We start from the raw sequence: 51,854 nt of genomic DNA on the forward strand, positions 1-51,854 counted from the left end.
CATGGCGCCGTTCCTGGCCCGGCCGCACCTGGTGCAGAACATCGGCGACGGCACGTTCGCGCACTCCGGCTCGCTGGCCGTGCGCGCCGCGGTGTCGGCGGGGGTGAACATCACCTACAAGCTGTTGTATAACGACGCCGTCGCGATGACGGGCGGCCAGACCGCCCAGGGCCGGCTGTCGGTGCCGGCGATCACCCGCCTCCTGGAGGCCGAGGGGGTGCGCCGGATCGTGATCACCACCGAGGACGTGAAGCGGTATCGGCGGGTTCGCCTCGCACGCATCGCATCGGTCCGGCCCCGCGAGGAACTGGACGCGGTGCAGCGCGAGTTGGCGGCGCTGTCCGGGGTGACCGTGCTGATCCACGACCAGTTGTGCGCGATCGAGAAGCGCCGCAAGCGCAGGCGTGGCGAACTCGCCGATCCGGCCGAGCGGGTGTTGATCAACGAGGCGATCTGCGAGGGCTGCGGCGATTGCGGCGCCACGTCGGGCTGCCTGTCGGTCGAGCCGGTGCCGACCGAGTTCGGCCGCAAGACCCGGATCCACCAGTCCTCCTGTACCAAGGACTTCTCCTGTCTGCGCGGCGACTGCCCGGCGTTCCTGACCGTCCGGCCCGGGCGCAGCCGCTCCCGGCCGGCCGGGTCGTCCAAGCCGTCCGGGCCCGCCGCGCCCGCCGGCCGACTGCCCCACCCGCCCGAACTGCCGCTCCCGCAGCCGCGCGTGGGCACCGACGACCTCCGGATTCGCCTGGTCGGCATCGGCGGCACCGGGGTGGTCACCGTCGCCCGGGTCCTCGGCGCCGCGGCGGCGCTGGCCGGTCTGCACACCGCCGGGCTTGACCAGACCGGACTGAGCCAGAAGGCCGGTCCGGTGGTGTCCGACCTGCGGATCTCGGCCGCGCCGGTAACCGGCTCGGCAACCGTGTCGACCGGTGGTGTCGATCTGCTGCTCGGCCTCGACGTGCTCGGCACCGCGGCGGCGGCCAACCTGGCCAACGCGAACCCCGAACGCACGGTGGCCGTGATCGACACCGGCCTGGCCCCGACCGGCCGGATGGCCACCGACGTCACCACACCCGCGCCCGATCCCGCCGCCGCCCTCGCGGTGATCGACGCACACACGCGGGCGGCGGACAACATCCGGATCGACGCGCGCGATCTCGCCGAGCGGGTCTTCGGCGACCACCTGCCCGCGAACGTGATCATGCTGGGCGCGGCCTGGCAACACGGCCTGCTGCCGGTCCCGTTGGCGACGATCGAGGAGGCGTTCCGGCGCAACGGCACCGCTGCCGAGCGTAATCTGCTCGCGTTCGGCTGGGGTCGCGCGGCGGTCGCCGCCCCGGAGGCGGTGGGCGAACTGCGCCGATCGCACGACGGCGAACCGCGGCTCACGGCGGTGGCCGCCGCCCTGGTCGAGCGGGTCGCCGACGCCTCGGGCGAGTTGCGCAGGCTGCTGACCATCCGGGTGCCGGAGCTGATCGCCTATCAGGACGCCGACTACGCCCGGCGCTACGTCGACGTGGTCGCCCGGGCGCACGCGGTGGCGGCCCGGCGGCTCGCGGGCGACACCGCGCCGGCCGAGGCGGTGGCCCGGGGGTTGTTCAAGCTGATGGCCTACAAGGACGAGTACGAGGTGGCCCGCCTGCATCTGGCCTGGCTGGTCGAGTCCTCCGCCGAAGAGACGTTCGCGATCCACCTGCACCCGCCGGTGCTTCGGGCCATGGGCATGAACCGCAAGATCCGCCTGGGTCCGTGGAGCACCCCGCTGTTTCGCGTGTTGTACGCCGGTCGCCGGCTGCGCGGCACCCGGCTCGACCCGTTCGGGCCCGCCGCGGTGCGCCGCACCGAGCGGGAGTTGGTCACGGAGTACATCGAGCATGTGCGCCACGCACTCGACCGGCTCACTCCCGAGACCCGGGACGTGGTCCTGGAACTGTGCGAACTCCCGGACACGGTACGCGGATACGAGCAGATCAAGCTGGCCGGCGTGGCCCGCTTCCGCGAGCGGGCCCGGGTGCTGCGCGCCCGGCTCGCCGACCCCACCCCATCGACAGCCGGAGCCGAACATGCTGCTGCACCTGGTACTCGCCACATGGAAGCCTGACGTGCGCGCCGAGGACGTCGCGGAACTCGCCGCGTCGGTGCGCCGGTTCGCCGACGACATCCCCGAAGTGCTGCTCGTCCGGGCCGGCGCCGACCTGGAGATCCAGGAGCACAACGCCGATTTCGGAATGGCGGCGGTCTTCGCGGACCCCTCGGCGCTGGGTGCCTTCGCCGCGCATCCCGCGCATCTCGCGGTGTCGCGACGGCTGGCCACGATGGTCGCCTCGGTCACCCGCCTGCAATTCTCGCTCGCCGACGACGACCCGATCATCGGCCGGCCCGACCCCGTGAAGGCGTGAGGAGCCCCATGCGTACCGCGACGATCGACGACCGCCTGCACATCCTGGTGGACGCAGGCGCGATCGACGTACACACCACGAGCGGCGGCCGGTTCGCCCCGGACCCCGACGCCGCGTTCGAGCACTGGGACCGGCTGCGGGACTGGGCGGACACCCTCGATCCGGCGCGGGCCGTGCCGGTGGACGGGGCCCGGGTGGGGGCACCCGTGCGGCGGCCTCGGCAGGTGTTCGCCGTGGGGGCCAACTATCGCGACCACGCCGCCGAGGCGGGCTTCGAGATCCCGGCCTCACCCGTGGTGTTCGGCAAGTTCCCGAGTTGTCTGACCGGACCGTACGACCCGGTGACGCTGACCGGCGCGACGGTGGACTGGGAGGTGGAACTGGTCGTGGTCGTCGGCCGGTTCGCGCGCCATGTCGCCGCCGAGGACGGTTGGGCGTACGTGGCCGGGTTGACGGTGGGTCAGGACCTGTCCGACCGTACGGTGCAGTTCGACGGGCCGATCCCGCAGTTGTCCCTGGCCAAATCCTGCCCCGGGTTCGGGCCGCTCGGCCCGGCGCTGGTCACCCCGGACGAGTTCGCCGACCCCGACGACCTGCGGCTCGGCTGCTCGATCGACGGCACCACGCTCCAGGACGGCCGTACCCGCGACATGGTCTTCCCCGTACCGGAGCTGATCGCCCGGTTGTCGGCGCACTGCACGCTGCTGCCCGGCGACCTGATCTTCACCGGCACTCCCGCCGGGGTCGGCGCGGTCCGTCGGCCGCCGCGCTTCCTGCGTCCCGGCGAGACACTGGTCAGCCACGTCGAGGGCATCGGCGAACTCCGCAACCCGATGGTGGCGCCGCCGACCCGGCCGTGACCACCCCGACCGGCGGCCCGCTCCGGCGGGGTCCGCCGGTCGGGTGCGTGCCGGTCGATCAGGGGCCCACCGCGGCCAGCCCGGCGGTGTCGCGGCGAGCGGCCCGCGGGGCGCCGCCCGTTCCGGTCGGGGTCGCTCGGCGGTGCAGGGTCGCGGCCTCGCGGGCGTAGCGGTGCACCGGGAACTCGTCGGCCGCCGCGCCGAGGATCCGTACCGCCGTCGTGCTCGTCTCCATCGCGGCCTCCACGGCGACCAGTTCGGCCACCGACGCCTGGCGGGTGTACGACAGGCCGGCGTCGCGGCGGCGGGCGGCGTCCAGGTACATCGCCCGGGCCGAATCGATCGCACCCGCGCATTCGGCCAGGACCCCGCGGTCGGGTCGGGCGGCGCAGTCGGTCGCGATCTCCAGCGCCGCCTGGGCCAGGCCGGTCGCACACGCCGCCGCGCCGAGCCGCCCGGCGTCCAGGATCTCGAACGCGATCCGCAGGCCCCGGTCCCGGACGCCGATCAGCCTTTCGGGTTCCAGGTACACGCCGTCCCAGTAGGCGGTGGTGGTCGGGAAGGCGCGCAGCCCGAGCGACTGCTCGGGCGGGCCGAAGTAGAGGTATTCGTCGGCGCCGGGCGCCAGGAAGCACGAGACGTCGGGCCGCGCCGGGCCGGTGCGGGCGAACACGGTGTGGAAGTGCGCCCGGCCGCCGTGCGCCAGTTCGACCTGGGTGCCCACCATCAGGTGGCCGCCCCTGGTCCGCTCGGCCCGACAGGCCACTGCCGACGGGTCGGCGCCCACGTGCGGCTCGGCACGGCCGTGGCCGCCGATCAGCGCGCCGTCGAACATTCCCGGCAACCACTGCTCGCGCTGCGCGTCGGTGCCGTGCACGGCCGTCGGCAGGCACGCCAGCGTGTGTACGTGTACCGCGTCGGCGAGCCCCACCCAGCGCGCGGCCAACTCCTCCAGGACCTGGAGGTAGACCTCGTACGGCTGGCCGGCACCCCCATAGCGCACGGGGTAGGGCAGCCCGGAAAGCCCGGCCCGGCCGAGCGCGCGGAACAACCCCGTGGGGTAACGCGCCTCGGCCTCACAGGCGCCGGCCCGAGGCGTGAGCTCCCGATCCGCGAACGCCCGCGTGCGGGCGATCAGGTCATGGGCGGCATCAGAGGGGAGCAAACGGTCGACAGGCACGGGCGCCTCCCAGGGCCGACGGACGGCCCGGCCAGAAATCCGGGTCGGACGCCGAACCCGCACGACACCCCCCGCACCGGAGCCGCCCGAACCAACCCCGGGAAGCCCGGGACACGTGGGCACGGTAGAGCGCCGGCCCCCACCCACGGATCGTCCACCACGACAAACCCGACCCCCCTCCTTTGTCGCCCCCACCCACCTCCGGCCCCACCGGCCGCCCGGCCCGCACCCCGGCGTCGGTGGGCACCGCCCTCCCGCACACCCACCGACCACCCACAACATCCCACCGAACTCCCACCCAAACCCCGGTCGCCCCCACACCCCCGCCCGCCACCCATGGAAACCCGCCCCTCCACCACCGCACTCCCACCGAACCGCGCCCAACCTCACCCCACGCCCCCACCGCCTTCCGCCATGCATCCGCCGCCGGACGCGGCACCCCCTCGTCGTCCCGCCCACTTCGCACGTACCCCCGTCGCCCTCCACCGGCCCCGCCCGCACCCCTCGCGCCCCCACCCGCGCCGCCTGCCTCACCCGCCGCGTCCACTCCCCGCCCGGCTTGGCCGGCCGCCCGCCCGGGGCTCCCGTGCCCCACCCCCGCGCCCCCGCGGCTCTCTACCGCACGCCCGGCGCGCCTCCGGCCGCCCCCGCCGCGGTGCCCGTGGGCTCTTGTCCGCCCCCGGGGAGTGCGCAAGCGTTCGGAGGGGGTGTGTCGTCGTGGCTTTGTGCCCGGTTACGGAAACCATCGACAGCATTGGTCATTCGGACGAAGCACCCGGTGCGCGCCGCCGCCTAGCGTCGCTGACACACCGACCGGAAGGATTCGACATGGGTTCCGACCTGCACACCCGCGCCGTCGTCGCGGATACGCACAACGACCTGTTGATGGCGGTGGTCGAGCGACCACCCGGACGTTGGGCGAGCTTCTTCCGCGAGCAGTGGTTGCCGCAACTCCGCGAGGGCGGGGTGGACGTACAGGTGCTGCCGGTCTTCGTGGACGACCAGTTCCGGCCCGAGGGGGCGCTGCGCCGCACGCTGCGCATGGTCGAGTGCGCGCACGCCATCGCCGAGGGCAACCCGGACGACGTGCGCCTGTGCCTGAACGGCGACGACATCGACGCGGCGCTGGCCGAGGGCCGGATCGCCCTCGTCCTGGCCCTGGAGAGCGCCCCCGGCGTGGACGCCGACCTGGAGCTGTTCCGCACCCTGTACCGCCTCGGCGTCCGGGTCGCCTCGATCGCGCACTGGGGCCGCTCCCCGCTCGGCGACGGCAGCGGCGAAGACGCCACCGGCAGCCGGCTCACCCACGCCGGCGTCGAGGCGCTGCGCGAGATGGAGCGCCTGGGCATCGTCTTCGACATCTCCCACCTGGGTACCTCCGGCGTCGCACACGTATTGCAGGAGGCCACCCGCCCGCTGCTCGCCAGCCACTCGGCGGCCCGGGCGCTGTGCGACCACCACCGGAACCTGACCGACGAGCAGATCCGGGGCGTGGCCGCCACGGGCGGTGTCGTGTGCGTCAACTTCGTGCCGGACTTTCTGAGCACCGAGCGCGCCGAGCAGACCATCGACCGCATCGTCGACCACATCGAGCACGTGATCGGCGTGGCAGGCATCGACCACGTCGGGATCGGCCCCGATTTCCTGCGCGAGGTGCTGGCCGACATCACCCCGCCGTGCTGCGAGGGCGTCGACTACACCGGCGTGGACACCTCGACCACCCTGCCGGGCCTGGACGGTCCGGCCGAACTCCCCGCACTGACCGAGGCATTGGTCCGGCGCGGCTTCGGTGAGAAGGAGATCATGGCGATTTTGGGCGGCAACGTACAGCGGCTGTTCCGCGCCGAGTTGGGGCGGGCCCGATGACCGGCCCGACGACCGACCCCACAGGCGCCACGGGCGCCGTCTCCGCCTTCGACACCGACGCCATGCTGGCCGATCTGGCCGAGTTGGTCACGTGCGAGTCCTTCTCCGCCGACCTGGCCGCGGTCGCCCGCAGCGCCGAGGTGGTCGCCGCGCAGGGTGCGCGCCTGCTCGGCGCCCAGCCGCGCCGGATCGTCATCGAAGGCGTGACCCACCTCCAGTGGACCTTCGGCACCCCGCGCGTATTGCTGGTCGGCCACCACGACACGGTGTGGCCGATGGGCTCGCTGATTACCCATCCGTGGTCGGTGCGCGACGGGATCGCCCGGGGGCCGGGGTGCTTCGACATGAAGGCCGGCCTGGTCCAGATCTTCCACGCGCTCGCCTCGCTGGACTCGCTCGACGGGATCGGCGTGCTGATCACCGGCGACGAGGAGGTCGGCTCGACCAGCTCGCGGGAGCTGATCGAGGACGCCGCACGCGGCTGTGCGGCCGCGTTCGTCCTGGAGGCGTCCGCCGACGGCGGCGCGCTCAAGACCGCGCGCAAGGGCGGCTCGCAGTACGAACTGGTCGTGCACGGCAAGGCCGCGCACGCCGGTCTGGAGCCGGAGAAGGGGATCAACGCCGCGATCGAGGCCGCGCACCTGGTGCTCGCCCTCGACGGCCTGGCCGACGTGGTCGACGAGGGGGCGACGGGCGACTGGCGCACCACGGTGACCCCCACGGTGGTGCGGGCGGGCGCGGTGTCCAACACGGTGCCGCCGCACGCGGCGGTGACGGTCGATGTACGGGTGCCCACGCGCAAGGCGCAGGACCGGGTCGACGAGCTGATCCGCGCGCTGCCCACGACCGTGCCGGGTGCCCGGGTCGAGGTATTGGGCGGCGCCAACCGCCCGCCGCTGGAGGACACTTCCTCGCGCGCGCTGTTCGACCTAGCCGGCCTGACCGCGGCCCACCTGGGCCTGCCGCCGCTGCACTCCGCGGCGGTCGGCGGCGCCTCCGACGGCAACTTCACCGCCGGCATCGGCTGCCCCACCCTCGACGGCCTGGGCGCCGTCGGCGGCGGCGCGCACGCCGACCACGAACACGTGATCGTGGCCGAACTGGCTCCGCGTGCCGCGCTGCTCGCGGGCCTGATCGACGCGGTGCGGCGATGAGCGCCCCCGTGCTCAGCGCCCCGGCCATCCGGGAGCTGCACGAGCTCGACGAACTCGAGGCTGTCTGCGCGCTGTTCTGCGAGATCTGGGGCACGCCGGCGAACAACCCGCCGATCAACGTGGAGCAGATGCGCGCGTTGTCGCACGCGGGCAACTACGTCGCCGGCGCATACGCCGACGGCCGGCTCGTCGGCGCGACGGTCGCCTTCTTCGGCGCGCCGACCGCCCGCACCATGCACTCGCACATCACCGGCGCGCTCCCCGGCCACGCGGCGGGCCTGGCGCTGAAGCTGCACCAGCGCGACTGGGCGCTCGATCGCGGCCTGCACCGGATCACCTGGACGTACGACCCGCTGATCGCCCGCAACGCGCACTTCAACCTGGCCAAGCTCGGCGGTGTGATCGACGCCTACCTGCCCAACTTCTACGGCACCGTGGACGACGCGATCAACGCCGGCACCGACACCGACCGCGCCATGGTCGGCTGGGACCTGGCCGAACCGCGCGTGGTCGCCGCGGCCCGCCGCGAGTCGATCCCGGTGGTCGTGCCGCCCGGCGCGGTGGCCGCACTGACCGACCGCGACGGCCGGCCCGCGCTCGGCCGCACCGACGCCGAGGACCTGCTCGTCGGCGTCCCGGCGGACATCGAGAAGTTGCGGCACACCGACCCGGCCACGGCCCGGGACTGGCGACTCGCGCTGCGCGAGGTGCTGGCCGGGTTGCTCGCCGACGGCGCCCGGGTGACCGGCTTCCACGGCCGGTCCCGATACGTGCTCACCCGCAGGCCGGTCGCATGACCTGCCACCGAACCACCTCGAACCGATCAGGAGTCCAGGCACCATGAAGATCAACGCAATCGAACTGCGCCGGATCGCGATGCCGCTGCGCGCGCCGTTCCGCACCTCCTTCGGCGTCGAGACCGCCCGCGACATCGTGCTGGTGCGCGTGGTCACCCCCGAGGGCGAGGGCTGGGGCGAGTGTGTGGCGATGTCCGAGCCGCTGTACAGCTCGGAGTACGTGGACGCCGCGCTCGACGTGCTCAAGCGTTTCCTGATCCCCGCGCTGCCGGAAAAGGTGGACGCGCGGGCGGCGAAGCGGGCGATGAAGCCGTTCAAGGGCCACCGGATGGCGAAGGCGGCGCTGGAGACGGCCGTGCTCGACGCGCAACTGCGGGTCTCCGGCGAGTCGTTCGGATCCTTCCTGGGCGCGTCGCGCGATCGGGTGCCGTGCGGGGTGTCCGTGGGCATCATGGACTCGATCCCCGAACTCCTGGAGTCGGTGAGCGGGTTCGTCGAGGAGGGCTATGTCCGGATCAAGCTGAAGATCGAGCCGGGCTGGGACCTGGCGCCGGTGCGCGCGGTGCGCGAGCGGTTCGGCGACGACCTGCTGCTCCAGGTGGACGCGAACGCCGCGTACACGCTGGCCGACGCCCGGCAGCTGGCCAAGCTGGACGACTTCGACCTGCTGTTGATCGAACAGCCGCTGGCCGACGACGACCTGGTGCAACACGCCGCGCTGGCCAAGCAGTTGAAGACCCCGGTGTGCCTGGACGAATCGATCGAGTCGGTCGAGCACGCCGCCGCCGCGATCACCCTGGGCGCGGCCTCGATCATCAACGTCAAGCCGGGCCGGGTCGGCGGCTACCTGGAGGCCAAGGCCATCCACGACCTGTGTGTGGCGCACGGCGTGCCGGTCTGGTGCGGCGGCATGTTGGAAACGGGCCTGGGCCGCGCCGCCAACGTCGCCCTCGCCGCGCTCCCCGGCTTCGTGCTTCCCGGCGACACGTCGGCCTCGCGCCGCTACTTCGCCACCGACATCACCACGCCGTTCGAACTCGCCGACGGACACCTCGACGTGCCCACCGGCCCGGGCCTGGGCATCGACCCGATCCAGGACATCCTGGATTCGGTGACCACGTCCAGCGAGTGGATCAAGTTCTGAGACGTCGGGAGCCTTTCCCGAGCGCTCGCTGAACGACCCGCGGCACCCGGACGATCGAACGGTCGTCGGATCACCATCCGATCCGACGACCGGATCGTCCGGGTGCTTCGGCATGCGCATCGGGCGCCGAACGTGTCCACCGGCTCCGGCACGGGGCCGCCATCCGCATCATGAGACACGTTGGACGAGGCGTGGCGGGTGTGCGAACTTCGATGTCATGCGGCGTCGGGCGATTATTACCGACGGCGTGCCGACACCGGGCTGAGCAGGACGACCATTCCCTGCGGCCCACCGTCCGCACGCAGACCTCTCGCGCTTCGCGAGGGGTCTTTCTGTTTTCTCCGACGGTTCGCCTCGAAACCGCGCACCCTCCCCCCACCCACGACAGGAGCACAGCGACCCATGGTCGACGACGGCACCCAGGTCCTCGATGTCGCTCGGTACGCCCCACCCGCCCCACGGCTCGGCCCACCGGACCGGCCCCGAACCGCCGACCCGGAGATCGCCCACCTGGTGGCCCGCATGCGCCATCACCAAGGCTCGCTGGCCCGGGTCGCCTCCGTCCTCAACAACCACGGCGTCCACCGACTGACCTACACCTCCACCGACCTCGGCGCCGCCACGGTGGAGGTGAGCGTGCATCGGCGCGATGCCGCCCGGGTCGAGGCCAGACTGCGCCGGCTGGTGGAAGTCACCGAGGTGACCCACCTGTCGGCCGACTGACACGCGCCGCCGTCGGACCCGTGGCCCCGCCCACACCCGGGTGGGGTCACGCCGATTCCCGGTTTGTCACCCGACTGGGCCTTGCGCCGGGTATGTGCGGTTGGCCAGCGTGTAGGGGCGCGCGCGACTGGGAGAAGTATCGCGTCGTGGCGAGCGGCCGACCCCCGTGGGCGGGTTCGTCCCGGCGGCGAGGACGCACGACGGCGACGGGAGTGTTGTGAGCGACCGCAACGGCAGCGGCAGGACGGGCGATGCGATCGTCCGGCTACGGATCCACCCGGCCATCGGCATCGCGCGTGTGGGCAACAGCACGCGCCCCGACGGCTGGTTCCTCGGTCCCGAGACGCCGAACCCGCCGGTGTCCCCGGCGGGTTCGTTCAAGGATCCCGACGGCGCGATCAAGCGGCAGGCGGCCCGGTTCCGGCTGTACGGCTACACCGCCGACGGCCGGGTGGTGCGCGAGGTGACCACCGCCGACCCGGGCACCAGGATCACCTGGGGCGTGCACGTGGCCAACCGCAAGGCCGGCTGGTACGAGTTCCATCTGCCGCTGGACATCCCCGACTCCCGCGACCCGGCGGCCAAGCCGTCGGTGCGGCGCAACCCCCGGGTGGCCGACCGGGGTTCGCTGGTGATCGACCCCGGCCACAAGACCCTCGACGCGGCGAGCGACGCGACCGTGCCGTTCACCGGTGGTCGCTTCCTCGGCCGGGTCGACGTTCCGCTGGGCGAGATGCACGCGGACGAGGCGGGCCGGTTGGTGGTGCTCGGCGGACACGGCACATCCGGCTCCCCCGACCACACACCACTGAACTCGGTCACCAACAACGACGGTTGGTACGACGACATCTCCGACGGGCCGGTCACCGCGATGGTCACCGTCGACGGCATGCCGATCCCGGTGGATCCGGCATGGGTGGTGGTCGCGCCGCCGAACTTCGCGCCCGAGGTACGCACCCTGCGGACCCTGTACGACCTGCTCTTCGACGTGTTCGTCTCGACGGGGCAACTGCCGTTCCCGGCCGCGGTCTCCTTCGGCGAGCACATCGAGCCGATCCTGCGCCGGTTCTGCGAACTCCAGTGGGTCAACGCGGGGTTCGCCGCGCAGTTCGGCTGGGCCGGTCCGGAGCACTTCCTCGATCCGGACAACCTGGCCCGGCTCGGGAGCCCGGCGGCCAAGTATCGCGAGTTGCGCCGGCAGGTGTACACGGCGCTGCGCGACTACGGCCGCGACGACAAGTCGCCGATGCCGTGGCCGTGGTTGTACGGGGACGGGATGGCGAGCGTGCCGCGCACGGTGCGGCAATACATGACGTTGTCCCCGACCCAGGACCGGCTGCTGCTCGCGTGGTCGCGGGGCGAGTTCGATCCGGCGCCGTTCCAGGGTCACCCCGCGAGGGTGGAGGACGCGCCGCCCGCCGCGCAGCCCGGGTTGTTGGATCGGGCCGCACTGGACTTCTGTGTGGCCGACGCGTTCCATCCGGGGATCGAGGTGACCTGGCCGATCCGGCACGCGTCGATGTTCGCCGAGCCGTTCCGGATCCTGCCGCGTGCCGAGGGTGCGCCCGATCCCGACCACGGCGACACGCTGACCCCGGACAAGGCGCTGGCCGCCGACGGGCCGTTGCACGCGCAGGGCCCGGGCGATCTGAGCCGTTGGATGGCGGTGCCGTGGCAGACGGACACCGCCGGGTGTCGGGCCGGGTACGAGTCGCAGGCCGGGCTCGGGCCGCGCTACGACCCGTACGTGCCCACGTTCTGGCCGGCTCGCGTGCCGAACCATGTGCTGAAGCAGAGCGACTACGAGAAGGTCAACCGCCCGGACGGCGACGGCTCGGTGGACCGTGAGGCCGCCTTCGCGCACCGCGCGGTGTGGTTGCGCGGCCTGACCGGCACCACCCCGCAGGAGCAGCGCCGGCAGATGGTGGACGGCTGGTACAAGCTGGGCATCGTCGAGACCCGCCCCTACACCGTGGGCGACGGGCGTTTCCCGAAGGTGATGCAGGTCGAATCGACGCCCGAGCCGCCGTTCGATCAGGCCGCCGACACCCACAACCTGGTGAACGTGCACGTCCCGGCGCGGATGGAGGTCGAGACGGCGACCGCAGCCGTGGTCGAGGCGATCGGGCGCGACGCGGCGGAGGTGACGGTGGGCTACGTCGACAACATCGACCCCTACCTGGACACCCCGTGACCGGGGCCGGGGCGCCGCCCGGCCGTCGGCGCCACGAGGTGATCGTGGCGGGTGGCGGTCCGGCCGGCGCCTCGGCCGCGATCACCCTGGCCCGGGCCGGTCGTTCGGTCCTGCTCGCCGACGCGGGTTCCGGGCCGCCGGCGATCGGCGAGGCGCTGCCGGCGGCCGCGGGGCGGTTGCTGGCCGACCTGGGCGTGGCCGAGCACGTACCGGGGCCGGGTCACCTGCCCTGCCACGCCACGCGGTCCGTGTGGGGTTCGGCGCACCAAGTCACGGTGTCGGGCATCGCCGACCCGTACGGATCCGGCCGGCACCTGGACCGCGCCCTGTTCGACGCACGGCTGCGCGAGGGCGCCCGGGCGGCGGGCGCGGAGGTGGCCGGGCACACCCGGGTCGGCGCGCCGACGCGGCGACCCGACGGCACGTGGTCGGTACCGCTGCACCGCGGCGATCGGCACGAAGTCGCGGTCTGCGACCGGCTCGTGGACGCGACGGGCCGCCGTGCCGCCATCGCGACCGGCATCGGCGGCGCCCACCGCCGGACCCGGGACGCACTGGTCGCGCTGCATGTGACGCTCCCGGATGTCCCCGCGTCGTACACCGACGCAAGCACCCTGGTCGAAGCGGCCCCCGACGGCTGGTGGTACACCGCCCTCGTTCCCGGCAACCGACTCCTGCTCGCCTACTTCACCGACGCGGACGCACCAACTCACGGGGCCGGCAGGGATGTCGCCTTCCGGGCCCACCTCGCCGAGACCACCCACACCGCCGCCCGAGTGGCCGGCGTGCCCTTCCCCCGCGACCTGGCCCCACGCCGCGCCCCCGCCCACGGCGCGCACCTGGACCGCGTCGTCGGCGACGGCTGGATCGCGGTCGGCGACGCCGCCGTGGCCTTCGACCCACTGTCCTCGCAGGGCATCCTCACCGCCCTGTACACCGGCCTGACCGCCGCCGAGGCACTCCACGCGAGCCTCGCGGGCGACCCGGGCGCCCTCGACATATACCGGGAGCGCATCACGACCCTGCTCGACGCCTACCGCCGCAACCATGGCAACGCCTACGCCGCCGAACTACGCTGGGCCGACCGTCCCTTCTGGCGCCGACGCCAATCCGCGGACCAGGTCGCCGGCCATTGTTGACTGATGTGTACAGAACTGGTTAGCGTCCTCTCATGAGCAGGCCGCGCGAGTTCGACGATCAGGCCGTCATCGACGCCGCGATGGCGGTGTTCTGGGAGAAGGGCTACGAGGCGACCACCACGCAGGACCTGTGCGCGCGCACGGGACTCGGTCGGGGCAGTCTCTACAACGCATTCGGCAGCAAACACCGGCTGTACGAGGAGTCGGTGCGCCGCTATGGCCGCACCCTGGCCGAGGCGCAGGTGGCGATGTTGGCCGCGTCGGGCGGCTCGGTCCGGGAGCGACTGCGTGACCTGCTGCTTGGGATGATCGACCTCGACCTGGCCGACCCCGGCCGGCGCGGCTGTCTGGCGCTCAACGCCGCGACCGAGCCGAGCGGGCGCAGCGAGATGGTCGCGGACCTGGTGCACCGACAATTCGTCGACCTGGAGCAGGCCCTCTGCCACCTGATCACGATCGGCCGGGCCACGGGCGAGTTGACCGGCGACCGGCCCGTACTCCAGGTGGCCCGCACCTTCCAAAGCACGTACTACGGCCTGCGCACACTCGCCAAGGTCACCGACGACCGCGACGCACTCCTCGATGTCGTGGAGGGGGCCGTGGCGGCCCTGTAGGCAGGGCGGGGGTCGACCCGGGCTCGTACAACCACGGCATGGCCTCGGTCGGCATGCCCATTTTCTGTACTGCTCAGTAAAAAAAATAACACCCGCATAACCCATCAAAACCCACACACATTCACCACGGGGAAACCAAACATGCGCTCGATACGACCCGACGTCCCACCCGCCGTACTGGCCCTGATGTTGTGCGTGTTCGGCGTCACCACCGGCGAGTTCGTGATCGCCGGCATCCTGCCGGATGTCGCCGACGACATGGACGTGTCGATCTCGGCGGCCGGGCTGCTGGTGACCGCGTACGCCATCGGCATGATCGTCGGCGGTCCGGTGCTGACCGCGCTCACCGCCCGGGCGCGGCGCAAGCCGCTGATCACCGTGCTGCTCACGATCGTGGTGGTCGGGAACCTGGCCTCGGCGCTCGCCCCGAACTATCCGGTCCTGTTCGCGGCGCGCATCGTCACCTCGTTGGTCACGGCCACCTTCTTCGCCAACGCGATCGTGATCGCCGCGTCCACGGCGGCGCCGGGCAGGCAGGCGTCCACGGTGTCCACGCTGGTCTTCGGGATGAACCTGTCGATGATCCTGGGCGCGCCGCTGGGCACGCTGATCGGCAACACGTTCGGCTGGCGGTCCACGTTCGTCGCCATCGCGGCGTGCTGTGCGCTGGGGCTGGCCCTGGTGTGGCGGCTGGTTCCGGACGTACGCGGTGCCGTGTCGGCCGGCTCGGCGGTCGCCGAACTGCGGGTGTTCCGCAGCCGGGACGTGCGGTGGGCGATCGCCGTCACCGCGATCGCCAACGCCGGACTGCTCGCCGTCTTCACCTACTTCGCGCCACTGCTCACCGACGTCGCGCACTTCGCGGAGGGATCCGTACCGATCCTGCTGCTGACGTACGGCGTCGGCGCGGCGGTCGGCAACATCGTCGGCGGGCGGCTCGCCGACCGCGCGCCGATGCGCACCCAGATCGGCCTGTTGACCGCGCTCGCCGCGACCCTGGTCCTCATGTGGGCGACCGCGGGCAGTCGCGTGCCCACCGCGATCCTGGTCTTCGCCATCGGCGCCCTCGGCTTCGCGGTCATCCCCGGCATGCAGACCCGCGTCCTGACCACCGCCTCCTCCGCCCCCACCCTGGCCATGGCCGTCAACGCCTCCGCCTACCAACTGGCCGCCGCCCTCGGCGCCTGGCTCGGCGGCCACACCGCCGACGGCCCCGGCCTACGCGCCATCTACCTCCTGGCCGCGATCATCACCACCGTGGGCATAGCCACCAGCACCTACGCCCACCACCGGTCCCAAACCCCCGAACCGGCCCAAGCCCCCTGACCCGCTCACTCGTTCGGGGGACAAAGCCCGATACCCCACCCCACCGTCGAAATCCATGCGTACGGTTCAACCCGACGACAGCACATCGGCCCGGTCGATGGCCCGATCCGCCGTCGGCGGCAATCATGGAGAAATGACGCGCCACGAGCACCAGAAACGGAGGCCACCAGTGCACACGGTGACCGATCGTGCACGCATCTCGGTCGAATATTTTGAGCGTATGGCTCAACGCGCCCGTGAGAACCCCGACGACCTTTGGCCGGAACTGATCGACGGCAAGTGGGGGTTCAAAGCTATGCCCGACGGCGATCACGGCGAGATCGTAATGTGGCTGGTGAAACTGTTCGCCCGCATTCGATCGGAGCTTTCGCTCTACGTCGAGCAGGGTCTCAAGGTCGAGCAATATCGCACCGGTCGAGCCCGACCCGATGCCACACTCGCCCCGGAGGGCAGTTTCGTCGGTCAAGGCGAGTGGAGCGACCCGGCTCCGGTACTCATGGTCGTCGAGGTGACTTCGTTCGATGGGGACACGGACAAGCGGGACCGGGAGGAGAAGCCCCGCGCCTACGCCGAGACCGGAATTCCGCTGTATCTCCTGATCGACCGAGACCGTTGCGAGACGATCGTGCACAGCGAACCCGAAGACGGTCGATACACCGCCGTCATCGCACGATCCTTCGGCAAGCGCGTGCATCTTCCCGCGCCGGTCGACATCACGCTCGACACCGATCGGTTGCTGAACCTGGTTCGGTGACCGCCTACCGGTGGTGGGCCCCAGGCGAGCCCACCGCCGGTGTCGGGTCAGGCGTCCGTGGCCTCGCGTACGCTGCGGGGGCGCATGTCGGTCCAGACCTTGTCGATGTGGGACAGGCAGTCCTCGCGGGGGCCGGTGAAGCCTTCGGGGCGCCAGCCGGCCGGGATGTCGCGGTCGGTGGCCCAGACCGAGTACTGGTCCTCGTCGTTGATCACTACACGGCACACGGGTGTGGGTCGGTCGTCGGTGGTCATACCTTCTCCGGTTCGAGGTGGGCCGGGTTGGGCCCGGTGGATGGGGTCTTGGTGCGCTTGCGGCGTTCCTCGATCCCGATCAGATCGTCCGGCATGGCGTCGGGGACCTCGTCGTCGAAGCGCGAGATGACCCGGTGTCGGAACGAGGCGAGGGCCAGCAGGATCATCGCGGACGCGCAGATCAGGTACAGGAATCCGGTGCCGCGCCCCTCCCCCACGCCGATCACCCGGCCGACGCTGGAGGCGAGCGCGCCGTCCGGACGGAACAGCGGTTCGAGCAGATGCACGGACAGCGGCGCGATCACCCCGAAGCCCAGTGGGAGGGTCGACCACGCCACCATCGTGTTCAGCGCGATCACCCGGCCGTGGAACCGCTGCGGCACCTTGACCTGGATGATCGTCGCATAGATGCCGTTGAGCAGCGACAGGCCGAAGAACACCCCGAAGAAGGAGATCCCGACCAGTACCGGCGAGGGCCGCAGCCCGGCCAGGAACGCGAACACCGCGATCAGCACCGTGGCGACCAGGATCCCGTGCATCCGCCGATGCCGCGGCCCGCCCCACACGCCCATGGCCAGCCCGCCGAGCAACGCACCCGCCCCGGCCGCCATGCCGACCGCGCCGGCCGTGTGTACCGAGCCGAACGACAACACCAGTGGCGTCATCAGCACCAACATCGGCGCCAGGAAGACGTTCAGCAGCGCGAAGTAGAGCAACATCGTGCGAAATCCCGCGTGCCCCATCGAGTAGCGCACCCCGTTGGCGATCTCCTTGACCATGCTCTCGCGCCGGGTCTGCGCCATCGTGTCGGGGAACGGCACGAACGCCACCACCGTCACCGCGATCACGAAGGTGGTGATGTCGATCAGCAGGATCCCACCGAGCCCGATACCCGCGAGCAGCGCCACCGCGATCAGCGGCACCACCAACTGGGCCAGCCCGGTGCTCATTTGCACGATCCCGTTGGCGTGCCCCAGATAGCGCTTGGGCACCAGCTGCGGCACCGCCGAGTTGTAGGCCAGTCGTTGGAACGTCGCGGTCAGCGACAACACCACGAGCAGGCCGTACACCGCGCCCACTCCCAAATGGCCCGCCCACAGCAGCAACGCCATCGTCACCTGCACCAGACCCGCCACGCAGTCCGCGGCCAACATCACCGACCGGCGGCTGTTGCGGTCCACCACCGCGCCCGCGAGCGGCGCCACCACGATGCCCGGCACCAGGGCCAACACCGAGAACAGCGCGAACTGGGTGAGTGAATCGGTACGCAGGTAGATCCAGATCGGGATGGCGAACTCGGTCAGCGCCGACCCGGTGATCGAGGCGAGTTGCCCGAGCGCCACCGCCATGAAGCGGCCCATGCTCGGCCGCACCGCCGACCGACCCGCGGTCTTCACATCCGCGACCGCGCCCGACCCCGAACCCGGCACCGACTCGGCCGCCGAACCGGATTCGACCCCGGAGACCCCGTGCAGCCACCAGCTCGCGTCCTCACCGCGCACCGCCCGGGTCAGCGGCTCGGTGCGCTCCCGCGCCACCGCCTCATGCGTCGCGGTGACGATCTCGGCCAACTCCTCGGCCCGGTAACGCAGGAAGTAGTGGCCCGCCTCGTCGATCACCACCAGCGCCGTGGCCGAGGCCATGAAGTGCCATTCGCGGTAACGCTCCTGGTAGAACTCGGTACTCGGGTCACGCTCGCCGATCACCGAGATCACCGGCGCGGCCAGCGGCGGCAGGTCCTGGGCCATGCGCTTGGTGAAGTAGGCCTCCGAAGTCAGCCCGTCCTTGCGCATGTTGCGGATGATGAAGCTCACCTGCTCCTCATCCAGGTCGCCGAGGTCGGCGCCCATCGAGGTCAGCCAGTTCAGATGCACCCGGTCCCCGCGCAGCCGCTCCAGGCCGGCGAATCGGGTCAACGCGCCGAGCACACCGCCCTCGGGCCGGGCGAACGGGAAGATCGCGCCCAGGTACACCGCCTCCAGGCGGCGCCCGGCCTGCTCCAGGAGATACGCGATCTGCGCGGTGAGCGCGCTGCCCACCCCGCAGTGCCCGTACAGCGCCAACGGCCCCTCGACCCCGGCCAGGATCTCGTCCGCACACTCCCGGGCGACCTCCTCGATCGGCCTGGGCGCCTCCGGCATGGACAAGTCGTGGCCGGGAATCGCCACCGAGTACAGCGCGTGCCCCGCCGGCAGCGCGTCCGCCAACGGCTGGTAGACCACCGCGCTGCCGCCGCCGTACGGCACGCACACCAGCGACAACACCCGCTGCCCGACCGGAATCGGCCGGGTCAACTCGTGCAGCAGCGAGCGTGGTTCGTCCGCACCGACCGGACGTTCGAGCAGTTGCGCCAGTTCTCGGATGGTCCGGTGCTTGAACAGTTCGAGCAGCGACACCTGCCGACCACCGGGCGGCAACACCTTGCGCAGCCGGGCCAACACCTGCATGGCGAGCAGCGAGTGGCCGCCGAGTTCGAAGAAGTCGTCCATCACGCCCACCGAGGTGAGTTCGAGGACCCGGGTCCAGATCTCGACGAGTGTTTCCTCGAGTTCGCTCGCGGGCGGTACACGCTCACCCGCACCCGCGCCCGCGGCCGTGTCGGGTTCGGGCAGCAGCGCCCGATCCACCTTGCCGTGCGCCTTCAGCGGCAGGCGATCCAGCCACACGAAACGCGACGGCACCATGTACTCGGGCAGTCGCAACAACAACGCGCGCCGCAACTGCGCACCGGCCGGACGCTCACCCGGAAGGGCCGATGCGTCCCCGTCCTCCTCCGGCGGCACCAGATACGCGATCAACCGCTGCGCACCGGCCGGGCCGCGCGCGTCCACCACGGCCTGCGCGACGCCCTCCTGTGCCCGCAACGCCTCCTCGATCTCGGCGGGTTCGACCCGATAGCCACGAATCTTGATCTGCTGGTCGCTGCGCCCCAGGAACTCGATGTCGCCGCCGGGCAGATACCGGCCGAGATCGCCGGTGCGGTACAGCCGCCCGCCCGGCGGGCCGAACGGGTCGGGAACGAACCGGTCCGCGGTGGCGCCGGGTTGGCCCAGATAACCCCGGGCCAGCCGCTCGCCGCCGATGTGGATCTCCCCGGTGACGCCGATCGGCACCGGTTCCAGGTGGGCGTCCAACAGGTACACCCGCGCGTTCGGCAGCGGCCGGCCGATCGGCGTCACGGTCGAGGTCACCGCGTCGTCGGGCCGGACCCGGTAGGTGGTCACCCCCACCGTGGTTTCCGTGGGCCCGTAGTGGTTGACCACCGCACAACCGCCCAGTGCGGCCAGGTCCCGGGTCCACTCCCACGACGAGCCCTCGCCGCCCAGGATCAACAGCCGCCGGGGCAAGAGCGGTTCGGTGCCGACCTCGGCGGCGAGCCCGGCCAGGTGCGAGGGCGTCATCTTGAGGTAGTCGACCGGATGCCGGGCCAGATGGTCGGCGAACTCGGCGCCGGACAACCGCTTGGGTATCAGGTGCAGTTCGCCGCCGGTGGTCCAGGCCAGGTACAGCGCGGTGATCGCGAAGTCGAAGGACAACGACTGCGCCAGTCCGTACACCGACCCGGGCACCACCTCGAACCGCTCGCGCACCCCCTCCAGATAGGCCAGCGCCTCCCGGTGCTGGACCGCGACTCCCTTGGGACGCCCGGTCGAACCGGAGGTGTAGATCACGTAGGCCAGATTCCCCGGCTGCGCCGTGCCCGGCACCGGATCCGCGCTCTCCGCCTCGATCACGGCCCGTTCGCGGTCGACCAGGACCACCGCTCCAGTGTGGCCCACCGTACGTTCCCGCAGCACGGTGTCGGTCACCACCACCTGCACCGCCGAGTCGGTGAGCATGAACGTCAGCCGCTCCACCGGCTGTTCCGGATCCAGCGGCAGATACGCCGCACCGGCCTTGAGCACGGCGAGCACCGCCACCGCCAGGTCCAGGGACTGCTCCAGGCACAGTGCGACCGGCGTCTCCGGGCCCGCCCCGGCCGCCCGCAACCGCCGAGCCAGCCGATTCGCGCGCGCGTCGAGTTCGCCGTAGTCGAGCGTGTCGCCCTGGTGGGTCACCGCCGGCGCACGCGGATCGCGGGCCACCTGCGCCTCGATCGCCCGGGCCAGCGTGGGGTGTTCGGACAGCGGACGATCCGTGTCGTTCCACTCGGTGAGCAACCGGGTCCGCTCGACCGCGCCGAGCAGGTCGATCCGGGACAGCGGCACGTGCGGATCGGCGACCACCGACCGCAACAGCGTGGCCAGATGCCCGGCCAGCCGCTCGACCGTGGCCGCGTCGAACAGGTCGGTGTTGTAGGTCATCAAACCGTGCATCCCGGTGCCGACCTCGAACACGAACAGGCTCAGATCGAAGCGGGTCACCCGGGAGTCGGCGGTGAACCAGTCGTGCGCGAGACCCGTGAAGCCGTGTTCTCCGCGCCCATAGTTCTGGAGCGCGAAGGTGACCTGGAACAGCGGCGTCCGGGAGACGTCGCGCACCACGTTCTGCCCGCGCACCACCTGATCGAACGGCAGATCCTGGTGGGCGTAGGCATCCAGGCTGCTCTCCCTCACCCGGCCCAGGAGTTCGGCGAAGGTCGGATCACCCGCCAGCGGCGCCCGCATGGCCAGCATGTTGACGAACATGCCGATCATCGGCTCCAGATCCGGATGCGGACGCCCCGCGATCGGGGAGCCGACCGCGAAGTCGCTCTGCCCGCCGTGCCGGGACAACACCGCCTGCCACGCCGCCAGCAGCGTCATGTACTGCGTGGCACCGTGGGCCCGCCCCAGCGCGGTGACCGCTTCGCACAGTTCCGGGTCGAGCACGAACGAGTGCCCGTCCCCGGAGAACGTCTGCTGCGGCGGGCGCGGCCGGTCGGTGGGCAGCGCCAACGTACCCACGCCCGCCAAGCGTTCGCGCCAATAGGCGGCGGCACGTTCGCCCTCGGCACCGCCGAGCCGCCGCTGCTGCCAGGCCGCGTAGTCGCCGTACCGTACCGCCGGTGCGGACAGCGGCGATTCGAGCCCGGCGACGAAAGCGTTGTAGTCCGCCATGAGTTCGTTCACCATCAGGTGCACCGACCAGCCGTCGCCGACCAGATGGTGCAGCACCACGACCAGGATCGTGTCGTCCCGGTCCAGCCGCACCAGCGCGGCCCGGAACAGCGGGGGCACCTCCAGGTCGAACGGCCGGGCGAACTCCTCGCCCACGAGCGCCGCGGCCCATCGCTCGCGCGCCCCGAGATCCAGGTCGAGGGGCGCGCTGCGCCGAGTCACGGGGACCGGCACCGGCGGGTGCACGGTCGCGGTCGGGTGACCGTCGGCGCTGGTCCCGAACGTGGTGCGCAGGCTGTCGTGCCGGGCGAGCAGTCCGGTCAACGCCCGCTCCATCGCCGCCTCGTCCAGCGGCCCGCGCAGCCGCAGCGCGAACGGGATGGTGTAGGCGGCGGTGCCCGGTGTCAGGTTCTCCATGAACCACAGCGGGATCTGCGCCGAGGACAGCGGAATCGCGGCCTCGTCCGGCAGCCGGGGAATCGACGGCGGGGCGGCGGCCGTCGACCGGCGCAACCGCTGTTCCAGCAGGGCCCGCTTCGCGGCGGACAGGCCGCCCGCTCGGGTCGGGGGTGAAGTGAGCGTCATCGCGCGTCCCCCGTCTCGGTTGCATCCAGCACCAGTCGTTCGGCGTCCGCCTCGGACAGGTCGTCCAGTTCGACCATCAGCAGTTCCTCGATCGCCGCGGCCAGACCGGCCACGGTGGGATCGGCGAACAGGGTTCGGATCGGCACCGCGAGTTCGATCGCGGCGCCGAGTCGGGCCACCGCCCGGGTGGCCAGCAGCGAATGGCCGCCGAGCGCGAAGAAGTCGTCCAGCGCGCCGACCCGGGACACCCCGAGCACCTCACCGAAGGTCTCCGCGACCAGTTCCTCGGCGCTGCCACGCGGCGCTACGAACGACGCTTCGGGCGCCCCGTGCTGCTCCGGCGCGGGCAGCGCGGCCCGGTCCAGCTTGCCGTTCGGGGTGAGCGGCAACCGATCCAGCGTCACGAACGCCGCGGGCACCAGATGGGCCGGCAGCGTGCGGCCCAGCGCGGCCCGCAGCTCCGCCGCGTCCGGCACGGGCATCGACCCGCCCGCCTCCGGCACCACGTAGGCGACCAGCCGTCGATCACCCCGTTCGTCCCGGACCACCACCACCGCCTGGCCGACGTCCGGCCGCGCCACCAGGGCCGCCTCGATCTCGCCGAGTTCGATCCGGTAGCCGCGCAACTTGACCTGGTGGTCGTCGCGGCCCAGGAACTCCAGGGCTCCGTCCGGTCGCAGCCGGGCCCGGTCGCCGGTGCGGTAGAGCCGGGCGCCGGGCGGCCCGTACGGGTCGGGCACGAAGTGGCGGGCGGTCAGGGCGGGGCGGCCGAGATAGCCGCGCGCCAACCCGGCGCCGCCGATGCACAGTTCGCCGGCGACCCCGATCGGCACCGGCTCCAGGTGTCGATCCAGCACATGCACGCGGGTGTCCGCGAGCGGGCGACCGATCGGCGGCCGGGAACCGTCCCAGGCCCCGGCCGCACCCCCGACCAGGTCCGCCGCGGTGGCGATCACCGTGGCCTCGGTCGGACCGTACGTATTGACCACCTCGACCCGCTCGCCGAACACCTCGTGCCAGCGCCGCATCGAGGCGGCGTCGGCCTGATCCCCGCCCAGGATCAGCAGCCGCAGCGCCTCCGGCCAGGCCAACCCCGGTGTCTGCGCGACAAGTTCGTGCCAGTAGGACGTCGGCAGGTCGAGCACGCTCAGCGTGCGCCCGGCCGCGGTGCCGAAGAAGTCCGGCAACAACCCGTCGGCGGGGGCGAGCACGAGCGTGGCGCCGCCGAGCAGACTCGGATACAGCTCCTCGACGTGCGTATCGAAGCCGAACGAGGCGAACTGCAGCACCCGGTCGCCCGGCCCGCTCCGATACCGCTCGCGCATCCATGCCACCCGACCCGCCAGCGCCTCCCGGGTGATCGGGGTGCCCTTGGGTCGGCCGGTGGAGCCGGAGGTGTAGATGATGTAGGCGAGGTGGTCCGGACCGGCGATCCGGGCGGGCGGCTCCTCATCGGTGTCGTCACGCGGATCCGCGTCGCCCTCGTCCAGCAGCGACACCGGCAACTCGCCGCCCGCGAACCGGTCGGCGAACCGCGCCCGGCACAACACCCGTTCCGCCCCGCCGTCGGCCAGCATCCACCCGATCCGCTCGGTCGGCAATGTCGGGTCGATCGGCAGATACGCGCCACCCGCCTTGAGCACGGCCAGCAGCGCGACGACCGTCTCGATCGAGCGTTCGGCGCAGACCGCGACCACCGAGTCCGGTCCGATGCCGGCCCGGCGCAACACCCGGGCCAGCCGGTTCGCGCGGGCGTCGAGGTCGGCGTAGTCGACCCGGCTGTCGCCCGACTCGACGGCGACCGCATGCGGGGTGCGCAGCGCCTGCACCTCGAAGGCCACGACCGGGTCCGGGCATTCGCCGCCGGTCGGTCCCACCGCGCCCGCCAGCACCCGGACCCGCTCCGCCGCCGACAACAGCGGCAGCCGGGACAGCGGGGTGTCCGGATGCGCGACCGCGCCCGCGAGCAGGGTCTCGAAGCAGCGGGCCAGTCGGGCGATGCTCTCGGGAGCGAAGCGGTCGGTGTTGTAGACGAACTCGGTGACCAGCTCGTCGCCTTCCGGCCAGACCTCCAGCGCCAGATCGAACTTGGCCTGCCGGAAGCCCGATTCGAACCCCTCGGCAGCAACCCCGGCCAGACGCAATCCGGCTCCGGCCGGTGGGCGCAGGGTCAGCATGGTCTGGAACACCGGTGGGCTGTCCGGATCGCGGTCCACGTCCAGCGCGCCGAGCAGCCGCTCGAACGGTACGTCCTGATGCTCGTACGCCTGGAGGGCCACCGTGCGGGTACGGCCCAGGAAGTCGCGGAACGACGGGTCACCGACGGTACTGCCGCGCAGGACCAGGGTGTTCAGGAAGTAGCCGACCAGTGGCTCGTAGTCCTCCTCGTCCCGACCCGCCAGCGGCGAGCCGACGCAGACGTCCTCCTGGTCGCAGTAGCGGGCGAGCAGGGTCTGGTATCCGGCGAGCAGGGTCATGTAGAGGGTGACCCGTTCGCGCCGGGCGAGTTGTTCGATTCCGATGCGCAGGGAGGCCGGAAGGTGGTGGGTGACCGTACCGCCATGTCCGGACTCGGTGTCGGTGTCGGTGCCGCTGCCCCGGGGCCGATCGACCGGCAGGTCCAGGGTCGGCGCGCCGGCGAGTTGCCGGGTCCAGTAGGTCAGTCGTTCCTCGAAGCCAGGCTCGTCGAGGAGTTCGTGTTGGCGCCGTACGTAGTCGCCGTAGCTCAGCGGCAGCGGGGTCAGCGGCGAGGGGCGGCCCTCGGTGAACGCCGCGTAGAGAACCGCCAGTTCCTCGTCGACCACGTTCATCGACCAGCCGTCGGCGACGATGTGGTGCAGGGCCAGGCACAACACGTGGTCCCGGCCGGCGGCATCCAGGTGCAGCAGGCTCGCCGTGAACAGCGGGCCCCGGGCCAGGTCGAACGCACGGTTCGTGCGTGCGGCGACCAGGTCGCGGGCGCGTTGTTCGCGCTCGGCCGGGGCGCCGTCGACCCGCACCCGCTCCAGGACGAACGTCCCGGGCGCGCCGATCACCTGGATCGGTACGCCGTCCTCGTCGGGGAAGGTCGCGCGCAGGCTGTCGTGCCGGTCGACCAGTTCGGACAGGGCGCGGTCGAGGGCGGCGACGTCGAGCGGGCCGCGCAGGCGGTGGACCTGGAACATGTTGAACGCCGCGTCCCCGGGGTTGATCCGGTCGAGCAGCCACAACCGTTCCTGGCCGGCGGACAGCGGAATACGCCGCGATCGGAGGGACACCGACGCCGGGTCGGCGGGCCGGTCCGGCGCCGACAACGGGTGCGGGTCGTGGCTTCGGGTCGGGTTGTTCATGGCCGCCGCTCGCTTCGCATCGCGGATACCGCGCTGGTGAGTCCGGAGATGGTCGGGGTTTCGAAGAACACGTGCAGCGGTACGTCGACGCCGAGGCGTTTGCGGATCCGCGCACCGATCCGGGTGACGGTCAGTGAGTGGCCGCCCAGGTCGAACAGGTCCTCGTCGGGGCGGATGTCGTCCAGGCCGAGCACTTCGCGCCAGATCGCGGTGATCTCGGCGGCGGGCCCGGTGTCGGCGGGGGCGTCCGCCTCGTCGACCGGGTCGGGTTCGACCGCCCGCAGGCGCGGCGGGGCGGGCAGCGCGGTCCGGTCCAGCTTGCCGTTGGGGGTCAGCGGCAGGCGCTCCAGCGGCACATAGACGCCGGGTACCAGGGCCCGGGGCAGCGTCGCGGCCAGATGCACCCGCAGTTCGGCCGCGCTCGGCGTGGCGGCGCCGCGCGGGACCAGGTAGGCGACCAGGAGCGGCCCGTCGGCACCGTCCTCACGCACTGTCACGGCCGCCGCCGCGATGCCCTCGTGGTCGAGCAATGCGCTCTCGATCTCGCCGAGTTCGACCCGATGGCCGAGGATCTTGACCTGGTGGTCGTCCCGGCCCAGGAACTCGATCCGGCCGTCGTCGCGATAGCGGGCCAGGTCGCCGGTGCGGTAGAGGCGGGCGCCGGGCGGGCCGTACGGGTCGGGCCCGAAGCGGTCGGCGGTGACGCCCGGCAACCGGCGGTAGCTTCGGGCCAGTCCGTCGCCGCCGATGTACAGGTCGCCCGCGACGCCGACCGGGGTGGGGGTCAGGTGTCGGTCCAGCACGTACATCCTGGTGTTGGCGATCGGGCGGCCGATGGTCACCTCGTCGTCGTCCGGGCCGATCTCGGCGGTGCTGGACCACACCGTGGTCTCGGTCGGCCCGTACGCGTTCACCAGGCGGCGGGCCCGGCGGCGCAACTCCCGTGCGAGCGGCACCGGCAGCGGTTCGCCGCCGGTGACGGCGAACACCGCCGGCTCCTCGAAGCCCGCGTCGAGCAGCATGCGCCAGCCGGACGGGGTGGCCTGGACATGGGTCACCCGTCGGCCCCGGATCAACCGGAGCAGCGCCCGGCCGTCCCGGGTCTCGCCGTCCTCGGCGAGCACGAGTCGCCCCCCGGTGATCAGCGGCACGTACAGCTCGACCGCCGAGATGTCGAAGGACGCCGAGGTCAGGCCGAGCCACACCGAGTCGGCGGCGCAGGCCAGGACGTCCCGCATCGAGGCGAGCAGGTTGCTCAGCGCGCGGTGTTCGATCTCCACGCCCTTCGGGCGGCCTGTGGAGCCGGACGTAGCCAGCACATAGGCGAGTTCGCCGGGCATCGGCGGGGGTGCGGCCACCGGGTCGGGATCGACCGGGTCGATCACCGCCGTCCCGGTGACGGTCCCGTCGATCAGCAGCGCTTGATCTCCGCGTCCGGGGAACCGGCCGAGCAGGTCGCGTTCGGTCAACAGGGCATCTGCGGCGCAGTCTTCGAGCACCATCGCCAGCCGGGCCGACGGGTATTCCGGGTCCAGCGGCAGATACGCGGCACCCGCCCGCAGCACCCCGAGCAGCGCGGTGGGCAGCGCGGCCGTACGGCGCACGCAGACCGCGACCAGGTCGCCCCGGCCGATCCCGGCGCCTCGCAACCGCCGCGCCACCGCGTCGACGGCCGCGTCGAGTCGGGCATAGGTGAGCCGGGTCGTGCCGCACTCCACCGCGATCGACTCGGGGGTACGGGCGGCCTGAGCCGCGAACCGCGCGGGCAAGGTGTCCTGTTCCATCTCCCGCCCGGTGTCGTTCCAGTCCCGCACCATACGTTCGTGTTCGTCGGCGCTCTGCAGGGCGAGGCGGGACAGCGGGGTTTCCGGGTCGTCGACGATCGCCCGCAGCAGGGTCCGATAGTGGCCCGCGATCACCGTCGCGGCGCCCTCGTCGAGGGTGTCGGTGGCGTAGTGCAGGTGCAGCGCGAGGCGATTCGGGTCGTCCAGGCACTGCATGTGCAGGTCGCCGCGCGCGGCGTGGTTGAACACGGTCCAGTCGATCGACACGGGCAGGCTCGCGAAGTCCGGCACCGAGGTACGGCGGCGATAGCTCATCGACACCGGCGCCAGCGCCAGTCGCGGGGTCAGGCCGGTGACGACCCGGCCGAGCGGCACGTCGCGGACCGGGAAGAGGTTGCGCAGGTCGGCCCGCAGCGCCTGGACGAAGGCGCGGAAGGTGAGGTCCGCGGACGGCGTGGTGTGGACGGGGAGTTCGTTGACGTATGGACCCACCCGGTCGCGGCTGTGCGGGGTGCGGGTGCCCAGGTCGATGGCGACCGTGGCCCGTTCGTTGCCGTAGCGCCACAGCTGGGTGTGCAGCGCGCCCAGGAGCAGCGCGAAGGTACTGACGCCGAGGAGTTCGGCGGTGGCGGCGACGGCCACGCGCAGTTCGTCGTCGACGGGGATCGGGACGGACCCGCCGGTGCCGCCGTCGATCGCCGTCCGGCGGCGTCCGGGCAGGATGACGGCGGGTGGTTCACGTTCCTCGTCGGCGAAGCGGATCGCGGCCAGGCCGACGCGGCGCTCGGCCTCGACCGCCTCGCGGGCGATCCGCTCCGCGTCCTCCGACTCCTCCAGGTCCGGCAGATCCGGCTTGATGCCGGTGCCGAACGCGGCGTAGTGCGCGGCCAGATCGCGAACGAGGATGTCCTTGGAGTTGCCGTCGAAGGCGAGGTGGTGGGCGACCACGAGCAGGGTCCGGTGTCCGGGGCCCGCGTCGACCAGGGTGAAGCGCACCAGCGGCCCGGTCTCCGGGTCGAACGCGCGCAGTGTCTCGCGGTGCAGCAACTGGGCCGCCATGTCGCCGCGTTGGTCTTCGGGTGTCTCGGTCAGGTCCTCGATCACCAGGTGCGGAAGGGTGTCGGCGGGGACCAGCCACGGTTCCCCGTCGAGCTCGCGCAGCGCGCTGCCCAGGACCGGGTGGCGCACCACGATCGCGTCACAGGCGTGCGCGAGCGCGGCCGGGTCGAGGTCGCCGGTGAACCGGATGCTCAGCGGCATGTGGTGCGCGGTGCCCGTGGGTACCGCGAGTTCGGTGAACCGGATGCCGTGTTGCGCCGGGGACACCGGGGCTCGGCACGGGGAATCCGGCGGCAGGGATACCGGTCGGGTGGTGCGCATCAGCGGCCCTCCTGGGAGGCGGTGGGTGCGTGAACCAGTGCGGCGGTGTCCCCGAACACCGGCGCCTGGGGGTGGTCGATCGCGAACTCGCAGGCCTCGACGAAGGCCTGGACCAGGTCTTCGACGACGGACGGGGCGAACGCGCGGTCGTTGTACAGCAGCCAGCCCGCGATCGTGCCGTCGGGCTGTTCGGTCAAGGCCAGTTCGGGCACGCCCAGGTCCGGGCGGCCGTCCGGCGTGGGCCATTCGGCGTCCAACTGCCGCGGCAGATCGAAGGGTTCGGAGACCAGGCCCAGGAAGTGCGCCTGGTTGCTCCAACTCTCGTAGCGGACCCAGGCCGCGTCCGGAAAGCGCGGGTAGAACTCGGCGAACGGGTAGCACTGATGCTCGGTCGCGGCCACGGCGGTGGTGCGGACCCGGTCGAGCAGGTCGTCGTACGACGGGTCACCACCCAGGTCGACCCGGATCAGCAGGGACTGCACGAGGCAGCCGATCAGGTTCTCGCTGCCGGGTCGGGTCCGACCGGGTACCGGCGACATCACCACGATGTCCCGGATGCCGGACGCCCGTGCCAGGACGCTCGTCCAGCACGCGGTGGCCACCATGAACGGCGTCGCGCCCCGCTCGCGCGCGGCCGTGCGCAACCGCTCGACCAAGTCGGCGGCAAGGCCGAAACGCACCGAACCGCTGTGCAGCAGACCGGTGGCCGCGCGCCCGGGGAACGGGTCGAGGGCGGCGGGCGCCCCGGCCAGGGTCGCCTCCCAGAACGGGCGGGTGCGCGGCCATTGCGCGCGGGCCCAGCCCAGGTGTTCCGAGCAGGTCGGCGTGGGCGGCGGCAGCGGAGCGGACCGATCGGTGTGCAACGCCGAGTAGACGAGGGCGAGTTCCCGGAGCAGTACACCCATCGACCAGCCGTCGAACACCATGTGGTGCACCGCGAGGATCAGCACGTGGTCCTCGGGATCGAGTTCGATCAGCAGGGCGCGTACGAGGGGTCCGTGTGCGAGGTCCCAGTGTTGTTCGCGTTCGGCGCCGGCATGCTCGCGGGCGAACCGTTCGCGGTCGGCGTGCGTGGCGCCTTCGGCCCGGATCCGCCGCATCTCGGGCGGCAGTTCGGCGAGTACGACGGCGTCGGCGGTGCCGTCGGCGTAGTGGAAGACGGTGCGCAGCGCCTCGTGCCGGCGCACCACCTCGCCCAGGGCGGCTTCCAGGGTGTCCTGGTCGAGGGTGTCGGTGATCCGGATCCCCACACTGACCGGGCCGACGTCGCGCGGCTGGTCGGTGGCGTACATCCAGACGAAGAAGTTCTCCTGCTGCGAGCTGAGCGGCATGCGCACGACCGGCTCGCCGGCCGACTCGCGGCACGCCGCCTCGGGCCGCGCGCACGCCGGTTCCGTCGGCGTGTCCGCGCCTTCCGATTCCGTCCGGGCCGGTTCCGCTCGCGCCCGGGCAGTGTCGATCCAGGCCGCCTGGGCGGCCAGTTCGGGTCGGTCGAAGGCGAGCGAGACGGGCACGTCGAGGGCGAACAGACGGGTCGCGGCGGCGGCCAGCCGGGTCGCCTTGAACGAATCCCCGCCCAGGGCGAAGAAGTTGTCGTCGGGACCGGCGCCGGGCGTGCCCAGCACCTCCGCCCACAGGCCGCCTACGGCGGTCTCCGTCGCGGTCCGGGGCATGCTCGACCGCTCGGCGTCGTCCCCGGCCATCCGGGCCCGAAGTTCCGCCTTGACCACCTTGCCCGCCGGGTTCCGGGGCAGGGCGTCCACGCGCAGGAATCGGGTCGGGATCTCGTGCCGGGCCAGGCGTTCGCGCAGGAACACCCGCAGGTCGTCGGCCGCGACCTCGTCCCGCAGGACCAGCGCGGCGGCGACCATGGTGCCCATCACGGCGTGTGGCACACCGAACACGGCCGCGTCGGCGACGGCCGGGTGTTCGTGGAGCGCGGCTTCCACCGCGAGCGTGGCGACCTTGTTCGCACCGGACTTGATCAGGTCGCTTTCCCGGTCGATCAGGTACAGGTAGCCGTCGGCGTCGAGTCGGCCGATGTCGCCCATCCGGATCCAGCCGTCGGTGAACACCCCGGCGTCCGCGCCCGGGTCGCGGTAGTAGGTGCGCGAGGTCGTGGGCGAGTGCAGCCAGATCTCGCCGGCCTCGCCGGTCGGTACGGGTTCGCCGTCCGGGCCGACGATGCGCAGGTCGTCCAGGCCGGTACCGCGCCCGACCGAAGTCGGCCGGCCGGGGTCGAAGACCATGGTGGTCTGAGCCGGGGCCGCCTCGGTCGAGGTGTAGGAGTTGACGATCACGGCGTCGGGGAAGATCTCGGTCAGGGCCAGTGCGGTGGCCGGCGGCAGTGCGGCGGCGGTCGAGCCGAAGAGTTGCACCGAGTCGAGATCGTGCCGGGTCCAGGCCCGCGAGTTGACCAGGTCGGTCGCCATCGCGGGCACGGTGAACACGGTGCCGACCCGGTGGGCGGCGATCAGCGCGCAGAACTCCTCGGCGTCGAACGCCGGGGCGCACAGCGCGGTCGGCTCGGCGGTCAGCGCGTTGAGCAACATCGTCTGCCCGGCGTTGGTGCCGATCGGGAACGCGTGCAGGAAGTGCTTCGAGTGCGCCAACTGCCTCCGCCGGGGGGCCGGTTCGAAGCCGTGGGTGAGGTTGGCGTGGGTGGCGCCGACACCCTTGGGGGTGCCGGTGGTGCCGGAGGTGTAGAGGATCTGCGCGAGGTCGTCGGGATGCGGCTCGGCGAGGGCCGGGGGTTCGACGGGTTCGACAGGCTCGGCGGGCTCCGGGTGTTCGTGCGGATCGACGGGGTCCGGCGCCGGGAGTGCGGCCGGATTCGAGCGGGCCCGCGCGTGCGCGTCGGCTTCGACGGTCGTCGAAATCGCGCTCCACGCACCGGTGTTCGGTGGCGCGATGTCGACGCCGTGCAGGATGCCGGCCGCCGCGCAGTGCACGAGCAGGGCCTGCACGGCGGCGGTCGGCAGGCGTTCGGGCAGCGGTACGGCGACCGCGCCGGCCCGCTGGACCGCGCAGTAGGCGACCGCGTAGTCGGCCCATTCGCGACCGGCGAAGATCAGCGCGACCCGATCCCCCGCGCGTACCCCCCGATCGTGCAACTCGTTGGCCAGGGCGACGGATCGGCGCCACCAGTCGATGAAGGTCAGTCCGGTGCCGGGAGCACCCGGAACCAGGATCGCGACGCGATGCGGGTCGAGGTCCGCGCGGGCTGCCAACAGGCCCGGCACGGTGCATCGATCCTCGGGACGCCCCGAACCGGATAACCCGGGCCGGACGTCGGGGGCGGTCACGGCGCGCCCTGCTTCGACGTCGCCGGGCACGGACGTGGTTGAGCTCTGCGCATGGTTCTTCTCCGGGGTAGGAGTGCAAAGTTCGGTACGCCGACGGAGCAGTGTCGGCTCACGCTCGAATTGGGCGGAATTGCCGTACGGGAACCACCGACGAGCCATGGAGCGATGACCGTCGGCGACGTGCCCAAGACTGTCAATGGACTAGACCAATGACAAGAGCCGTTCCGAATCCCGGACCACGTTCGAGATGGAAAACCGGCCGGTCGCAGCGTCGCGAGGGCCCATCGATCACCCCCGGCCGCCCGTCGGGCCGCGTGCGAACCACTCGATTCCGGCCTGGGAGTGGAGAATTCGCCTCGTTGCGCGGAAGTCTGTCGCGGACGACACCCGGGCGCTAACGTGTGCCTGCCGCACTTCCCTCACCCAGGGTCGATGATCGTTGAACCCGGTGTACCCGCCGGTAATCATCGACATCGGCGGAAAGGTATCGTCATGCGCACTGCATCGAATGCCACGCGGAACACCGTCGTCGACGCCTGGCGCTCCGGCGCCGAAACGGCCGACGGCGTGGAGAACCCCGCCGGTTCGCTCTACATCGGCGGATCCGCCACGGAACAGGGACTCACCGAGATCGACGTCGCGGCGATCAGCTGTGGCACCGCCTGTTCGTGGTCGCGCACCCGCGCCTGTTGTTGACCGAAGCTCGCCGGTCCGCCGTTCGGCGCCGATCGCACGTGCGATCGGGGTCGGGCGGCGGGTCCGTCTCGATTGGGTGGCGATCCGCAGATGGCGATTCCGGTCCGGCCCCGTCCCGTGGTGAGCTACGACGACGCGGGTGAGTTCGACACCGCGTTCGAGCCGCTGATCGGCCCCGCCCTGAACCGCTTCCGGCGCCGATTGCGCGCCGTGCCGGACCCGCTGTCCACCACCGAGCGGGAGATCCTGCTGCGCGCCGCCCGACGCGGCCTGTTGGACTCCGTGCGCCCCAAGGCCAACCGACTGCTCCTGCTCGAACTGCACGCCGCCCGGATGTCCGGCCGACTCACCCGCGCGACCAGCGAACAACGCTGGCAGGAATTCCTCGAACGTGCCGCCGAGCCCGGGTTCTGGAGTGAACTCGACGCCGACTACCCGGCGTTCGCCCCGCGCCTGGACCGGGTGATCCGCAATCGGTGCACCGCCCTGCTCACCCTGGCCCGCCGCATCGCCGCCGATCGCGACCGCCTCACCGACCTGCTCGGCAGGCGCCCCGGCGAACTCGTCGAGATCGGCACGGACGCGGGCGACTCGCATCGCGGCGGCCGTACCGTGGCCCTGCTCCGCTTCGAGGCCGGCCGTGTGGTGTACAAACCCCGCGCACTCGCCGTGGACGTCGCCCTGGCCACCACCGTCGACACCCTCCTGGCCCACATCCCGCGCGAGGAACGCATCGCGGTCCCACGGGTGTTGCTCGGCACCGACTACGGCTGGGCCGAACACATCGAACACCGCTACTGCGCCGACGCCGCCGAACAGTCCCGCTTCTACCGCGGCCTCGGCGAGTGGATGTGCGTCGTACAACTCCTCGGCGGCACCGACCTGCACTCGGAGAACGTGATCGCCTGCGGCCCGGTCCCGTGGGTGGTGGACTGCGAGACACTGTTCAGCCCCGAACCCCGGGTCGGCGCAAGCGGACTCGGCGACGCCTTCGACACCGCCGCCGCCTCGGTCCGGCGCACCGTGCTGCGCACCGGCCTGTTGCCGATGCGCCTGGGCCAACTCGCCCTGCAGGGCGTGGACATGTCCGCCGTCGGCGCCCTCCCCGACCAGCAACCGAGCGTCCCGGTACCGGTGATCAGCGGCGCCGGCACCGATCTGGCCCGGCTCACGATGGAGCCCGCCGACGTGGCCGGATCGGCCAACCTGCCCGCCCCCGACGCCGATCCGCTCGCCCACCAGGACGACATCGTGCACGGCTACCGCGACCTGCGCGCCCGCCTGGACGGACTCGACGCGGCCGGGCGGCTGCGACCCATGCTCGACGTGTTCACCGGCTGCGAGCTGCGGGTGGTGTTGCGCCCCACCCAGGTCTACGTCGAGATCGCCCGGATGCTCTGGCATCCCGCATCGCTGCACGACGAGGGCCCGGCCGTCGAGCGCGCGCGGGATGTACTGATCCGCCAGGCGAAGGCGCTGCACGGCGCCCCCGACACGCCGGAGGTGGTCGGCGCCGAGGTCGCCGATCTCCTCGACGGCGACATCCCGTTCTTCGGCGTCCGGCCCGAGCGGGGGCGGATGACCGGACCGCGCGGCACCGAATGGGGCGATCCCGCACACCTGCTCGACGAGAGCGTCGCCCGCTGGCGGGCCGGGGACCCGGAGTTCGAGGAGGTGATGATCCGCTCCTCGCTGCTCGGCGTCTACCGCGACCGCAGCGCGATGCCCGAGGGGGAACGACACCGCGAGGTGACGGTACGACCCGACCGACGGGAGGAACGCCGGCGTGCCCTCGCCGCCGAATCCGCGCGCGACCTGTGCGCCCGGGCCGTCGTCGGCGCGGACGGGACGGCCACCTGGATCGGGCCGGTGTACACCGACAGTGGCTTCAACGTGCGCCCGTTCGCCGCCGACCTGTACAGCGGACAGGCCGGCGTCGCACTGGCCCTGCGGGCGTATCTGACCGAGTCCGGCGCGGGCCGGGTGCCGGCCGTGGACGGGCTGCCGGCGCTGACCGAGGGGGCGATCCGGGCACTGGCGGCGATGGAGGACGCGGTACCCACCACCCGGGTCGGCGCGTTCGACGGGATCGGCGCGGCGGTCCGCACCTGGCTGGCCCTGCACACCGCGTCGGGTCGGCCGGCCGACCTGGACCGGGCGATCCGGCACGCCGAGCGCGCATCGGGCCTGTTGGCCGAGGACACCATCCTCGACCTGGCCGGCGGCGCCGCCGGGCTGATCGTGCCCATGCTCGCGCTGGCCGACCGTACCGGCGACCGCCGTTGGCGAGACGTCGCCGAATCCGCCGCGGAACTGCTCGGGCGACACGCCGTGGTCGAGGAGGACGCCCGCGGCCGACGCACCGCCCGCTGGCCGACCGTACTCTTCCCCGACGGCATCGGCGGCTTCGCGCACGGCGCCGCGGGCATCGCCTGGGCACTGACCCGACTCGGTCTGGCCGCGGACCAGCCGGAGTGGTTCGAACTCGCGGACCTGGCCTGGGCGTTCCAGGAGGCCCTGTACGACCCGAAGGTGCGCAGCTGGCTGGACGGCCGGCAGCGGGACGAGGTCCTGTTCCTCGACTCCTGGTGCCACGGCAGCACCGGCATCGGCCTGGCCGGCTGGGACCTGTACCGGCGCACCGGCGCCCCCGAGCAGCTGGACCGGGCCCTGCGCGCGGCCGCCGCGACCTGGCGCACCGGCTTCGGCTGGGACTACACGCTGTGCCACGGCGACCTGGGCTCGTGGGAACTCCTGGACACGCTCCTGCGCGGCGCCCCCGAGCAGCTTCGATCCCACCTGCCGCAGGCCCCCACCGGGGCCCACCTCGACGCGCTCCTGCTGACCGGGCTCGAAACCTACGGCCCGCACACCCCGTCCACCCGGCACACCACCACGGCATCCCTGCTCCCGGGCAGCGCAGGCGCCCTGCACCAACTCCTGCGCATGCACCCGACGAGCACGGAGCGTCCGCCGTCACTGCTGCTTCTGGACGAACTCTGAGCGATGGGACGGGTGTTGTCCTGTCCGGTCAGTCCACGTAGGCCGACGCCTGGATGCGATACAGGTCGGCGTATTCGCCGTTCTCGCGCATCAGTTCTTCATGGGTGCCGTGCTCGACCACCTCGCCGGCGCGCAACACGACGATCCGGTCGCACTCGCGAACCGACGCCAACCGGTGGCTGATCAGTACCACCGTGCGACCGGCCGCGAGCCGGCGGATATTGGCGTAGACCGCGTGCTCCGCGCGGGCGTCCAGGGCCGCGGTGGGCTCGTCGGCGATCAGCAGGCGGGCGTCCCGGTAGAAGCCGCGCGCGATCCCGATCCGCTGCCACTGGCCGCCGGACAGGTCCACCCCGGCGCGGAACTTCTTCGACAACAACGTGTCGTAGCCGTACGGGAGTCGCGAGATCAGACCGTCCGCATCCGCGTCCCGGGCCGCCCGGGTCAGCGCGGTCCCGTCCGCGTCCGGCCGATCGGCGCGCCCGAGCACGATGTTGCCGCGCGCCGTCAGCGGCCACCGGGTGGGCTGTTGCATCACCAGCGCCACCTGCTCGCGGACCCCCACCGGGTCGACCATGGCCAGATCGGTGCCGTCCCAGTGCACGGTGCCCTTGTCCGGCCGGTGCAGCGCGGCCAACAGCAGGGCGAGCGTGGTCTTGCCCGACCCGTTCTCCCCGACCAGGGCCACCGTCTCGCCCCGGCGAATCACCAGATCCACCCCGCGCAACGCCGGGCCGGCGCTATCGGGATACGCGAAGTAAACGTCCCGTAACCGGATTTCGGCGAACCCGTCCGGCACCTCACACACCGCCGGCGGGCGGGCCCGGCCGGCCGCCTCGGCCAGGAAGGCGTGATAGTCGGTGATGTACAGGGACTTCTCATAGAGGCGGTCCACCGCCACCATCAGCGTGGCCAGCGAACCGCTCGCGGTACGTACCGCCAACACCGCCGTACCGGCCACCGCGAGCGGCACGATCTCGGCCCGCACCAGCAGTCCCAGGGCCACATAGGTGGCCCCCAACGCCAGGCCGGACAACGTGCGCCCGACCACGCCCACCCGCACTTGGGCGTAGCCCACCCGCACCTCGGCCTGCTCGACCAGCCGGGCCAGGCGCCGGAATTCGGTCAACAGCGCCTCCTCGGCGGTCCCGGCCCGCACCTCCGCCGCCGCCTCCCGGGCGGTGAGCAGGTCGGCGAACAACCACAGGCGCCGATACAGCGTCATGCGCTGGACCATGCCCTCGAACCCGATCCGGGCCGAGCGCAGCGCCGCCCATCCCTGCGGCGCGATCGACAGCGCCAACAGCGGCAGCAGTACCGGGTGCAGCCCGGTCACCACGCCGATGCCGACCAGCAAACCGACCAGGGCGCCGAGCAGTTCGACCGCGTGCGCGAGGGCCAGTTGGGCGTGGTCGATGCCGCGGTCGCGCGCCCGGGCGAGCGCGTCGTGCCAGTCGGCGTCGTCGAACGCGGCCAACTCGGCGCCGACCGCCGCCGTGTGCAAGCGCTCCTCGGCGACCCGACGGATCCCCGGCGACAGGCGGGCCTGGGTCGCCTGCACCACCGTCTCCAAGCCGGCGCGGGCCGAGGTCGCGAGCACCACCGCGATCACCGCCGGCACCGCGTCGCCGACCCGGTCCGCCGCCGGCCCCGAGGCGAACAGCGCCGACAACGCCCGCGACGTGGCCAACAGGGCCAGTGCGGTGGCCACCCCGGCGGCGGCCTGGGCGCATACCAACACCACCGCCGCACGCCCACTCGCCGCCCACGCCAGGCGCCACACCTGCGCCAACGCGACCGGCAACCGGGTGACCATCCGACCCAATCCCGCGTTCGCCGCCTCCCCGTCGAAGGGCGTGTCGTAGCCCTCGCCCAGCTCGTCGAACTCGCCCAACTCCGGTGGCACATGCCCCGCCATCCCGAACCCCTCCCGGCCGACAAGTGGGGTATGCCCGGGGCCGAGGCACGCTACGGGTACCAAAGGGAGCGCACGGGTGGCCGGAGGGGCGCCCGGACCGTCCCGCGAAGCCCACACCGGGCACCACCGCGACACGCCGCCGGACAGGGCCTAGTCGGGGATCAACCCGCTGCGCCGCGCCAGGGCGACGGCCTCCGTGCGGCGGGAGGCGCCGAGTTTGGCCATGATGTTGGACACGTGCACGCTCGCGGTCTTGGCGCTGATGTACAGCTCCTCGCCGATCTGCCGATTGCTCAACCCACGCGCCAGCAGCTCCAACACCTCACGCTCGCGCGCCGTCAACGTCACCTCGTCGGCCGACGCCGCCGCACCGGCCAGTCGCCCGCGCCGCACCATGGCGTCCACCGCGTCGCGCAGCGGTACCGCCCCCAGCCGCTCCGCGGTCTCCCGTACCCGCTGTGCCAGGGCGGTCGCCTCCTCCCGCCGGTCGGCGGCCACCAGGGCCTGGGCCAGCCGCAGTTCGCTGCGCGCCTGCTCGAAGACGTTGCCGTAGCCGTACGCCTCGGCGGTCTTCTCCCACAACGCGACGTCGACCTCGCCGCGCACCCGCGACCACTCGGCCTCGGCGCGCGACAACCAGGCGACGCTCTCGGGTCCGGTGCGCGGGAAGCGCCGATTGGGCCAGGACATCGTGGTGCGGGCCCGCTCGATGAACGGCTCCGCCCGCGCCACCTCCCGGGCCGCCGCCTCGGTGTCCCCCGCCGCCCGCAGTTCGGTCGCGGTGTCGCCGATCGCGGACAGGGCCAGGGCGGAGATCCGGATGCCCGCGTCGGGGTAGGGGTTGCGGTCCTCGGACAACGCGTCGAGCGCGCGCCGCGCCCACTCAGCCGCCGCCGTGGAATCGCCGCGCCAGGCCGCCTCGTCGGTGAGCACCAGGCTGCCGACCAGGGTGCCCATCCAGTTGAACGGCCGCTCCTCGAACAGGGCGCGGGCCCGCTCCGCGACGCCCGGCTCGCCCCGACCCAGCGGGACGTACAGCGCCGCCTCCGCGACGTGTCGGAACGCGGACGGCACCGTCTCGGGCACCACTTCGAGCGCCTCGTCCCAGCGGCCGAGGGTGTACAGGAGCTGGGCGCGCAGGTATTGCATGTCCAGCGGGTAGGGCGAGGTGGATCTGGTGGTGCGGCGGGCCAGTTCCAGGCCCTCGTCCAGCCAGCCCAGGCTCTCCGCGAGTCGGCCGGACTCGAAGCTGCCCATGGCCAGGTTGAACAGCGCCCGCAACTCGATCGTGGTGTTCCCCGACTTGTGCGCCAAGTCGCGTGCCTGGCTCAGCCGTTCGCGTCCCTCCAGGACCTGGCGGCTGCCCCATTCCAGCCCGGTCAGCGAGATGATCGCGTCGGCGAGCGCATCGTCGGTGCCCAACTCCTCGGCGGCGGCCAGTAGTTGGTGGCCCAGTCGGCGCGCGGTCTCGTCGTCGTTGAGGTAGTAGGCGGCCTGGATGTGGGTGGCCGCCGCCCACAACCACGTGCGCGAGGGCGGGTCGGCGGGGATCATCGCGAGCGCCTGGCTGCTGTACTCGAACGCGGCGTGGAGGTTGTCCACGTTCATCAGGCTGGAGGCGAGGGTGTAGCGCACGGTGACGGCGAGGTCGACGTCGGCGTGTTCGCCGACCCGGTCCAGCGCGCTGCGCGCGAACGCGACGGCCCGATGCGCCTCGCCGGCCCGCACGGCGGCGGCCGAGGCGCGCATCATGAGCGTCACGTCGTCGCTGTCCACCAGTTCGCGGGCATTGGGCACCGCGTCCCACACCTCCAGGGCCGCTTCGAGGCGGCGCATCTCCTCCGCCGGCGCACCCATCCGGGCGGCGGAGTCGGCGGCCTCGACGGAGGCGGTGAGCGCGCCGGGCAGGTCGTGACCGGCGCGGTAGTGGTGGGCGCGCTCGGCCGCACTGCCCGACCGCCGGCCCGGCTCGCCGAGCAGCCGGGCGAACACGGCGTGGATCCGGACCCGCTCGCCCGGAAGCAGGTCCGCGTACGCCGCCTCGCGGGTCAGCGCGTGCCGGAACGCGTACGTATCGCCCTCGTCGGCGACCAGCAGGTGCCGCCCGACGGCCTCGCGCAGCGCGGTCTCCAACTCGTCGTCGGGCAGCTCGACGGCGTCCCGCAGCAGTCCGTGCTCGACCCGGCGCCCGGCCACGGCCGCGGTCCGAAGCACCCGCTGGGCCACGCTCGACATCTGCTCGATCCGGGTGAGCAGCACCTCGGCCAGGCCGCTGGGCACGCCCCCGTCGATGTCGGCGGTGGCGGCGCGCAGTTCCTGGGCGTAGAAGGCGTTGCCCTCGGCGCGCTCGACGATGGTCCGGACGGTGTCCTCGGGCAGCGGGTCGGCGGCCAGACCGCGGACGAGGCGGGCCACGTCGTCGTCGTCCATCGGCCGCAGGTCGAGCCGCCCGACGGACGGCAGGCGCACCAGTTCGGCGAGCAGCGGGCGCAGCGGGTGGCGGCGGTGCAGGTCGTCGGAGCGGTAGGAGACGAGTACGGTCAGCCGCTGGTAGCCGGCCGCCCCCGGGCGTTGCGGCAGGAGTCGGCTGAGCAGGAAGCGCAGCAGGTCGCGGGTGGACTGGTCGGCCCAGTGCAGATCCTCGATCGCCAACAACACCGGCGCCTGCTCGGCCAGGTCCCCGAGCAGTCCGGCGACGTCCTCCAGAAGCCGCAGCCGCACCCCGGAGTCCGGCATTTCGCCGGCGTGCTCCCTGCCCCCGCCGGCCCGCAACAGTCGCTCCACGGCCGGATGCGCGGCCAGCACGGCGGCATGGCGCTCGTCCGCCTCCAACCGCCGCAGCACCTCGACGAACGGCAGATAGGGCAGCCCGACGTCGCCGAGGTCCACGCAGTGCCCGGTCAACACGGTCATCCCGGCTCCGGCCGCCCGAGCCGCCGCCTCCGCCAACAACCGCGTCTTGCCCACACCGGCGTCCCCGGCCACGAGCAAGGCACAGGGATCGCCCGCCCGCCCACGCCCGAGTGCCTCCTCGAGTCGAGCGACCTCCTCGCCCCGCCCCACCAAAGCCGCATCCCAGCCCACATCCGTCACCGGGCCATCTTCACACGCCCCACCCACGGCCGGTGGTCGCGTGTCCCGGCGCGACTCGCCCGAGGAGGCGGCGGGGCTCGATCGGCGCACCGGTCGTGGCCGGACAGCATGGACAACCATATGGTTGTGCAGTTGACGCGCTATGCGGCCACCGTGTGGGCGACCCGCCGGGCATGCGGAAGGCCGCCGCGGGAGAGCGGCGGCCTTGCGGTGCATGGGAAGGGTCGGGGTCCCGGGTCGGGGGGATCCGGGACCGCCGTGGGTCGGGGTCAGCTCTTGATCGAGTAGCTGTCCCCGTAGACCTTCCAGTTCAGGGGCGGGTTGAGGTCGAGGTTGCCGGCCTTGAGGAAGACGCGTTGTTCGGTGTCGACCCGACTGGTGTCGCTGTGCGCATCCTCGTGCTTCATGGCGACCTTGCGGGCGTCGAGGAAGGCGTTGAGGTAGGTGGTCTCGTTGCCGCCCTGGGCCGGCGGCTTGGCCTTCTTCAGGGCGTTGGCGCGGATCGAGCTGAAGCTGTCCCGGTCGCCGCCGTCGCCGTGCATGACGATGGCGTCGTAGTACATGAACTGGCCCAGTGCGCCCAGGCCGTCCGACTTGCCGCGGTTGACCGCCGGGTTGAAGTACACCCGGTCCCGTTCGTCGTCCTGCGCCTTGCGGAAGTCGGCGTCGCCTGCGGCGGTGGCCCAGGCCTTCTCGAACGAACTGCCCAGCCCGGAATGCGAGTCCGAGCCGTTGACCTTGCGCAGCGCGGGCAGGAACTTGGCCAGCACGTTGCCCGGCTTGCGCGCGGTGTACAGCTCGACCAGGTCGAGCATGTCGCCCGTGCCGGAACAGAAGCCGATGATGCCGGCCGTGTAACCGCGGCCGTCGTCGATGTCCTCGATGTACTTGTACTGCGCCTTCCAATCCAGGGAGGAGTTCTCCGCGCTGGACACCAGTTGCATCGCGATGTCCTTCTTGTGCGGGTCGTCCAGGTCGACGCGCGCGGCGGCCGTGGCCGAGGCGGTCGAACCCGACGAGGCCGCGCCGGTGGTCGCCGCGTGGGCCAGCGGCCCGGGTACGGCGATCAGCAGGCCGGTGGCCACAAGCAGGGTCAGGCGCTTGCGGCTGCGTCCGAGTTGAGCGTGCACGTGCGTCTCCGTTCCGGCCGATGACGGCCATGTTCGGGGGGCTTGGCGTGCTGCCGGCTGAAACCCTTTGTTAGGAAAGTTTCCTAACTAGGACGAGTCACATTGAAGCACTGCGGGGTTCCGTCGCCAAGAGGTAGAGCCCAATCGGCCAAACTCGCCCACCACGATTCACCGTCCCGTCACCAGGATTTGATGATCCATCAGGTGTGCGGCAGGCCCGCGCGACGACGACCGCCATCACGCCGCACCCCGACCATCCCCACACCGTGATCCGACCCCCGCGCCTGCGGGAGCCGATGGTGTCGGGGCCGGCACCGGGGAAGTCGACACGCGCCAGGGGTATTTCGGACAGCCCCGGACGGACCTCCGCCGGACCCGAGCCGCTCCCGGGGTGGGATTCTCGGCCATGGACGCGCGCGGACTCCTCGCCCCGCTCCCGGATTTCGGGGCAGCGGGGGCCATCGGTCGGATTCGCCGACGGATCCGGGGAACCGATCGGGGTCGGCGTGCGTGAATGTAGTGGACGTCACCAGGCCGCCCCACCCCCTGTGCGAGCCGGTGAATCAGGCCGAACCGGCCCATTTCGAACAGGGCTTGGTCGTCTTGCCCTGAATGGGTTGGGATGCCGTTTGCCAATCGATTGGGCTTCTGTGGCAGCCAACCACACCGTCACGTGACAGCATCGGGGGATGGACGAGCATCAGCGACAGCCCGAGGCCGAGCCCGAGTGGCTCGACAACGACGACTTCGAGCGACTCCTGGCCGAGGTCCTGCCGGAGCTGGAGCCCGCGTTGCCGCCGGGCCGAGGCAAGCGGATCCACGAGCGCGCCGCCCACGGGGACTCCGCGGCCGGGTGAACCGACCCGCGTGACCCCACTCGAATCGATCCATGTCGGCCGGCGCGACCGCACGTTGGCACAGACCCCCGCGACGCCCCGGCCACCCATCGGCCAGGGCGTCGCCCCGTTGTCGGCTGTCGGCTGTCGGCTGTCGGCTGTCGGCTGTCGGCTGTCGGCTGTCGGCTGTCGGCTGTCGGCTGATCAACCGCCCACGGTGATCGGGAGTTCGCCGTATCCGCGCAGAAGCAGGCGGTCGTCCCGGACCGCGCCCGGCGCCTGGGCAGACGCGGGAAAGCGGGCCAGGAATCGCGGGAAGGCCACCGTCGCCTCCAGTCGAGCGAGCATGGCGCCGACGCAATAGTGGATCCCCGCGCCGAAGCTCAGCGGCGCGATCTCGGCCCGCCAGGGATCGAACCGCTGCGACTCGGGAAAGCGCGCCGGGTCACGGTTGGCCGCGCCGATCAGCAGCAGCACCTCGGCGAACCTGGGCACGGCGACGCCCTCGATCTCCAGGCCGTCGCGGAGCGCGATCCGCGAGGTGAGTTGGACCGGCGAGTCGTACCGCAGCACCTCCTCGACGAAGTCGCCCGGCGGCAACGTCCCCCCGGCCAACGCGGTGCGCGCACCGTCGTGCCCGAACAGCAGCGCCAGGCCGTTGCCGAGCAGATTCGTGGTGGTCTCGAACCCGGCCACCAGGAGCAGCACCAGGTTGGCGATCAGCTCGGCGTCGGTGATCCCGCTGTCCGGGTCCGCGTCGCGCCGCGCGACCAGGGTGGCGACCAGGTCCTCACTCGGGTGCGCCCGCCGCTGCGCGACCAACTCCGCGAAATAGCCCTGGAGTTCCACGGCGGCCCGGTCCGCGGCGGTCAGGTCGCGCTCGACGGTCATGAACTCGAGGGCCGCCATGAGGTCGTGCGCCGACCCCCGGAACCGACGTCGATCCGCCTCGGGCACCCCGAGCAGTTCGCAGATCACCCCGACCGGCAGGGGGAAGGCGAACCGGTCCATGAAGTCGACCGGTTCGCCGCCACGTCCGGCCGCGGCCAGGTCGTCCAGGAGCCGGTCCACCGCCCGCTCGACGGCCGGTCGCATGGCGGCGATCCGGCGGGGGGTGAAAACGGCCGCTATCGGGGCACGCATCCGGGTATGCGCGGGCTGATTGGCCTGCAGGATCGAGCGGCCGAACAGTTCCAGCGACGGGGGTTCGGGACAGTCGCCGAACATCGTGGCGGTCAGCTCGGGGTCGACCACGCCGAAGTCCCGATCGCGCAGCACGCGATCGACGGCAGCGTACCCGGTGACCAGGACGAGCATGTCGCTCACCCGCGCCACCGGGCCCAGCCGGTGGGCCTGTTCGTACAGCGGATAGGGATCGGCCCGGGTCTCGGGAGTGTCGAGCAGTTCGACGATCGCGGTCGCGTCCACGTGGTTGCCTCTCGTCCCCCTCGGACGGGCCGGCTCGGATAGTCGGCGCCGGCCACCTGTCATACCGTCAACCTTCGCCACGGCTTGCGGAGTTCCCCGGTCCGGGTCCGCGATACGCAAGCGGCGCGAGCCACGGCCCGTGCACCCCGACGACGGCCGCGCGGCCGGGCTCGCGTCGCGCAAACCGTGCAGCTCGCGCGAGGAGGCCATCGTCGAGGCACCGCCCGCGCGGGAGCAGGCGGGCGACACGCCGAGGCTCAATACTTTATGTGATGCTCCGGTTGCTGTATGTGAGCTTCCGGGTGACCGTTGATGAGCACTCCCCATTTCCTTATGGAAGGGTCCATCAGTCATGCGCAACACCCGGATCGTCGCCGCCGCCACCGGCTTGTCCCTCCTCATGGGTGCCGGGGCGGCGGTGGCCGTCACCGAGGTCGGCACCGCCTCGGCAACACCGCGCACCATCGCCGCAGCTCCCGCGGCCGTACCCGTGCCGGACGCGGCGATCAAGCTGATCGACCAGTTGGGCGCGGTCGGTGCGGTGACCAAGGCGGTCGGCGACCTGGTCGCGGCCGCCACGGCCGTCCCGCCCGACGCGGCCAAGGTCAAGGAAGCGGTCACGTCCCTGGAGGCCCTGGCCAAGGCGCTGCTGGGCAAGCTCCCCGCCACCCCCGTCGCCCCTCCGGTACGCGCGGGATCGTTGCCCGTGCCGCTGTCGCCGCCCGACGCGGTGGCCGCGCTGCTCAAGGACGGCCAGGATCTGCTCAAGGCGGTTCAGGCGCTGGTCGCGGTTCCCCCGGGCACCCCGAACCCCGACGTGCCGACCGTGGTCGCCAACATCGCCAAGGACCTCCTCGGCCTGGTCACGAGCGTGACGACCGCGCTCGCGGGCGTCGCGCCCCCGGTGTAGTCGGCGCTCGCGGCCCGGGTCGCGGCACCACCCTCACGACGGGGTCCGGTCGATCACCGACCGGGCCCCGTCGGCCGTGCCGGGGCGGGCAGCCCCGCGAGAGTCCGGCGCCCTGCGAGCGTCCGGCACCCGGTGATCGTCCGGGGCCCACCGCCGTACCGCCACCGCCGCCGCCAGCGTGGCCGCCGCCAACGAAGCCCACAACAACCCCGGCCCCACCGCGAACAACGCCATCAGTACCGCCGGCGACGCCGCGGCGCCGAGCCCGGAGGAGAGCTGGAAGCGGGACAGCGCGCGGCCGAGGCGATGGGCGGGTGTGGTGGCCACGATCAGGGCGATGGCGCTGCCGGTGTACATGATCTCGCCGGCCGTGTAGAGCACCGACACCAGCGCGATGGCCGCCGCCCCGCCGTTGCCGCCCAGGCCGCCGGCCGCCCAGAATCCCAGGTAGGACACGGCGAGCACGAGCCCCGCGCCGGCCAGGGCCGAGCGCCTGGGGTATCGGGACAGCCAGACCACGACGGCGATCTGGGTGGCGACCACGATGACCGTGTTGCCCACGAAGATGCCGGCGGACCAGGCCGGCGACGCGTGCAGGTGGGAGACCAGCACCGCGGGCAGCGCCACCTCCAGGACGTTGAAGCAGAACGCGTACGGGAGGTTGGCCACGTCGAGCGCGGTGATCCGCGACCCGCCGGCGGCACGCGACTTCGGCTCGTTCGGCCCGCAGGTGTCCCGATCCCCCGACCGGCCCGTCGCGGTCACCCGCAGCGAGCGGACCAGGAACGCGGCGACGGCGTAGCCGATGCCGGTCACCGCCGCGAGCATCCGCAGCGCCCCCGTACCCCCGGCCATCGCCACCGTGGCGATCAGCGCGCCGGCCCCCAGGCCCGCGTTGCGCAACGACCGGCCGGCGGCGAGCGCGGCGTCCCGATATCGCTCGTCGGCGACCGTACCGACCAGCGCCGCGTGCGCCGGCGCCCAGCACTGGTCGCCGATGCCCAAAAACAGCGCGGCGACGGTGAACGCCCACACGGCGGAGCCACCCCATGCGGCGCTGCCGAGCAGTATCGCGACGCCCACGACCCGGACGGACATCGCCGCGGCCACCGCCGCACTGCGCGCGCCGCGATCGAGCCACCGGCCCAGGAACGGCACGGCGGTGAGGCCGAACAGCATGCCGATCGACATCGCGGTGCCGGTGCGGGCCACGCCGAGGCCGAGCACCTGGATCCCGTACAGCAGCAGGAACGGGCGCAACATCCCGGTTCCGAGCGCGTCCACGGCGAGCGCGGTCGTGTAGCGGGGGCCGCCGGAGGTCCGCATCAGGGTGGCCAGGCGCGGGCGCTGGGGTCGCTCGCGTACCGGCGTCGGCCCGAGCCGCCCCGCGGCGGGCCCGGCGCGGCCGTCGCCCATGGTCGGGGTGGACGCGGTGTCGTCGGGGGTCGCGGCGGCCGGGGTCGTGGTCATGGCGACACCGTGGCCGGCGAGCCCGGCGGCCGTCACGTCGATTGACGATGGTCGTCAATCGAGATCGGCACTACCGCCACCACCTGCGATGATCCCGGGGTGAGCCTGACCATCGACATCACCGGCGTGCCGGCCGAGCGGCTGTTGTTCGCCGTGTCCCCGCTGGCCGAGCTGACCGCGATGTTGCATGTACTGGCCGAGCCCGCGCACCATCCCGCGCACCGGGAATGGGCGGTCGAGACCCGGTCGGCGCTGCGGCCGGAGTTGGCCGAGCAGTTGCTGGAGGCGGAGTTCCTGTGGCGGGCCTCGCAGGCGGACTTCCTGCTGCCGGGGCATCCCGAGCCGACGCTGGCGGCCGAGTTGGACCGGGTCGACCTGCTCGACGACGACACCTACGTGACCGCCGCACTGGTCGCCACCTGCGGTACGGACCGGCTGTTGCTCGGCAGGCCGTCGCCGCTGCGGGACGCGCCCACCCGGGAGCGGACCCTGGACCTGGCGTACGCCCGGGGCACGCGGCAGGCGTCCTTCGCGGAGCGGCTGATCGCGGATCCGCCGATGGTGCGGGCCCGGGTGCGGCGCATGATGGAGGAGTGCGAGGCCGTGTTCTTCGCCGCGGCCTGGGCCCGGGTCCTCCCCCGGCTGACGGCGGATCTGCGGCTGAAGAGCGATCTGCTGGCCCGGCGCGGCGTCGCCGAGGCGCTGGCGGCGGTGTCCGGGGCGATCGAGGTGGACGAGCACCGGCAGCGGATCGTGGTGGACAAGCTCCAGGACACCACGACCAGCGCGGTGGGCGACGGGGTGACCTTCCTGCCCACCGTCTTCGGCGCGCCGCACCTGATCGTGGTGCATGCACGCGGGTGGCGGCCGGTGGTGCAGTATCCGGTCGCGGTCCCCGATCACAAGCCGGCCGAAGCGGTGCCGATGGAGTCGGTGCGGCTGCGGTTGGCGGCCCTGTCGCACCCGGTACGGCTGCGCCTGGTCCGCACCCTCGCGCGCGGCGCGCACACCACCGGCGAGTTGGCCTCGACGTGGTCGCTGAGCGCGCCGGAGGTCTCGCGACACCTGGCGGTACTGCGCCGGGCCGGCCTGCTGACGGCGCGGCGGCGCGGCCGGTACGTGATCCACGAACTCGACACCGAGGCGACGGCGGCGCTCGGTACCGATCTGCTGACGGCTGTGCTGCGCTAGCGCGTGTCTTCGATCTCCCGCCGAGCTCCACGACGGGAGATTGAAGACACGCGCCAGGGGTGGGCGGGTCAGCTCGCCGTGCGGACGCGGTGTACCGCCGGCGCGGTGGCCGGGGCCACGTATTCGGTGAAGAGTTTGGCGACCAGTTCGCCTCGGCTGGCGACGCCGACCTTGCCCAGCACCGACTTGATGTGGTCGCGCACGGTGTGCGTGGAGATGTGCAGCCGGCGGGCGATCTCGTCGGTGGCCAGGCCACTCGTGACCAGCCGGGTGATCTCCGTCTCGCGCGCGGTCAGTTCGAACGTCTCGACGATGATCGTGGACACCTCGGACGCCGGGGCCGCCTCGATCATCACCACGGTGAATGCGTCGTCGCCGCTCAGCCGGGACGCGTGGCACACCAGCCAGCGCCCGGACCGGGTACGCACGCGGACCCGGCCGGTCCCGGCGGCGGCCAGGGTGGCGATCCAGATCGGCGTCATCGGCGCCGTGGGATCGCCCGGTTCGCCGGTCACGCTCGCGATCCGGGCGCGGGCCTGTTCGTTGGCCGAGACCAGGCGTCCGGCGCGGTCGAAGAGCAGTACGCCGGTGGCCTCCTGCGCCTCGGCGACCGCGCCGGCCGGGACCTCCGCCGGCCGCAGGAACCCGCGCAGCCGCCCGGCGAGCGGCGCGGACAGGCCGGCGACCAGTTCGGTGTCGGCGACGGTGAAGGCGGGCCGGTCCCGGTCGCGGAACAGGCTCACGCTGCCCCACGGCCGCCCGCCCACCCGCAACACCGCGCGCAGTTCGTCGCCGAAACGACGCGGGCGCAGGTACGCGTCGTAGAGGGGGCCGAGTTCGGGCCGATCGCCGGTGCTCTCCCGCAGCGCCGCCGCCGGGACGCGGGCGTCGACCAGGTCCCGGAACGCGTTGACCGTGCTCGGGTCCGACTCGCTGGTCCAGAACGCGGCGCAGCCCTCCTCGTCAAGGTTCTCCACCCGGATCGGCGCGGCGATCAGCCCGGTGAGCGGATCGGTGGCACGCCACACGGCGGCGTCGAAGGGAACCAGGCGGCGCAGCCGGGTGGACGCGCCGGCGAACAACGCGAGCGCGTCCGGCGCGTCGGCGGCGCGGGCAAGCAGTTCGTCGCGCTTCCAGGCGTCGGTGTCGGGTCGGCGGGTCATGGGGTCCGTCCTGGTCGGGGGCGGGGCGGGGCGGGGCGGGGGTTGGTCGGGGTTGGTCGGGTCGAAGGCTTTCGGATCCGGTTTTCGGACCCGATCTTCGGATTCAGTCAACCTCCGGGATCAGTAGAAGCTTCCCGGTCGTTCGGCGGCTCTCCAGGTCCTCGTGTGCGCGGCGGGCGTCGGCCAGCGGGTAGCGGCCACCCAGGTGCGGGCGCAGCGTGCCGTTGCCGGTGCGGGCGAACACGTCGCGGGCCCGGAGCAGGAGTTCGTCCCGGTCGCGGATGTAGTCGGCGATCCCCGGTCGGGTCAGGTGCAGTGACCCGCCGGTGAGTAGTCGGCCGGTGTCGAAGTCGCGGACCGGGCCGCTGATCCCGCCGAGCAGCACCATCGTGCCGCGCGGGCGCAGGCTCGCCAGGCCGGCGTCGAAGGTGGCCGCGCCGACGCCGTCGTAGACCGCGTCCACGCCCTGCCCGGCGGTCGCCTCGCGGACCCGGTCGGCGAATCCGGCGTAGTCGAGCACGAGGGCGGCGCCGGCGGCACGGGCCCGGGCGTGTTTGTCGGGTCCGGAGACGGTGGCGATCACGCGGGCGCCGCGGGCGACGGCGTACTGGGTGAGCAGGCCGCCCAGGCCGCCGGCGGCGGCGTGTACCAGGACGGTGTCGCCGGGGCGGATCCGGTAGGCGTCGTGGGTGAGGTAGTGCGCGGTCATCCCGTGCATCAGGACCGCGGCGGCGGATTCCGCGTCGAGGCGGGGCGGGATCGGTACCAGGCGGTCGGCGCGGACCACGGCGCGCTGCGCGTAGGCGCCGTGCGCGGTGGTCACCGAGCCGTCCATGGCCCAGGCGACCCGGTCGCCGACGGCGACGCCGGCCACGTCCGGGCCGGTTTCCAGGACGGTGCCGGCGCCCTCGACGCCGGGGACGAACGGGGTGGGTACGGCGAACACGCCGCGGCGCTGGCTGATGTCGATGTAGTTGATCCCGCTCGCGGCGACCGCCACCAGGACCCGGCCCCGGGTGGGCCGCGGCTCGGGGTGGGCGTCGACGGTGCTCAGCACCTCGGGTCCGCCGTGGCGGGTGGCGATGACGGCCTGCATGCTGCGCGCTCCTGGGGTGGGCGGATTCCGACCCGATCGATCGTGCGCGGCGGGTGGGTGGATGCCCATCCCTCAGGTGGGGGATGGGCAGCGCGCTCGTGATCACCCCTGGGGCAGGATCTCGACGTCGCGGGCGGCGGGGTCGGCCGGCGCGGCAAACGTACACAGCCGGGCCGCCTCGGCCGTGACCGCGTCGGTCGTTTCGGCGGACAGCGGGGCGAAGGGGATCAGGCGCAGGCCGGTGGGGTGTACGGACCAGGTACCGGCAATGAACCCGTCGACGAGAAAAGTGGGCAACACGAGCGAGTTGCCCGGCAGGACCCGGCGGCGGTGCTCGTCGGGCAGGATCCGGGTCCGGTCGGCGTGGCCGAGCACGGCGTTGTCGAAGGCGGGCAGGAACCGGACCGGCGCGGGGGCGTCCTCGGCGGCCAGTTCGGCGTCGGGAAGGTCGTACAGGTCGCGCCCGTCCACGTCGCGCAACACCCGCAGCGGCATGGCCTCGATCACCGCACGCAGCCGCTTGAGCCCGGACCAGGCCTGTACGTCCGCCACGCTCGCCGGGCCGAACGCGGCCAGGTAGCGCTCGACCAGCTCGCGGACGTCACGGGTGGGGTCCATCGCCCGCCCGGTCCAGACCGGCGCCAGGGCCATCGGCACCGACGGCCGGTTGCCCCAGCCGCCCCACACGCCGTTGGGCGTCGGATGCACGATCGGCAACATGCGCTGGACCGCCGCCGCGAGCACATACCCGGAACGACCGGGATACCGCTCACCCAGGAGCCGGCCGAGTTCGCGCCGGGCGAGCTGCCCGTCGGCAAGCAACTCCCGTCCCGTGGCGGCGAGTTCGTCGGGTTCGAGGCCGCGCGTCTCGGCGGCGTAGTAGCTCGCGCGCAGTTCGGTCCCGGGCGCGGGTTGGAAGTGCGGCCGGATCCAGGCGTAGTCCTCGGCGGCGGCGAGGTGCTGGGTGCCGCGCAGGAGCGGGCCGCGGACGACGTCCTTGTCCGTGTACAGGTCGGTCAACTCCGCGTGCCGAAACTCCGCGATGCGCGACCACAGGCCGACATACGGCCAGTTCGGTTCCTGCGCCTGCATGGCGACCAGGTGCCGGACAACCTGCGCAGCGGGCCGGCGGGTGCGCTCGGCGAGCAGCTGCCGGGCGATCAGCGTCCGGTTGAGCACGCGACGGGACACCGGGGTGCGCGAGACCGGGGGGCGGGGTGCGCGGGAAGAGGGCTCCATGGGCACAAGCATGCGCGGGAATGCGGCAGAAGCCGTTCCGCATTCCCACCCGGGTGGGGCCGTCGACGGGGTCAGCGGGCCGGGAACACGTTGTCGCGAAAGGCGCCCATCATGTTCCCCGGTGCTTGCCAGTTCACCACGATGTAGGTCTCGTACCACCGCGAACCGCGTCCGGCGGAGCGGGCGGCGCCGACCCGGGTAGTGCCCTTCCAGACGAGTTGGGTGAAGTTCCCGGTGTGTGGGCCGAATTCACCGCGCCGGAAGTCGTATTGGGGAACCTCGTCATACCAGGCCTTGGCCGCCTCCGTGGCCGACGCGGGGCTCGACACACTGCCGCCGGCCCAGAACAGGGTCTCGCCGGTGCCGACGCGCAGTCCGGCGTGCTGCTCGTTGAGCCCCTCGTAGGCCGACACCTGTGCCGCGCGTTGTCGGGCGTAGGTATTCAGTCCCGGATCCAACCGCACCGCCGGCACGCCGTGTCGGCTCCGGGAGGTGTTGATCGCGGCCAACATCTCGTTCAGGAAGGCATTGTCGGTGGCGTCCGGAAACGCAGGCCGCGCCGTCGCCGGCACCGCCGCACCCACCACCAACAAGGTCGCCGCCGCCGCAACCAGAACTCCGAAGCGCTTGCGCACACTTGCCCCTCTCCGCGCGGGCCACCCACTGCGACCGCAGGCCCAGCATGAAGCCCACCCCCCACCAACCCCACCGACTCCCACCCGGTTCACCCATCCGGCGCACGCAAGGTTTGAACCGCCCCAAGAGTGGGTGTGTGGTGGCGACGGCGACTGTTCCCGGTGGGCGTTGCGCTTTTGGCTGGGAGTGGCCGGTGCGGGCTGGTCGGAGTCGGTGGTT

The 51,854-nt window shown here is 72.3% G+C and carries 33 protein-coding genes (1 of these 33 cut by a window edge); 18 read left to right on the forward strand and 15 right to left on the reverse strand.

What is annotated here, in order from left to right:
- The 3 genes in view from ACFXKZ_RS37050 to ACFXKZ_RS37060 are tightly spaced (at most 8 nt apart) and all read left to right on the forward strand, a layout consistent with a single transcriptional unit that may run on beyond the window.
- A protein-coding gene (locus tag ACFXKZ_RS37050) for an indolepyruvate ferredoxin oxidoreductase family protein (protein ID WP_380007119.1) crosses the window boundary here: on the forward strand, positions 1–2,101 show its 3' portion. Its footprint begins 1,493 nt before the window's first position; 2,101 of the gene's 3,594 nt are visible here — the last part of the coding sequence; its start codon lies beyond the left edge, outside the window; it ends in the stop codon at positions 2,099–2,101.
- Positions 2,064–2,399, forward strand: coding sequence for a Dabb family protein (locus ACFXKZ_RS37055; RefSeq protein ID WP_380007123.1), 336 nt, complete (start codon positions 2,064–2,066; stop codon positions 2,397–2,399). The genes ACFXKZ_RS37050 and ACFXKZ_RS37055 overlap by 38 nt, the downstream gene beginning before the upstream one ends.
- A gap of 8 nt (positions 2,400–2,407) precedes the next feature.
- Positions 2,408–3,259: a fumarylacetoacetate hydrolase family protein gene (locus ACFXKZ_RS37060; RefSeq protein WP_380007126.1), complete on the forward strand. Its 852-nt coding sequence runs from the start codon at positions 2,408–2,410 to the stop codon at positions 3,257–3,259.
- Positions 3,260–3,317: 58 nt separating this feature from the next.
- Here the strand turns inward: ACFXKZ_RS37060 and ACFXKZ_RS37065 are convergent, their stop codons facing one another.
- Positions 3,318–4,439, reverse strand: coding sequence for an acyl-CoA dehydrogenase family protein (locus tag ACFXKZ_RS37065; protein ID WP_380007129.1), 1,122 nt, complete (start codon positions 4,437–4,439; stop codon positions 3,318–3,320).
- Positions 4,440–5,267: 828 nt separating this feature from the next.
- On the opposite strand from ACFXKZ_RS37065, the gene ACFXKZ_RS37070 reads away from it, so the two are divergent.
- From ACFXKZ_RS37070 to ACFXKZ_RS37115, 10 genes are all read left to right on the forward strand, one after another.
- Entirely contained in the window at positions 5,268–6,305 is a 1,038-nt protein-coding gene (locus tag ACFXKZ_RS37070) for a dipeptidase (protein ID WP_380007132.1), read from the forward strand.
- A gap of 62 nt (positions 6,306–6,367) precedes the next feature.
- The gene (locus ACFXKZ_RS37075) at positions 6,368–7,459 is read left to right on the forward strand and encodes a M20 family metallopeptidase (protein WP_380007442.1); all 1,092 of its coding nucleotides are present in this window, start codon (positions 6,368–6,370) and stop codon (positions 7,457–7,459) included.
- Positions 7,456–8,256: a GNAT family N-acetyltransferase gene (locus tag ACFXKZ_RS37080; RefSeq protein WP_380007135.1), complete on the forward strand. Its 801-nt coding sequence runs from the start codon at positions 7,456–7,458 to the stop codon at positions 8,254–8,256. The genes ACFXKZ_RS37075 and ACFXKZ_RS37080 overlap by 4 nt, the downstream gene beginning before the upstream one ends.
- A gap of 43 nt (positions 8,257–8,299) precedes the next feature.
- Positions 8,300–9,400, forward strand: coding sequence for an o-succinylbenzoate synthase (gene menC / locus ACFXKZ_RS37085; protein ID WP_380007138.1), 1,101 nt, complete (start codon positions 8,300–8,302; stop codon positions 9,398–9,400).
- Between the two features lie 402 nt (positions 9,401–9,802).
- Complete coding sequence (locus ACFXKZ_RS37090) at positions 9,803–10,123, forward strand: hypothetical protein (protein ID WP_380007141.1); 321 nt, start codon at positions 9,803–9,805, stop codon at positions 10,121–10,123.
- A 217-nt stretch (positions 10,124–10,340) separates the two neighbouring features.
- Positions 10,341–12,317 carry a LodA/GoxA family CTQ-dependent oxidase gene (locus ACFXKZ_RS37095; protein WP_380007144.1) on the forward strand — a complete coding sequence of 659 codons (1,977 nt, stop codon included), beginning with the start codon at positions 10,341–10,343 and terminating at the stop codon, positions 12,315–12,317.
- Positions 12,314–13,456, forward strand: coding sequence for an NAD(P)/FAD-dependent oxidoreductase (locus ACFXKZ_RS37100; protein ID WP_380007147.1), 1,143 nt, complete (start codon positions 12,314–12,316; stop codon positions 13,454–13,456). Before ACFXKZ_RS37095 ends, ACFXKZ_RS37100 begins: the two co-directional genes overlap by 4 nt.
- 32 nt (positions 13,457–13,488) lie before the next feature.
- The gene (locus ACFXKZ_RS37105) at positions 13,489–14,070 is read left to right on the forward strand and encodes a TetR/AcrR family transcriptional regulator (protein ID WP_380007150.1); all 582 of its coding nucleotides are present in this window, start codon (positions 13,489–13,491) and stop codon (positions 14,068–14,070) included.
- 141 nt (positions 14,071–14,211) lie between these two features.
- Positions 14,212–15,396: an MFS transporter gene (locus ACFXKZ_RS37110; RefSeq protein ID WP_380007153.1), complete on the forward strand. Its 1,185-nt coding sequence runs from the start codon at positions 14,212–14,214 to the stop codon at positions 15,394–15,396.
- Positions 15,397–15,451: 55 nt separating this feature from the next.
- A complete protein-coding gene (locus ACFXKZ_RS37115; RefSeq protein ID WP_380007156.1) occupies positions 15,452–16,150 on the forward strand; it encodes a Uma2 family endonuclease in 699 nt (232 codons plus the stop codon).
- Between the two features lie 47 nt (positions 16,151–16,197).
- On the opposite strand, the gene ACFXKZ_RS37120 is transcribed toward ACFXKZ_RS37115, so the two are convergent.
- Genes ACFXKZ_RS37120 through ACFXKZ_RS37140 form a run of 5 tightly spaced genes read right to left on the reverse strand, consistent with a single transcriptional unit; the run spans position 16,198 to position 31,763 of the window.
- A complete protein-coding gene (locus tag ACFXKZ_RS37120; protein WP_380007159.1) occupies positions 16,198–16,404 on the reverse strand; it encodes an MbtH family protein in 207 nt (68 codons plus the stop codon).
- The gene (locus ACFXKZ_RS37125) at positions 16,401–22,028 is read right to left on the reverse strand and encodes an amino acid adenylation domain-containing protein (protein ID WP_380007162.1); all 5,628 of its coding nucleotides are present in this window, start codon (positions 22,026–22,028) and stop codon (positions 16,401–16,403) included. The genes ACFXKZ_RS37120 and ACFXKZ_RS37125 overlap by 4 nt, the downstream gene beginning before the upstream one ends.
- Positions 22,025–25,357: an amino acid adenylation domain-containing protein gene (locus ACFXKZ_RS37130; RefSeq protein ID WP_380007165.1), complete on the reverse strand. Its 3,333-nt coding sequence runs from the start codon at positions 25,355–25,357 to the stop codon at positions 22,025–22,027. Before ACFXKZ_RS37130 ends, ACFXKZ_RS37125 begins: the two co-directional genes overlap by 4 nt.
- A complete protein-coding gene (locus ACFXKZ_RS37135) occupies positions 25,354–28,521 on the reverse strand; it encodes an amino acid adenylation domain-containing protein (protein ID WP_380007168.1) in 3,168 nt (1,055 codons plus the stop codon). Before ACFXKZ_RS37135 ends, ACFXKZ_RS37130 begins: the two co-directional genes overlap by 4 nt.
- Positions 28,521–31,763, reverse strand: a complete 3,243-nt coding sequence (locus tag ACFXKZ_RS37140) for an AMP-binding protein (RefSeq protein ID WP_380007171.1) — start codon at positions 31,761–31,763, stop codon at positions 28,521–28,523. The genes ACFXKZ_RS37135 and ACFXKZ_RS37140 overlap by 1 nt, the downstream gene beginning before the upstream one ends.
- 555 nt (positions 31,764–32,318) lie before the next feature.
- On the opposite strand from ACFXKZ_RS37140, the gene ACFXKZ_RS37145 reads away from it, so the two are divergent.
- Together ACFXKZ_RS37145 and ACFXKZ_RS37150 are read left to right on the forward strand one after the other, a co-directional pair.
- Positions 32,319–32,522: a DUF6229 family protein gene (locus ACFXKZ_RS37145; protein ID WP_380007174.1), complete on the forward strand. Its 204-nt coding sequence runs from the start codon at positions 32,319–32,321 to the stop codon at positions 32,520–32,522.
- A gap of 90 nt (positions 32,523–32,612) precedes the next feature.
- Positions 32,613–35,525 carry a type 2 lanthipeptide synthetase LanM family protein gene (locus tag ACFXKZ_RS37150; protein WP_380007177.1) on the forward strand — a complete coding sequence of 971 codons (2,913 nt, stop codon included), beginning with the start codon at positions 32,613–32,615 and terminating at the stop codon, positions 35,523–35,525.
- Between the two features lie 28 nt (positions 35,526–35,553).
- Here the strand turns inward: ACFXKZ_RS37150 and ACFXKZ_RS37155 are convergent, their stop codons facing one another.
- The 3 genes from ACFXKZ_RS37155 to ACFXKZ_RS37165 all read right to left on the reverse strand — a co-directional run bounded on the left by ACFXKZ_RS37155 (position 35,554) and on the right by ACFXKZ_RS37165 (position 41,621).
- Positions 35,554–37,443, reverse strand: coding sequence for an ABC transporter ATP-binding protein (locus tag ACFXKZ_RS37155; RefSeq protein WP_380007180.1), 1,890 nt, complete (start codon positions 37,441–37,443; stop codon positions 35,554–35,556).
- A gap of 150 nt (positions 37,444–37,593) precedes the next feature.
- A complete protein-coding gene (locus ACFXKZ_RS37160) occupies positions 37,594–40,527 on the reverse strand; it encodes a helix-turn-helix transcriptional regulator (protein ID WP_380007445.1) in 2,934 nt (977 codons plus the stop codon).
- Positions 40,528–40,805: 278 nt separating this feature from the next.
- Positions 40,806–41,621: a chitosanase gene (locus ACFXKZ_RS37165; RefSeq protein ID WP_380007448.1), complete on the reverse strand. Its 816-nt coding sequence runs from the start codon at positions 41,619–41,621 to the stop codon at positions 40,806–40,808.
- 734 nt (positions 41,622–42,355) lie between these two features.
- Here ACFXKZ_RS37165 and ACFXKZ_RS37170 point away from each other — a divergent pair.
- Positions 42,356–42,523, forward strand: a complete 168-nt coding sequence (locus tag ACFXKZ_RS37170; protein ID WP_380007183.1) for a hypothetical protein — start codon at positions 42,356–42,358, stop codon at positions 42,521–42,523.
- 183 nt (positions 42,524–42,706) lie between these two features.
- Here ACFXKZ_RS37170 and ACFXKZ_RS37175 read toward each other — a convergent pair whose 3' ends face one another.
- On the reverse strand, positions 42,707–43,930 hold the full coding sequence (locus ACFXKZ_RS37175) for a cytochrome P450 (RefSeq protein WP_380007186.1): 1,224 nt from the start codon (positions 43,928–43,930) through the stop codon (positions 42,707–42,709).
- Positions 43,931–44,282: 352 nt separating this feature from the next.
- On the opposite strand from ACFXKZ_RS37175, the gene ACFXKZ_RS37180 reads away from it, so the two are divergent.
- Positions 44,283–44,840, forward strand: a complete 558-nt coding sequence (locus ACFXKZ_RS37180) for a hypothetical protein (RefSeq protein ID WP_380007189.1) — start codon at positions 44,283–44,285, stop codon at positions 44,838–44,840.
- A gap of 33 nt (positions 44,841–44,873) precedes the next feature.
- Here the strand turns inward: ACFXKZ_RS37180 and ACFXKZ_RS37185 are convergent, their stop codons facing one another.
- Complete coding sequence (locus tag ACFXKZ_RS37185) at positions 44,874–46,310, reverse strand: MFS transporter (RefSeq protein ID WP_380007191.1); 1,437 nt, start codon at positions 46,308–46,310, stop codon at positions 44,874–44,876.
- Positions 46,311–46,409: 99 nt separating this feature from the next.
- Between ACFXKZ_RS37185 and ACFXKZ_RS37190 the strand changes: the two genes are divergently transcribed.
- Positions 46,410–47,501, forward strand: a complete 1,092-nt coding sequence (locus ACFXKZ_RS37190; protein ID WP_380007194.1) for a DUF5937 family protein — start codon at positions 46,410–46,412, stop codon at positions 47,499–47,501.
- A 68-nt stretch (positions 47,502–47,569) separates the two neighbouring features.
- Here the strand turns inward: ACFXKZ_RS37190 and ACFXKZ_RS37195 are convergent, their stop codons facing one another.
- The 4 genes from ACFXKZ_RS37195 to ACFXKZ_RS37210 form a co-directional block, all read right to left on the reverse strand.
- The gene (locus tag ACFXKZ_RS37195; RefSeq protein ID WP_380007197.1) at positions 47,570–48,664 is read right to left on the reverse strand and encodes a LuxR C-terminal-related transcriptional regulator; all 1,095 of its coding nucleotides are present in this window, start codon (positions 48,662–48,664) and stop codon (positions 47,570–47,572) included.
- Between the two features lie 103 nt (positions 48,665–48,767).
- Positions 48,768–49,760 (reverse strand): quinone oxidoreductase family protein, encoded by a 993-nt coding sequence (locus ACFXKZ_RS37200; protein WP_380007200.1) that lies wholly within the window; start codon positions 49,758–49,760, stop codon positions 48,768–48,770.
- Between the two features lie 102 nt (positions 49,761–49,862).
- Positions 49,863–50,999: a winged helix DNA-binding domain-containing protein gene (locus ACFXKZ_RS37205; protein WP_380007203.1), complete on the reverse strand. Its 1,137-nt coding sequence runs from the start codon at positions 50,997–50,999 to the stop codon at positions 49,863–49,865.
- Between the two features lie 71 nt (positions 51,000–51,070).
- Positions 51,071–51,634: a CAP family protein gene (locus ACFXKZ_RS37210; protein ID WP_380007206.1), complete on the reverse strand. Its 564-nt coding sequence runs from the start codon at positions 51,632–51,634 to the stop codon at positions 51,071–51,073.
- Between the last annotated feature and the right edge of the window lie 220 nt (positions 51,635–51,854).

Origin of the sequence: Embleya sp. NPDC059237 (genome assembly GCF_042754105.1) — a bacterium.
GTDB lineage: Bacteria > Actinomycetota > Actinomycetes > Streptomycetales > Streptomycetaceae > Embleya.

Excerpts from the sequence above, each read along its gene's own strand:
- ACFXKZ_RS37135 (WP_380007168.1), bottom strand. The coding sequence starts at position 28,521 with ATGCGCACCACCCGACCGGTATCCCTGCCGCCGGATTCCCCGTGCCGA.
- ACFXKZ_RS37115 (WP_380007156.1), top strand. The coding sequence starts at position 15,452 with ATGCGTACGGTTCAACCCGACGACAGCACATCGGCCCGGTCGATGGCC.
- ACFXKZ_RS37145 (WP_380007174.1), top strand. The coding sequence starts at position 32,319 with ATGCGCACTGCATCGAATGCCACGCGGAACACCGTCGTCGACGCCTGG.
- ACFXKZ_RS37060 (WP_380007126.1), top strand. The coding sequence starts at position 2,408 with ATGCGTACCGCGACGATCGACGACCGCCTGCACATCCTGGTGGACGCA.
- ACFXKZ_RS37125 (WP_380007162.1), bottom strand. The coding sequence starts at position 22,028 with ATGACGCTCACTTCACCCCCGACCCGAGCGGGCGGCCTGTCCGCCGCG.
- ACFXKZ_RS37150 (WP_380007177.1), top strand. The coding sequence starts at position 32,613 with ATGGCGATTCCGGTCCGGCCCCGTCCCGTGGTGAGCTACGACGACGCG.
- ACFXKZ_RS37080 (WP_380007135.1), top strand. The coding sequence starts at position 7,456 with ATGAGCGCCCCCGTGCTCAGCGCCCCGGCCATCCGGGAGCTGCACGAG.
- ACFXKZ_RS37075 (WP_380007442.1), top strand. The coding sequence starts at position 6,368 with ATGCTGGCCGATCTGGCCGAGTTGGTCACGTGCGAGTCCTTCTCCGCC.
- ACFXKZ_RS37205 (WP_380007203.1), bottom strand. The coding sequence starts at position 50,999 with ATGGAGCCCTCTTCCCGCGCACCCCGCCCCCCGGTCTCGCGCACCCCG.
- ACFXKZ_RS37055 (WP_380007123.1), top strand. The coding sequence starts at position 2,064 with ATGCTGCTGCACCTGGTACTCGCCACATGGAAGCCTGACGTGCGCGCC.
- menC (WP_380007138.1), top strand. The coding sequence starts at position 8,300 with ATGAAGATCAACGCAATCGAACTGCGCCGGATCGCGATGCCGCTGCGC.
- ACFXKZ_RS37070 (WP_380007132.1), top strand. The coding sequence starts at position 5,268 with ATGGGTTCCGACCTGCACACCCGCGCCGTCGTCGCGGATACGCACAAC.
- ACFXKZ_RS37120 (WP_380007159.1), bottom strand. The coding sequence starts at position 16,404 with ATGACCACCGACGACCGACCCACACCCGTGTGCCGTGTAGTGATCAAC.
- ACFXKZ_RS37195 (WP_380007197.1), bottom strand. The coding sequence starts at position 48,664 with ATGACCCGCCGACCCGACACCGACGCCTGGAAGCGCGACGAACTGCTT.
- ACFXKZ_RS37185 (WP_380007191.1), bottom strand. The coding sequence starts at position 46,310 with ATGACCACGACCCCGGCCGCCGCGACCCCCGACGACACCGCGTCCACC.
- ACFXKZ_RS37110 (WP_380007153.1), top strand. The coding sequence starts at position 14,212 with ATGCGCTCGATACGACCCGACGTCCCACCCGCCGTACTGGCCCTGATG.
- ACFXKZ_RS37170 (WP_380007183.1), top strand. The coding sequence starts at position 42,356 with ATGGACGAGCATCAGCGACAGCCCGAGGCCGAGCCCGAGTGGCTCGAC.
- ACFXKZ_RS37105 (WP_380007150.1), top strand. The coding sequence starts at position 13,489 with ATGAGCAGGCCGCGCGAGTTCGACGATCAGGCCGTCATCGACGCCGCG.
- ACFXKZ_RS37155 (WP_380007180.1), bottom strand. The coding sequence starts at position 37,443 with ATGGCGGGGCATGTGCCACCGGAGTTGGGCGAGTTCGACGAGCTGGGC.
- ACFXKZ_RS37130 (WP_380007165.1), bottom strand. The coding sequence starts at position 25,357 with ATGAACAACCCGACCCGAAGCCACGACCCGCACCCGTTGTCGGCGCCG.
- ACFXKZ_RS37090 (WP_380007141.1), top strand. The coding sequence starts at position 9,803 with ATGGTCGACGACGGCACCCAGGTCCTCGATGTCGCTCGGTACGCCCCA.
- ACFXKZ_RS37200 (WP_380007200.1), bottom strand. The coding sequence starts at position 49,760 with ATGCAGGCCGTCATCGCCACCCGCCACGGCGGACCCGAGGTGCTGAGC.
- ACFXKZ_RS37180 (WP_380007189.1), top strand. The coding sequence starts at position 44,283 with ATGCGCAACACCCGGATCGTCGCCGCCGCCACCGGCTTGTCCCTCCTC.